Consider the following 57,671-nt stretch of genomic DNA (forward strand, 5'->3'; position numbering starts at 1 on the left):
CCAGATCGTGTTAAAGGCGACGGGCGAACAAACGGCGGCTGATATTTTCAAATCTGTTGCTTCCGGTGAATACGATGCGGCGATTTATCCAATCGGCGCATTTCTGGCCGTTACTAAACAAATAGATTTGAATTTGAAAGTATCCAACTCTGTGGGCATCTTCCCGAATGTATTTTTATACAGTAAAACGCCGGATTCAGCCGAGTTATTAAAAGCGGTTGATAAGGTATTGGTCGATCTTAAAAATGATGGAACATTGGCTAAGTTGTCAATTAAATGGCTTGGTGAAGATGTTTATGCACTGGACGGCGCTAAAGACATTAAAGTACCGGCTAGTTTTTAAACCATATTCTCATCCCGAATGATGCGTGATTTTGAAATATTAAATCACGCACTTTAAAATAGTTGATTTTAATCATTGGTTTTATTGGCAATAAAGCTATTGTATAAATAGATCGTAAGTTGAAAATAATAAGTGATGAGGTTGCAATAATGAGCGATGACTTGTTAGATAAAATTAAGGAGAATAATACTCCGTCAGTAACCGATGAGGTAACTCTTGCCCTACGAGGCGTGACGGAAAAAAGAGCGTCTACTATCGCTAATATGATTGATGAAGCCCGAAGTAAAGGGCTTGATGACGGCTTCGCTCGCGCCGCGATTTATCATTATGGCGCGGCTAATGGCAGCGATATGGCTCAATCTATGCAAGATTCTAATAATATGCTTGAGTTTTCACAATCATTTACTTCCGGTTTAGAAGCTAAAGTTTATGAGATGGAGTTAATTAAAGCGACGGAAGATGAGTTTCAGGTCCATTTCCATTATTGTCCGTATGTTAATAAGTGGTTGCAACAGAATAGAACTGTCGATGAAATGGCAAATTTATGTGATATTTGCATGGAAGGCGACAAAGCGCTGGCTACGGCTTTTTCAGATTTAGAGTTCGAGTTGGGCAATACGCTAGCTAAAGGCGGTCGTGTATGTGAAATTACTTATCGTAAATCATCGTATTAAAGTCTAAAGTAGCGGCTATATATTCGGCAGCCGCAATTCGAAGAGCGTATTATTTCCGCAGAAACCTTATCGCCGGTGTTTCCCTTACATTAGATGCCGCCGGTGGCGGATCGTTAGGGGAATCTCGGCGATAAGGTGGGAAGGTGTTTGTAATGATGTTTTAAGCTGAAAAACATCAGCTTAATGAGTCAATGTTAATTAGTTATATTATCTGTGGCGTTGTAAGTTATATAATTTATTTCCCAGTAGGATAATGGTTTTTAATGTCTTAAAAAACATTTTCAGGAATGATGATCTTTTTCATTGAAATAACAAAGTAATCGTCTTTTTTGAATATTTTCCCGCCTCTGTCGGCACACATTATAGCAAGTTTGAAAAAATCATCGCTTCCGATATCAAAAGCTAATTTTATTTTCTTAGCAATTCCGGATTTAATGAGCTCTTCAGCTTCGTAGTATGTTGCTGCCTGAACTAACGCCATATAATGACTCCATCAAAGAAGTGTTAGTGATAATCCTTATATTTCAATATTACTCCATTTTTATTTCAAAAAAATGAAGGATTATTTACATTTTAGTGAAATGGCGATATTCGTTTATATTCGGTAAATTTTGAGCCGCTTCAAAGCGGCGATCGAGCAGGGAAGCCGGCTTGGGCGATGGTATGTCCTGCGGGATTTTTAATTTTCTGACATGCATCTGACACAAAAACGCGTTATGGTTGCTATGTTATCCGTTTATCACGTTCGTCGAGCTGTGTCTGAAACAGTCAGGAGGATGTATGAGCTATGTTAATAATATCATCATAGTACATGGATTCTTATCAACACCGCGCCACCATTGGTTCCAATGGTTACGACAGCAGTGTGAAGACGCCAACATCCGTGTTTTTATTCCCAAAATGCCCATGCCTCGCGCGCCTAAACCTGATAAATGGCTGGCGCAATTGAGTAATACCCTTGATATGCCTAATGAAAAAACCTGGTTTATTGGTCACAGCCTGGGGTGTATCACCGTTTTGCGCTACTTGTCTTCTTTGCGCGGGCGGCTGAGGGTGGGGGGCGTAATCCTGGTTTCCGGTTTTTCAGAACAGATCGAAACCCACCCGGAACTGAGCGATTTCACCGCTACGCAGATTGATTTCGATTTATTGCGTAAAACGATAAATCACCGGATTACCATCTTATCCTCCGACGACACCGTCGTTGCACCGCGTTATACGGTAAAACTGCGCGAGCAGTTGGATGCGGAGCTATACAGCTTTACCGGCTGCGGACACTTCCTTGACTGCGATGGGTTTCATCAATTTCCGGCATTAAACAACATACTGCGTGATTATTTAAAATAATCACGCTTAGCTATGTTTTTCATCAAGACGCAAAATTCTCCATGACCAGATGTCCGGGGCCGACTTCCGTATAGCTACGTTGCGGGGGAACAAAACCGAGAGGACGGACAGGGCTTCTCAGTTCGTCGATGGCGGCGTTGCGGCGCAAACCCCGGCGTGAAGGCTCCGGAACCGGTACGGCGGCAATCAGTTTTTGAGTATAAGGATGCTGCGGATTGGCAAAGATCGCCGCGCGAGGGCCGATCTCGACGATTTCCCCCAGGCACATTACCGCCACCCGGTGGCTGACGCGTTCCACGACGGCCATATCATGAGAAATAAAGAGAAACGCAATCTTGAGCTGCTCTTGCAGATCGAGCAGCAGGTTACAAATCTGCGCTTTGATTGACACATCAAGGGCGGAAACGCTCTCATCCGCAATGATAACCTTCGGATTGAGCGCCAGTGCGCGCGCAATCGCCACGCGCTGGCGTTGACCGCCGGAAAATTCATGGGGATAGCGGTCCATCATTGCCGGTGATAATCCTACCCGCTCCAGCAGGTCGGCAGTCCGCCGCCGCGCTTCGCTATGGGTCGCCAGCCGGTGTTTGATCATCGGTTCGGCGACGGCGGCGCCCACCGTCATGCGAGGATTAAGGCTGGAGAACGGGTCTTGAAAGATCATCTGCACGCTGCGGCGCATGGTGCGCAATCCGATAAGATCGAGATTCAGCACATCGAAACCGTCGAGCATGACTTCACCGCTACGCGGTTCAATCAGCCGGGTAATTGAACGGCCGGTGGTCGATTTGCCACAGCCGGACTCCCCCACCAGCGACAGCGTTTCCCCCTGAAAAAGATCAAATGAAATGTTTTCCACCGCGTGTACCGCGCCGCTTGTGCGGCCAAGCAGGCCGGAACGAATATCGAATCGCGTCACCAGGTTTTTTACCGACAGTACCGGCGTTTGGCCGCCTTCGACCGTATCAGGCACATCCTTGGCTTCCGTGATGGCGCCGCTTGCCATATCAATGTGCGGGAAACGCAACGGCCAGGCATGTCCCTCCATGGAGCCGAGTTTCGGCACCGCGGCCAGCAACGCCCGCGTGTAAGGGTGTTGCCCATGATGAAAAATATTGACGGTTTCGCCGGTTTCCACCTGATCGCCGCGGAACATCACAATGGTACGGTCGGCAATTTCCGCCACCACGCCCATGTCGTGCGTGATAAACAGAACGGCCATACCTTCTTCTTCCTGTAACTGCTTGATGAGGTCCAGTATCTGGCCCTGAATGGTGACGTCCAGCGCGGTAGTGGGTTCATCGGCGATCAGCAATTTGGGGCGCGAGGCCAGCGCCATGGCGATCATCACGCGCTGGCGCATGCCGCCGGAAAACTGATGGGGATACTCGTCGAAACGCCCCTGGGCGTTGGGTATACGCACCTTTTCCAGCAGCCGGATGGTTTCGGCCCGCGCTTCTGTTTTACCCATGCCCTTATGACGCCGCAGCACCTCCGAAATCTGTCTGCCGATGGTGAAAACCGGATTAAGCGACGTCATCGGTTCCTGAAAGATCATTGCCGCGTCATTGCCGCGCACGCCGCGCATCGCCTTTTCCGACAGAGACAGAATATCCCTGCCGTTGAGTATGATCTTTCCTTCAATACGGCTTGAGCGGGGATCGAGCAGACGCATAATGGAAAGCGAGGTAACGCTTTTGCCGGATCCGCTCTCGCCGACCACGGCCACCGTTTCTCCGGCCTTGACCTCGAAGGAAATATCACGAACGACAGATTTCCATTGTCCGTCAACCAGAAAGGCGGTGGTGAGATTTTGAACCGAAAGTACGGTTTCCGGCGCTGATTTTATCTCATTTATTGTCATGGTTTTCCTCAACATCATGCTTCTGTCTGTAACGCATCGAATCACTGGAAAGCCAGCCGATGCGATAGCCATCCGGTTTTGGCTAATCCATCATCGGCCAATCGCGTATGCCTGCATCAGGCGTGGCGTGGCGGCCGCGTGCAACAGGCCGTCGGCATCGCGGCGGGCGGCGGTTAAACGCCCGATCGTCCAGGGAGCGGCGGTGGAAATCTCATGGCCGCGCGCCCTCAGCGCCGCCAATGTGGCTTCTCCTATACTGCTTTCGATCATCACATTGCCGGGTTGGCGAGTGCGCGGATAGAACGAGCCCGGGAAATGCGCGGTATGGAACAGCGGCAGGTCGATGGCCTGTTGCAGGTTCATGCCGAAATGCGCGTAACGCAGAAAGAACGACAGTTGCCACTGGTCCTGCTGATCGCCGCCAGGCGTACCGAATGCCAGCGTCGGCTTGCCCTGATAGAGCGCCAGTGAGGGCGTCAGCGTGGTGCGCGGACGTTTACCGGGCGCCAGCGATGTCGGCAGACCGGGTTTCAGCCAGAACATCTGGGCGCGGGAATTGAGGCAGAAGCCAAGCTGCGGAATGATGGGAGACGATTGCAGCCAGCCGCCCGACGGCGTGACGGAGACGATATTGCCTTCGCGATCTATCACATCGATATGAACCGTGTCGCCGCGTTTTTCGGTGAGGTGCGACATGGTCGGTTCATAGACGGCGCCGGTGCCGCTCATGGCGTTCAGCATTTGCAGGGTGAGATCGTATTGCGCTTCAAAACCGGGTAAGCGGCCGGGGCGTAAATCCAGCGACGCCTGCGCGCCAATCAGCCTGCGGCGCTCCTGGTTATAGCTATCGGAAAGCAATGTCTCAAGCGGCACCTGGGAGAATGCCGGATCGCCGTAATAAACTTCCCGGTCGGCGTAGGCCAGCTTCATGGCTTCCACCACGGTGTGTACAAATTCAACCCCGGCCGGTTCCATGGCGCCAATATCGATGCCCTTCAGCAAGGCCAGCGATTGCAGCAGCACCGGTCCCTGTCCCCATGGCCCTGTTTTGGCGAGAGTCCAGCCATGATAGTCATAGGTGGTGGGTTCTTCGATGGTCGCGCGCCAGTTTGCCAGATCGTCGGTGGTCAGCACGGCCTTGTGGCGTTTGCCGCTGGCATCCATGACGTCGGCCGTCTTCAGGTAGTCGCCGATCGCATCGGCGACAAAGCCGCGGTAAAAGGCGTCACGCGCGGCTTCAATCCCCGCTTCGCGACCCGGCCTGGCTTCGGCTTCGCTGATAATCCGCCGCCAGGTGTTGGCCAACACCGGGTTTTTGAAATTGGACAGTGCTTCCGGCGCCGCGCCGCCCGGCAGCCAGGTGGCATAGGAGGTCGGCCACTCTTTCCTGAAGAATTCGCCCAGATCGTTGATCGTCGCCGCGACGCGCGGCAGCAGCGGATGGCCGTTTTCCAGATAATGGATTGCCGGTTCCAGGACGTCGCGCACGCTCATGGTGCCGTAATCGCGCAGCATCAGCATCCAGCCATCAAAGGCGCCGGGAATGACGGTGGCAAGCAGGCCGTCGCCGGGAATCAAATCGAGTCCTTCGGCGGTATAGCGCTCGATGGTGGCGCCGGCCGGCGCCGTTCCCTGCGCGCAGATCACTTCTACTTTGTCTTTCTTGCGGGAATAGAGGATGGCGGGCATGTCGCCGCCGGGACCGTTCAAATGAGGTTCAAACACCTGCAGAGCAAAACCGGTCGCCACCGCGGCGTCAAACGCATTGCCGCCTTTTTCCAATATGCTCATACCGACGGCGGAAGCCATCCAATGGGTCGAGGTGACCACACCGAATGTGCCGAGAATTTCGGGGCGAGTGGTGAAAGCATTCATGACGATATCCTTCTGTATTTTAGTTTTCGCGCGGATCGAGCGCATCGCGCAGACCATCGCCAAGGAGATTGAAACCGATAACCACCAGAAAAATCGCCGCGCCGGGCCATAAAGCCATCCATGGCGCCTGCGTCAGAAAGTTTTTGGCGACGTTAAGCATGGAGCCCCAACTGGCGGCGGGCGCCTGCTGACCTAGACCGAGGAAGGAAAGGCTGGCTTCCGCGATGATGGCGGTCGCCACCGTCAGCGTAGATTGCACGATGATTGGCGGCAGAATGTTCGGCAGGATATAGCGCAACAGAATATCGCCATGGCCGAGGCCGATGGAGCGGGCGCCTTCGATATAGTCCTCGTTTTTTACCGCCAGCACCTGCGAACGCGTGAGCCGCACGAAGATCGGCATGGCGGAAAGACCGATGGCGATCATCGCATTGGTCAGACTCGGCCCGAGAAATGCCGCCAGCGCAATCGCCATGATGAGAAAAGGCATGGCGAGGAATGCTTCGGTAATACGCGAGATCGTCTGATCGATCCAGCCGCCGAAGTAACCGGAGAACAGGCCGAAAGGGACGCCGGTCAGCACGGCGATGGCGACGGAGATCACGCCCGCCATCAGCGACGCCCGCGCGCCCCAGATCATGCGGGAGAGCACATCGCGGCCGATATCGTCCGTGCCGAGCCAATGGGCGGCGGAAGGCGCTTTGCGGATGGCGCTCCAACTGGTGGCATAGGGATCGGCCAGCGGCAGGAAGGGGGCCAGAATCGCCAGCAGGGTGAAAAAGACAATGATGATCAGGCCGGCAATCGAGCTACGATTGCGTTTCATCTTTTTCCAGGCCCGGTTGCCCGGTGCGGCCTGCGGCGCGGCCAACTGTGGTTCGGACATACTCATAGCGCACTCCTCATCCGCGGGTTAAGCAGAACGGCGATAACATCGGCCAGGAGATTCATGAAGATAAAGCCCACTGCGGTACAGAGCACCACGCCTTGAACCACCGCATAGTCGCGGTTGAATACCGCATCAACAATCAGCTTGCCGAAACCGGGAATGGTAAAGATCTGTTCGGTCAGTACCGCTCCGGCAAGCAGTTCGCCAAACAGCAGCGCCGTCAGCGTGATTATCGGCGAAAGCGCATTGCGGAAAGAGTGGCTGAGCACCACTTCGCGATTGGAAAGCCCTTTGGCCCGCGCGGTACGGATATAATCCGATTTCATCACCGAGAGCATTGCCGAGCGGGTATGGCGCATCAGCGTCGCCGCCAGCGCGGTGCCAAGTACGAAAGCGGGCATAATGGTGGTTTTTAACGAACGCACCGGATCGACGAAAATCGATTCATAGCCCGATGCGGGCAACCAGCCAAGGTTTACGGAAACCAGCAGGATCAGCATGATGCCGAGCCAGAAGTTGGGAATGGAAAGGCCGGAAAGTGCAATGATATTGGCGAAATAATCAATGAACGTGTTTTGTTTTACCGCCGCCAGAATACCGATCGGCACGCCGATAATCAGAGCGAAAAACATCGACATTACCGCCAGTTGGATGGTAACCGGCAGTTTTTCGCCGATAAGATCCAACACCGGTTGATTGGTGCGCAGGGATACGCCGAAATCTCCCCGGACGACGTCGCCAAGCCAGTAGAAATACTGATAGACAACGGGATCGTTCATCCGGTATTTCTCACGCAATAGCTCAATAACAGCCGGATCGCGTTCTTCGCCCGCCATCGCCAGTATGGGATCTCCCGGCAGCAATTTTTGCAATGAAAACACAAAAATAGAGATGATCAACAGCGTCGGTATCGCTACCAGCAGGCGTTTACCGATGTAGATATGCATGAAAGCGACTCCTCGTTCAGACAAGGCTTAACCGGATACCCCGGAAGGCGCCGCAGGGCGCTACCGGGAGGTTGATGGAACAGGCTTACCCCTTCATCTTTCAAGCCGCAGGCGTGTTGGCTTTGTTACTCGGCCCATTCATGGGCCTCGCCCCGTTGTCGGTCACCCGAATCACTTACTGGTGTAAGCTCATCGGGACTCCCTCTCTTGCCGCCTTCCTGCATCTTGAAATCTATCGGGCTTAATTGCCTTTCTTCACTCCCGTCAGGCGGATCATGCCGTCAGTCGACGGTTCGAAACCGGCGATTTTTTTGGAGTAGGCATAAAGGTAGGCTTGATGGCCGAGATAGATGAGCGGCAGATCGTCATCCAGGATCTTGGTCGCGGCATCGTATTTTGCTTTACGCACGGCGTTGTCCGTCGATTCGCGAGCCTCGTTCAGCAGCTTGTCGACTTCCGGATTGCAATACTTGGTGTCGTTGATGCCGCCCTTGCAGGTGACGAACTGATGAATATTGCCGTCCGGGTCGGGGCGGCCGGACCAGTCGGAGCGCGACAGCACATAATTTCCCGCCGTCTGTTCAGACAGCAGGGTGGCGAACTCGGTGGCCTTCAGCCTGACGTTAAAACCCGCTTCGGCGGCCATCGATTGAATGACCTGCATCATCTGCGTCTGCGTGGTGTTGTTGGCATGCTGGAGTTCGATGTCATATTTTTCGTAACCGGCTTCCTTCATCAGGGCTTTGGCTTTCGTGATGTCGCGCGCCGGAACCGGAATATCTTTGTTGTACCACGGGCTGCTTGAAGGCCATGGTTGGTTACCGGCCAGCGCGGTTCCCTCAAATACCACCTGATTGATCGCTTCACGATCGATGGAAAGCGAGAAGGCCTGACGCAGCCGCTTATCCTTACCGAAAGGGTTGTTAGCCTGCGGACCATTGCCGATGTTGACGTACAACGCCATATAGCCCGGTCCGACAACTTTGCCATAGACGAGGTTCGGGTCTTTCTGCACGGCTTCGGTATCGGACGCCGAGAGGCGTTCGATCATATCGAGCTCGCCGGATTGCAGGTTGGCAAGGCGCACCGTGGTATCCGGAATAGGGAGGAAGGTGACCTTATCGATAAAGATATTATCGGCATTCCAGTAGTCGGCAAATTTCTCCAGCACGATACGATCCTGCTGAATGCGCTGAACGAATTTAAAGGCGCCAGAGCATACCGGGTTGGAAGCGAAATTAGCGCCCAGTTGCTTGCCGGCCGTTGGTGAAATCATCATGCCGGCGCGGTCGGACAGCTGGGCCAGAAGGCTGGCGTCCGGACTTTTTAACGTGAATTTGATCTGATATGCGCCGGTCGCCTCGACTTTGTCGATAGAGGCCAACTCGCTCTTGCGGCGCGACTCCGGCATCGTCATGTAACGGTCGATATTATAGACGGCAGCCTCGGCGTTGAAGGGCGTTCCGTCATGGAACACCACGCCTTGACGCAGATCCATGGTCAAGGTGTTGCCGTTGTCGCCCCATTCCCATTTGGTTGCCAACTGAGGAATAATCGACAGGGTATTGTCTACATCAACCAGCTTGTCGCACAGGCTGGTATAGACGATACGACCCACGAAAGTCCGGGACTGTGCAGGGTCCAATACGTCCGCATCATCCTGCAGACCGATGCGCAGTTCCGCTGAAAACGCCGTAGAAGCCATTAAAGTCCCGGCCAGCAATAGCCCGGTCTGTTTGGTAAGTCGGTTCATGTCGTTATTCCTCTGGTCGGTTGTCGCTGGCCGAATTGTCGACCCGCCTAAAATATCAGTCTGACTCTTCTCCCAATGCCGCCGGTGTGAAGTAGCCCAGCGATGTTTGACGTATCAGCCGCTCCTCAAGGCTGAGCAAATGCTGGCGCATCGCCTCACCGGCTCTTTCCGGGTCGCGTGCGGCAATGGCCTCTATAATCTGGTTGTGATGGATGCGGGATTCAGCCAGCGAGGCGTTTTGCCTGCGCGCCCGCTCGCGTATGGCCTGCCAGGCCGGGTCTTGCCGCACGCGATTGACCACGTCGAACAGCGAAAGGAAAAGCTGGTTGCCGGCGCTCTGGGCGATCAAACGGTGCAGCGAACCGTCCCAGAGCTCGCGCCAGTCTGCATCGGTCCGCTCATAAATTTTGTCGCGCAATGCCCGCATGCGTTCGATGTCTTTCGGCTTGGCCCGTAACGCCGCCAGTTGCGCCAACTGCGGTTCGATACGCAGCCTCACTTCCATGATCTCCATGAAATCGGTTCCTTCGATGAGGTTGGCGGCGTGGGTGCCCCAGTTGTCTGGTTTTTGTCCGAGGAAGGTGCCGGCTCCCTGCTTACGCCAGATCAGCCCCTCCGCTTCAACCACTTCCAGCGCGCGGCGAACTTCCCGCCGGCCCACGCCCCAACGCTCGGAGAGCGCCCGTTCCGTAGGTAGCTTTCCGTTTGGTTCAATAGTGCTTTCGCTCAACAGCTCCCGTAATCGTTCCAGCGCATAATTGGAATTCTCTGCCGTTTTTTTATCTATTCTTTTGTTCATTGGTTCATCCCAATTCTAAATTGGTTCAAACAGACCATGATACGAATACGATGTCAATATGCGGGGTAAAGAGGGGAAATTCGGCTATCTCAACGAAATCACTACTGTGCTGATGCTTTTTACGTCAATGCTCCATCAATTGGCTTGTAAATGGTTCAAAGGGTGTTCCAGCAGCGATTTTTACAGCGGTTTATATCGTGACAACTGGGCCATATTTTTATTTTATGCGTGAAAAAGGCCGAACTCGTTCAGCTATGCGTTACGCAATCTGGTATTGGATAAGGGGATATCGAACTTATAGGCTAGGCGGGCTGTCGCCAACGGTCTCTGTCATGGCCGCCGCTTTTGGGGAGATTCGGGCGATATAGATGGTTATACAAGGCGGCGATGGCGGTGATATCCGCACTGGGGGAATATTACCACCATCAGGTTTGGGGCCGGCAGGCGGCGGAAGCGTTGACGCAGCACTAACGCCGCCGCTTTGCGGTTGTTTGGTCACCGCATGCTTGGGTCTTGGGCCGCAGGTTTAGGCCGCCAGATCGTCCCAATGGGTGACCAGATGGCTGGCTATGCCATAGTCAATGGCTTGTTCGGGAGTCATCCAGTAGTTGCGATCGGTATCTTCCACCACTTTTGTCAGCGGTTGCCCGGTAGCCTCACTGATCAGCTTGTTGATACGCGTGCGGATACGCAGCAGCTCATTCGCTTCAATCTGGATATCGGTGGCCGGACCCTGAACGCCGCCTAATGGCTGATGTATCATGAAGCGGGTATTCGGCAGGCTGTAACGATCCTGTTTGTCCGCCGCCAGATAAATGGTGATGCCCGCGCTGGCGACCCAGCCGGTGCCGATAACCAGCACTTTGGGCTTAACGAATTTAATCATGTCATGGATGGTATCGCCCGCTTCGACATGTCCCCCCTGGCTATTAATAAATAACTTGATGGGTTCATCGCCCATTTCCTGCAAAATAAGCAATTGAGCGATGACTTTCTCTGCCAGCGTTTGCGTAATTTCACCTGAAATAATAACAGAACGTGATTTAAGTAATTCATTGGTGGCAAAGGAAGCACTTTTATCCTGCTTATCATTCTCTTGTTCTTTTTGCGGTTCTTTAGGCATTATGAATACTCCATTGTTTGGCGTCTTTAATATTCGTAAGAGTCTAACATAATAGGGAGAATGATCGGGTATCACGCGAATAAATAGACGACTTTATAAATAATAATGGGTTAATTCGCTATATCCACAGAGAGAAAAAAGAATAATAATTATTATTCGCTCTTTGCCGTTTGTGGCGCAATATTCTATTGCCACTATGCATCTGTGTGATGTGAATTTTGGTTATTTCATCAACGCTAATCCCGCTATTGGAGCGCTCTACACGGACAGTCACCCGATCGTTATATGCACCATTCTGTCTTTAACTCGGCAGTAATAGGGTGACCGGGCAAATCCCGTATTCACGCAATGTTACAGAATAAGTTCACATCACCAGAGGCTGTTAATAGACAGACCGTTAAGCAATAACAATATGCTAACACGCTATCGCTAGCCGACGGCTGTTCATCCCGCATCACTCTTGGGGGGCGTGCTATCGGGGGAAAAAGAGGAGGAATGCCGGGCATCTTGCGATCTAGAGAGCGAACAGCCGTAAAACAAAATGATGCTTGACAATGACGCTCAAACAAGTGAAAACTAAACCGTTCGGTTTTATTTTGTGGTTTTATAAAAGTTCTGCGTCTACGGAGGTTATATGAAAGTCATGCTTTTCCTGGGTAGTTTGGTCTCCGTGCTGTTGCTGACGGGATGCGTTTCTCTGTTCTGATAAATAGTGAGGGATCGTGCGCTGCCGGTAATAGCCGCGGTTCCCAGAGAGGATTTTATGAAAAAGCTATTGTTGTTGAGCGGTATGAGCCTGGTGTTCCTGCTATCCGGTTGTCTGTCTATTGGAAGCCATATCTAGACTTATCGTAATAAGCTGGCCGTATTATTTCCAATCTCGTTTCCGGCCGGCGGCGCGAAAACTACGAAAAAACTGCCTTCTTCACTATGGTCACCCGCGAGTTAACCGCCATGCGGTACCAAAGAGGAATGGCAGTTTTTTTTTGCATCCTGATTGTTCATATTAGAACGCGGCACAGTAATGGTGTCATTTATTCAATTTTTCGAATTGGTTGATATAAAGTATTTTCGTGAGTATTTAATTCGCTAGCGGTTAATATAACTGTTTAATGTTGTTAGTAATATTTTACTCTCCTCGCTGTATCAACAATGGAAGACAGAACATCGGTAATGGATCGAGTGCCCCCCCTTTTAGGCCGGTTAATGAAAAGCCGTTCAACACCAATATCATGAAAGTGTAATCACCCATCTTGTTTGGTTCAGCCGATATCGGGGGATGACTCTATAAAGTACGATCGCCCAAAATGCACAGGTGTTTGAGATTACCGAGGATATTGCCCATGGCGCAGCGCTAATGAGTGATACCTCAGTGAACGTTAAGTTTGACGCCGCTTCTGCCGCTCTTATTGCGAAATAACTATCGTGAACATGTTGGATGAGGCGTTGATAAAAATCGTTCTGGTGACCTTCGCTCCTGAACAGAAAGCCGTTGCTCGCTCCATTCAGAATATGTTTTCTGCTGAAGAAAAAGCAAGGTTGCGAAGAAGGGTAAAATGCTGGCGGAAGATCTCTTGTGTAATTCAATTTCACCTTGATTAGGACGCTCATCCTGTTTGACCCGAGTCGTCTTCGCACCGATAACCAGCCTATCCTCAAGCAGGTATCGGTGCCGTACTGATGGATAAATTGGGGGTCGCCAGAGAATCAGGAGCTGAATTGTGCAACTCATCGGCTGATAGTTGCGGTGAACACGGAATTTCATGAAAACGGGCAAATAATATACTGTCAGTATGAAATAAGATCTATAATTTTAAATATCAATTAAACGTGATCAATTGATAAAGGCTATCTTAATTTTGGTTAGTTTATTTTTTTTGCCGAATGCTTCCCGTGGTATGACTGGCATATATCACTAAGACCTTACAATTAAACAGGGATTGTCTTTAAGGATAATCTTAAATTTTTTATTATATTTTTTAATAAAATTAGCAAAAAAATGATTATATGCGACTGTGTCTAAAATGCGCGAATCATAGGAAAAAACCTAAAAAACATTATTGTGCTAACTATTTAATGTAAAATAATCTCTCATTTTTATATATAGATTAGAAATGAATGATAATTATAATTATTAGTGCCTTGTGCCATTTTTTGTTGGGTGATATTTGTATCGTTATGATTTATATGTATTTTATATAATGTGTTGACTTCTTTTATAAGTTCAATAAAATCGCCAGACGAAATGTAATAAAGGACTTTACATTTGATTCTACTGTGTGTGCCAACATTCGTGACATGTTTTTTAACATTCATAATGTTTCTGCTTATATCCTGGCTCTTTCTTGTTTTTAATTAACACATGGTAATTCATAGTAATTTAAATTACTGTTGTCTCCGGTATTCACTAACCCGTCATGGCGTTATAGGTATTTATATGGCAAACAGCTTTCAGGATGAAATTCCATCTTCCCGCGTAAATATTAAACTTAACCTCCACACCGGTGGTTCTGAGAAAAAAGTCGAATTACCTCTCAAGTTGTTAGTAATGGGAGATTATAGTAATGGACAAGATGATCGTCCGTTAACTGAACGTGAAAAAATCTCCATCAATAAAAATAATTTTAATAACGTACTCGCGGAATATGCGCCAAAAGTAAAAATCGCGGTCAAGAACACCTTGGCTGGCGATAGCAGTGAAGATGATGTGGAACTCGTTTTCCGCGATATGAAAGATTTCGAACCAGAGCAGGTCGCTCGCCAGATCCCGCAACTGCGCGCCTTGTTGTCCATGCGCAATCTGTTGCGTGACCTCAAATCCAATCTTTTGGATAACAGCACGTTTCGGCGTGAACTGGAAAACATCCTCAAGGATGAAGCCTTGAGCGATGAACTACGCGCTGAATTGGCTGCATTGGCGCCTAAAGAGGACTGATACGCCGAGTTACGGCGATGTTCTGTTTCCAGCAGGATGTGAAGGAATTTAAAAAATGGCTCAACAAAAGAATCAGGCCGTACCGGCGGCAAGCACTGTTACTGAAGAAGCGTCTGCTGGCAGTGTTTATCAGAAACTGTTCGAAAAAATCAATCTCAATCCGATTGAACGACTTAATGGTATAGAATCTTTTCAGGATAGCGATGGGCTGGCTGATACCACGGCGGATGAGCGTGTCACCGCAGCGGTCAGCGTGTTCCTGAATCTGTTAAAAGAATCCGCCACCAAGGTGGATCGCCTGGATAAAACGCTGCTCGATAATCATATTAGCGCGTTGGATGAGCAAATCAGCCGACAGCTTGATGAAGTCATGCATCACGACGCATTCCAGCAAGTGGAATCCGCATGGCGTGGGCTGAAGTTTCTGGTCGAACGCACCGATTTTCGTCAAAACGTTAAAATCGAAGTGCTGGACGCCAGCAAAGAGGAACTGCGCGAAGACTTTGAGGACGCGCCGGAAATCGTGCAAAGCGGCTTCTATCATCACACCTATATTCAGGAATACGACACTCCGGGCGGCGAGCCAATTGGTTCAACTATCGCCAACTATGAATTCGACCGCAGTCCGCAGGATATCGCCCTGCTACGTAATATCTCACGCGTTGCCGCCTCTGCGCATATGCCATTTATTGCCTCTGTCGGGCCGGCGTTTTTCGGCAAAGAAACCATGGAAGAAGTCGCGGGGATTAAAGATATCGCCAGCTATTTCGATCGCGCCGAATACATTAAATGGAAAGCGTTCCGCGAAACCGACGACGCACGTTACATCGGCCTGACGCTGCCGCGCGTACTGGGCCGTCTGCCATATGGCCCGGACACCGTCCCGGTACGTAGTTTCAACTATGTAGAGGAGGTCAAGGGACCGGATCACGACAGTTATTTGTGGAGCAACGCCTCGTTCGCGTTCGCCGCCAATATGGTGCGCAGTTTTATTAAAAACGGTTGGTGCGTACAGATTCGTGGCCCTCAGGCGGGTGGCGCGGTGACCGATCTGCCGATCCATCTTTATGATTTGGGCGTTGGCAACCAGGTGAAAATCCCTTCTGAGGTAATGATCCCGGAAACGCGCGAATTTGAATTCGCCGGTTTAGGCTTCATTCCGCTCTCCTACTATAAAAACCGTGACTACGCCTGCTTTTTCTCTGCCAATTCGGCTCAGAAACCGGCGCTATACGACACGCAGGAAGCAACAGCCAATAGCCGGATAAACTCACGCCTGCCATACATCTTCCTGCTATCGCGAATTGCGCATTATCTGAAGTTATTGCAGCGTGAAAATATCGGCACGACCAAAGATCGTCGGATGTTGGAGCTTGAGCTTAACAACTGGATCAACACCTTGGTAACCGAGATGACCGATCCATCCGATGATTTGCAGGCATCGCATCCGCTGCGAGAAGCCCGCGTTACCGTTGAAGACATTGAAGACAATCCAGGTTTCTTCCGCGTCAAGCTTTACGCCGTACCTCACTTCCAGGTCGAAGGCATGGATGTCAATTTGTCGCTGGTATCGCAGATGCCGAAAGCAAAAGTATAAAGATAAAAATTAAGCGTTTTTATTAGAGGTCATCATGAAAGTCTTTCGGCCGCTTTGGGTTGAAGGGGCATTTTTGGCTCCGCAGCAATTTCAGCAACAGTCACGATGGGAAGCGCTCACCAATGAATGCATTGCCCGTTTGGGGCTGGTTAATCCCTGGGGGGTATTGGCGGCGCAATTTGACGAAGACGCTTTGCGTCTTAATCGGCTAAAGGCTCAACAGCTAACGGTTCGCATGCCGGATGGTACGCTGGTTGATTCTTCCCGAGCGGATAATTTGCCCGCCGCCTGCGATTTGCAACGCGCTATCCCCGTGGACGTCAATACGGTTGACGTATTGCTCGGCCTGCCTCTGGAACACGCGAATGGCGGCAATTGCCGCCTGAACGATGAGGCGATGGAACGTCCTCTGCGTTATCAACAGGAATGGGCGACCGTGCAGGATATATTCGGCAGTGAAACCGAATCCATCGCGGTTGAGCGTTATGCCCTGTCACTGCGCTTTAATACCGACAATAACGATGAGCTGATGGTTTGTCCCATCGCGCGGATTCAGCGGGACGGGCAAGGAGGATGGACGCTGGATAAACAGTTCATTCCTCCGCTGTTGGCATTCAGCGCCAGCGAAACCCTGTACGATCAGCTAAGCCTGCGGCTGACGCAATTGCGCGCCAAGCGTACCCGTTTAATGGGCATGCGCCGGGAGAGTAATCAGCGTATGGCTGATTTCGCCGTTGCCGATGTATCGTTGTTCTGGCTGCTCAACGCATTGAATACGTATGAACCGGTGCTGGCCGATTTTCTTGAATCCCCCTCGTTGCATCCTGAACTCATCTACCGCGAACTAGTGCGCCTGGCCGGCGCCTTAATGACCTTTTCGCTGGAACATGACGTGGAGGCGATACCCCGTTATCAGCACGACAAACTCACCGAGGTATTTCCGCCGTTATTCAGCCTGATTGGCAATTTGCTGGAAGCCAGCCTGCCGTCTCGGGTCATTGCCATCGAGTTTGAAACCGTGCGCGAAAATCAGTGGCTGGCTCGTCTTAACGATAGCCGCCTGAAGGAAGATGCCGATTTCTACCTGTCGGTGCGTTCGTCGCTGCCGGCGCATGAGCTGCAAACCCGCTTCCCCATGCTGTGTAAAGTCGGTGCGCCGGATGATGTTAATAACATCATCAACGTTGCCTTGAATGGTATTCCACTGATACCGCTCAGCCATGTGCCGGCAGCCATTCCGCTACGGCTGGAAAATCAGTATTTCGCGTTCGATCTGACTCACCCGGCGGCTAAAACCATGCTGGAAGCCGGCGTCTGCGCTTTTTATGTACCGGGGATTCTCACCGATATTCAGCTTGAACTCTTTGCGGTATTGCGATCATGAAAACAGACATTTCGATAGATGTATTACTGCGCGATACCTGGCTCATGGTGGTCGCGCTGCGTAACGGGGCGGTAGCCGAACGGGGCGAACCCCTATACCAGAAGGGCATTGAGCTGGTGGAAAAGGCGCGTAAGCGTATGGCCGATGTGGGCTATAGCGCCGAGGTGGTAGATGCGGTGAGCTATGCGCAATGCGCATTACTGGATGAAACCGTGCTCAACCGGCCGCAGTCGGATAACGGCTATGACATCTGGATGCAGACTCCGCTTCAGGCCCGTTTTTTTAATACGCTCCAGGCCGGTGAAGTGCTTTACGAGCGTATTCGTCAGAGTCTGCAACAGCCAGGAATTGACCCATTGATCCTCACCTGCCTGCACCGCGTATTAATGATGGGGTTTGAAGGTCGCTATCGCAATCAGCCTCAGCAGGAGCGACAGGCGTTACTCGATTTGCTGACGCAGAAAGTCGAGCCGTTTACGGTACAGGAAGGGCAGGAGCCATTACTGGTCAACACCCGGCGCGAAGGGCGTGGATTACGCTATTTCCGTTCCCTCTGGTTCTGGAGCGGGCTTGCCGTGCTTGTGGTTATCGGCGTGTGGTTCGGACTGCACTATCAATTACAACAATTACTTAGCGCATGGTTATCGGCTAATCAGGGCTAAGGAGTCGTCCGTTGAGTATGGCATTGAAGCGGGCTTTGTGGGGTATGGGCTGTATGTTGGCCCTTATCCTCTGTTTGTTCTGGTTCCCCGCCGGAGCGGCTTTTAAGGTTATCAGTGCCATCGTTATTGTGCTGATAGCAGGCGTGGCCTGGTTTCGTACCGGACGCGCGGTTCGCGCGCTGCGTGAACATCACAATATGGATGCGCTGCTGGCGGCGCTGCCGGGCGAAAACTACCGGTTACCGATTGTCCTTACCGCAGGTGAAGGTATTGAGTGGCTTTTTGAGGGGGCACCGCTGCGTGATACGACGCAGGGCTGTTATATCCGTGTGCCGGCGTTAGCTGAAATAGGGCCATTGGCGGAACTGCTGATTTCAGTCCGTCCGGAGTGGGCGAGCCAACTGAATGCCATGTTGGTGCTGTTTCCTGAACAGCAAGACGATCTGCCGGTCATGGGGGTGCAAATTCGCGAGTTCCGCTTTCAGGTTTCGCGTCTTAAACAAATTTGCGGGCAGCGGCCCAAAGTTATGTTGATTGGTTATCTGAACGGGCATCACGCGCCGTGGTTTAACTGTAATGCTGGAAGTTGTGAAGCGCGGATCTGGGCCGGGATTCAGTCTTCGCATGAATTGAGCGATTGGTTACGCAGCGGTACACCCGCCGAGCAGGATCGTAAGCTGCGCCAAGCGGTACGGTTCGAGGCGTGGATCCGCTGGATGAAGAAATACGTTATTCCGGAGTGCGAAACCGCCGATCAGCCCTGTGCGTCGTTGCGGCCTCTGGCTACCGGTCTGGCATTTGTCGCCCGCCCGCCAGCTGCAAATAATTTATGGCAGCGCTGGGTCATAGACAAAACCACGTTGATTCCGGCCACTATCAGCGAAAGTAGCGACGACGAAGCGAACCGCTTTCCCGATCCGCTACTGGGCTTACTGCCGGAGAGGCGCGGCTATCCGCCAAAGGTTCGTGCCCTTGGTTATGCCATGTTGATGGCGCTGGTCTTTCTGGTGGCGGCAATGTTTTGTTCATCCTGGAACAACCAGCAATTGCTGCACGAGGTAACCAGCGATCTGGATCGCTATCTCGCTATTGATATGAACAATTACGAACCCAAAGCCGAAGCGCTGAAACAGTTAAAACAAGACGCGTTGTTGCTGGAAGATTATCAACGTAACGGTGTGCCCAGCCGTTTAGGGTTTTGGCTATATCCGGGAGAACGGTTGTATCCGCCGCTGATGGCCGCGATCCGCGGCTATCAGCCGCCGCCGCAACCGAAAGAGGTGCCGCCCGCCGAGCCAATCCGGCTTGACAGCATGTCGTTGTTTGAAGTGGGAAAATCGGAACTGAAAGAAGGGTCAACCAAAGTGTTGGTAGACGCGCTGTTCGCCATCAAAGGAAAGCCCGGTTGGATTGTGCTCATTACGGGCCATACGGACGCCACCGGCGATGCGAACGCCAATATGAAGCTGTCACTGGCCAGAGCAGAAGCGGTCCGTGACTGGATGATAAAAACCAGCGACATCTCTGCCACGTGTTTTGCGGTGCGGGGATATGGTGCAACGCAACCGGTCGCTACGAACTCAACCGATGCGGGTCGGGCTAAGAACCGCAGGGTTGAAATCAGTCTGGTACCTGATGCAGAGGCCTGCCAGCCGATTGCCAGGGATCCGGACTAATCAATCGCGTCGCCGCCTATGGCGACATTTCATAGCAAAATAAGGAGTAATACTATGGCTATTCCAGCCTATCTTTGGTTAAAGGATGACGGCGGTGCGGACATCAAAGGTTCCGTTAATGTACAGAACCGTGAAGGCAGCATCGAAGTCGTCGCGTTGGACCATTCCCTGCACATCCCTACGGATAACAACACGGGTAAACTAACCGGTACCCGCGTGCACGCACCGTTAGTCTTTACTAAAGAAGTGGATTCTTCAACCCCTTATCTCTACAAAGCCGTGACTTCAGGCCAAACCCTGAAATCCGCTGAGTTCAAATGGTACAAAATCGACGATGCCGGTCAGGAAAAAGAGTACTTCAACACCACTCTTGAGAATGTGAAGGTAGTGAAAGTCGCTCCGCTGATGTACGACATTAAAGATCCCGCCAAAGAGAAGCACAACCACCTGGAAGTGGTGGAACTGCGCTACGAAAAAATCATCTGGACCTACAAAGATGGCAACATCATTCATTCCGATTCCTGGAATGAACGCGCTCAGGCCTGATGAGTAAGTCTGTTCATTACGTTTGGCCTCAACCGGCGTAATGAATGGCAGGGCGTGGGAACTTATCGTTCCTGCGCCTCTGTCGATCTGTTCGGCGGTTTTTCCGCCGGACATTTTTATGCTTTACCCCACGAAGGGTTAACACAACACAGGGCATGGCTAAACGGACTGTCACAGGCCGTGCGGTAGCTATGGTTTAAGGCTAACTACCTCCCTTGGGCCTGATGGCTTTGCAACGAGACGGGACTTTTATGGATATGGCTTCTACTTCTTTACTGCGTCGACTCAACCCTTATTGTGCCGTGGCTCTGGATGCAGCGGCGGCACTGTGCCAGACCCGGGCGCATCGCGAAATTACGGTGGAGCATTGGCTGCTGAAGCTGTTGGAAAACGGCGAGGGCGATATTACCGTTATCGCACGGCGTTACGAATGGGATCTGGATCAACTATGGCAGGCGCTTCTGGGCCATCTAGACAGTTTGCCGCATAGCGTTACCCGCCGCCCAAGCCTCTCCGCTCCTTTACTTGGCTTGCTACAGGCGGCGTGGCTCATCGCGTCTCTGGAAGAGAATGACAGCACTATCCGTTCAGTACATCTTTTACAAGCCCTACTCAACCAGCCAAGCTGGCTGCGCGCCAGTAATGCCTGGCCTTTACTGAGCCTGACTTCAGTACAACTTGAACGCTTGCGTCCATTGCTGGATGAACAGTCTGATGAGCGCCCTGAATTGCAACAACAGACTGCCGAGGCTGCGCGGGTTTCCAGCCACCAATCCGGTGAAATGAGTCAATCCACCGATGCTCCTGCATCTGTAAATAAACCCCGGACGGCAGGCCAGGCCGCGCTCGATAAATTTACTACCGATGTTACCGCTAATGCGCGCGCGGGAAATATCGATCCGGTATTTGGCCGCGACAATGAAATTCGCCAGATGATTGACATCCTGTCACGCCGCCGCAAAAACAATCCTATTCTGGTGGGTGAACCGGGTGTCGGTAAAACCGCTTTAGTGGAAGGGCTGGCGCTGCGTATTGCCGAGGGCAATGTCCCCGCCAGTCTGAAAACCGTGCACTTGCGCACGCTCGATCTCGGCATGTTGCAAGCGGGCGCCGGCGTAAAGGGTGAATTTGAACAACGCCTGAAAAATGTCATTGAAGGTGTACAACAGGCCGTAGAACCGGTGCTGCTGTTTATTGATGAAGCGCATACGATTATCGGCGCGGGCAATCAGGCCGGCGGCGCAGATGCTGCCAACCTGTTGAAACCGGCGCTGGCGCGAGGCGAACTCCGTACTATCGCCGCGACTACCTGGTCTGAATATAAGCAATATTTTGAACGTGATGCTGCGCTTGAACGCCGTTTCCAGATGGTTAAGGTCGATGAGCCGGATGACCAGCGCGCCTGCCTGATGCTGCGCGGCCTGAAATCACGCTACGCGCAGCACCATGGCGTACATATTCAGGATGATGCGGTGCAGGCGGCGGTCGTGCTGTCGCGCCGTTATCTAACGGGGCGACAGTTGCCGGACAAAGCGGTGGATCTGCTGGATACCGCCAGCGCCCGGGTACGCATGGGATTGGATACGCGCCCCGAAGCATTAACCCAACTCCAGGCTGAACTAATCGCGCTTGATATGGAACAGCAAGCCATTGAGCAGGATGTTACCGCTTTGCCGCAAACGGACGGCACGCGTCTTACGGCTATCGCTGAACGCCGCGCCACGCTTAATGCCGAGTTACAAGCGCTGGAGCAGCGTTTTCTAGCGGAAAAAGCGATCGCCGATCGTATTCTGAGCGCCCGTCAACATCCGCAGGAAAGCGAATCGTTGGCTGATGTATTGGCTGAACTGGACGAACTTCAGGACGGCGCGCCGCTGCTGTCGCTGGATGTGGATGTGCGCAGCGTGGCGACAGTGATTGCCGACTGGACTGGGGTGCCGCTTGGCAGCTTGTTGAAGGATGAACAGACCAATTTGTTGGCGCTGGAGCAGCAGTTGGGCGAGCGCGTCATCGGTCAGGATCTGGCTCTGACCGCTATCGCTCAGCGGCTACGAGCCGCGAAGACCGGCTTGACGCCGGAGAACGGTCCGTTGGGGGTATTCCTGCTGGTCGGGCCGAGCGGCGTTGGTAAAACAGAAACCGCATTGGCGCTGGCGGACAGTCTGTTCGGCGGCGAACAGGCGTTGATAACCATTAATCTTTCCGAATATCAGGAAGCGCATACGGTTTCGCAACTCAAAGGATCCCCTCCGGGGTATGTCGGCTATGGACAAGGCGGCATTTTGACGGAAGCGGTACGTAAGCGTCCTTACAGTGTGGTATTGCTGGATGAAGTCGAAAAAGCACATCGCGACGTGCTTAATCTTTTCTATCAGGTATTTGACCGCGGCATGATGCGCGATGGCGAAGGGCGGGAAATCGACTTCCGCAATACCGTCATTATCATGACCTCCAATCTTGGCAGCGATGAACTGATGGCGCTGCACGCCCAACTGCCCGAGGCTACGGATGCCCAGCAGCAGGAACTGCTGCGCCCGGTGCTGCGCGACCATTTCCAGCCCGCATTGTTAGCCCGCTTCCAAACAGTGATTTTTCGTCCGCTTGACGCGGCGGCGATGCGGCGCATTGTCGCCATCAAACTGGAACAGGTGGCGCGACGCCTGCGCCGTCACTATGACCTTGATTGCCAGATTGATGAAAGCCTGTACGACGCGTTGGTTGACGCCTGCCTGCTGCCCGATAGCGGCGCACGCAATATCGACAGCCTGCTAAATCAGCAGATCTTGCCGGTGTTGTCGCAGGCGTTGCTGTCGCATTTGGCCCATCAGCGAAAACCGTCTCGTGTGGCGCTGGGTTTTGACGAAGACGAAGGGATAACCCTCGCGTTTAATACTACTGAAGAGGTATGACCATGCTGTCCGTATCCGAACTCGCCGGCCGCCTCACCGGTACGCTGAATCGCTATTCGCTGGCGGTGAGCGGCAGAACCGACCTGGACGTGGAGTCCTTCAGCGCCACCGAGGGGCTGAGCCAGACCTATTGCTACCAGATAACCTTTACCAGCGGCAGCGATATCGCCCCCGGCGAGATGCTGTTGCAGGACGTCACCTTTACCTTTAATACGCCGGGCTCGCTGCTCGGGGATATCGCGCTGTCTGAGGCGGCGCGTGCGGTGCACGGGGTGGTGACGCAGTTTCAGCGGCTGTCGGCGTCGGTGGACGAGGTGCGCTATCAGCTGACGCTGGAGCCGCGGCTGGCGTTGCTGACCAATGCCGGGCGGCCGGCGATATACCAGAACCAGTCGGTACCGGAGATAGTCGAGCAGATATTGCGCCGGCAGCATCAGTTCGAAGGCTGGCAGTTCGAGTTCCGCCTGCGCAACAGCTACCCGCCGCGCGAGCAGGTGATGCAGTGGCAGGAGAGCGACCGGGCGTTTATCGACCGGCTGCTGGCGGAAGTGGGCATCTGGTATCGCTTCGAGATGGACGCGCGGCTGAAAAGGGAAGTGGTGGTGTTCGCCGACGACCAGCAGTTCTACCAGTTTGACGTGAGCCTGCCGCTGCGCAGTCCGTCGGGGATGAACGACAACGGAGTGGAGTCGGTATGGGGGCTGAGCTCGGCGCATCAGGTGGTCAGCCAGTCGGTGCGGGTGAAGGATTACAACTACCGCCAGGCGGGAGACGGCCTGCAGACCGAAGCGGAAGTGAGCGGCGGCGGGGAGAGCACTTACGGGCAGGTGTACCGTTACGGCGACAACTACCTGACGCTGGGTGGCGAAAGCGGTGAGTCGGGCGGCGAGACGGCGGAAGGGGGCGATTTCTACGCGCGGCTGCGCCACGAACGGCTGCTGAATAATCAGCATCAACTGAGCGGGAAGAGCAATGCCTCAACGCTGGCGCCGGGGCAGATGCTGGAAATCGCCGGCGGGGTGCCGGCGATATTCGCCAAAGGGATAGTCATCACTACTATCAGTGCCGGCGCGCGGCGTGACAGCAGCTATATGCTGACGTTTACCGGCATTCCCTACAGTGAAACGGTGGGATTCCGCCCGGAGCCTGAAGCGCGACCGAGGATAGCGGGGACGCTGCCGGCGCGGGTAACGAGTATTACCGCGGGCGACACTTACGCGCATCTGGACAAGATGGGGCGTTACCGGGTGAAGTTCGACTTCGACCTGGATAACTGGAAGACGGGTTACGAAAGCCTGTGGGTGCGTCTCGCCAAACCCTACAGCGGCGACACCTACGGCATGCACCTGCCGCTGCTGGCGGGAACGGAGGTGGCGATAGCGTTTGAAGAGGGCAACCCGGACCGGCCGTATATCGCCTATGCGCTGCATGACTCACGGCACCCGGACCATGTGACGCAGGCGAACAACAAGCGCAACGTCATCCGCACGCCGGCCAACAACAAGCTGCGGATGGAGGACGAGCGGGGCAAGGAGCATATCAAGCTCAGTACGGAGTACGGCGGCAAAAGCCAGTTAAACCTGGGGCATCTGGTGGACAGTACCCGTGAGCAGCGGGGAGAAGGGTTTGAGCTGCGTACCGACCAGTGGGGGGCGATACGGGCGGGGAAAGGGATTTTCATCAGCGCGGACGGCCAGCCCGGCGCACAGGGCGAGGCGCTGGATATGTCGGCGGCGATAATGCAGCTGGAGCAGGCGCTGTCGCTGGCGAAGTCGTTGCAGTCGGGTGCGGGGATAGCGAAGGCGGACGAGGGCGAGAGCGGGAGTCAGACAACGCTGGTGCAGAGCCTGAGCGGATTAACGCAGCCGGGATTACTGTTGCACGGCCCGGAAGGGGTTGGGGTGGTGAGCCCGAAGCAGGTGCATATCTCGTCGGGCGAGGAGAGCGTGTCGCTGGTGTCGAGGAAGGATGTGGACATCAGCACGGGCAAGGCGCTGACGGCGGCGTCGGGCGGGAAGGTGAGTCTGTATGCGTCGAAGTCGGGGATGAAGCTGTTTGCCGGTGCGGGGAAGGTGGCGGTACAGGCGCAGAGCGATGAGCTGGAGCTGACGGGGCAGAAGGATGTGAGCGTGAGCAGCGTGGCGGGCAGGGTGGTTGTCACGGCGGGGGAAGAGCTGACGCTGAGCTGCGGCGGGGGCTATATCCGGCTGAAGGGGGGGAATATCGAGCTGGGTTGTCCGGGAAATATCCTGCTGAAGTCGGCCAATGTGCAGAAGATGGGCGCGGCGAGCTTCGATGTACCACCGCCTGCGCTACCGAGCGGGTGTGGAGAGTTTTTTATTCTGCATAGTGAAAAAAACGGCGAAATTATGCCATTTTCCCGTTACCGCATTACCACCAGTGAAGGGAAAGTTTTCGAAGGGAGTTCAGATAAAGACGGAAAAACCGATGAGATTTTTACTGCCGCTCCCGACAACATAATAATTGAGTTTCCCGACTCATTGGAAGACACAACGCAGAAGGGGAAAACGGAATGACACAAGGAAAAAAACAATCAGGTATGACGACGGCTACCCCTTCCAAAGGTATTCACGTCAATATGCCGGATCGGCAGAAAAAATATTGGGTGGAGTTTTTGCTGCTGGATGAACAGGGAAAGCCGGTTGCCGATATGCCCTATCTGTTGAAAGCGGGGGATGGCGACCGTAAAGGGAAAACAGATGCGCAGGGACTATTACGAGAAGACAATATGCCCTGGTTTCCGGTTTATCTTCTGGTGGCGGCGCAGCCGTTGGCGGATGAGATGGAAAAACGCGAACTACGTCCGTTACGGGGTGAAGAACACTCGGACGTAAAGGTTACGGCGCTAGAGGGCGGACATCAGTATCGCTATGTGCGCATTGGTGAAATCAGCGATGGCGTGCCGGCGATTGAAAACTGGTCGCAGGATCGTCCCCCAACGTTTCATTTCCCCAAGGCGCAACCGGTAGGCGTTCGTGTGGACCGCACAGAATTGGATCGTCGCCATGTGCTGGAAATTTGCCCATTCCGCGCCTGGTCGCTGGTGCTGCATCACCAGCTTGATTATTCGCTGGTCAATGCCTATAACCTGTCGCTGATGGTGGTGCTGTCTTATGCCGAAGATAACGAAGACCAGTCCGGCTCAATTACCCATCTGTTTAACCGACAGATGCTGGATCTTTCCCGTTCTCCCTATCACGTTAATGATATATCCCGTAAACCGGTGGTCAAAGATGTGCCTTTTAGCCAGCGTTATACCGACGTCGGCTATATTGATTCCTTACGGGCCGCTAACCCGGAAGGAAGTACGCAACTATTTTATGCCGCCAATGCCACGGAGATCATCGTGGCCTGGCGCGGCACCGAGATGACGTCGTGGGAGGATGTTAAAACGGATGGCACGTTCCGCCCGCAGTCGTTTAGCTGCGAGATTAAAGTCCCCTGTATAGAGTTGGTCAAGCAAGGTAAAGTCCATAAAGGATTTTGGGATGGATTTTGTCTGATGGATAGTAGTAAAGATAAGGATATTAGGGATAAATATCAGCTAATAGCAGATCTTCTTCTTAAAAAGAGGAAACTATTTGTCTGTGGGCATAGTCTGGGTGGGGCGTTAGCGCTGCTGTACGCCGCTAAAAACCTTGATAACAACCCCATATTATATACCTACGGCATGCCGCGCACCTTTACCATCGGCGCGATACGGGAATTACAGTCGTTACCCCACTTTCGCCATATCAACGCTAACGATGCGGTAACCTCAGTACCGCCGGAGCGCGCGCTGGATAACTACCTGTATGACCTCTGGGGACCGTTGGGCACCACCTTGGGGTTTGCCTGGTCGCTGCTGCAACTGGCCTACCGGGGGGAAGAATATTTTGGTCATCAGGGCGAGGTGGTGCATTTTTGCGAGGCAGCCTCAACCCAACAGTGGAGTGAAGAGCGTAATCCACGAGTTACCGTTACCGTCCGTCGGCGCTTACCGAAAAAAGCCAAACTGCTGCTCGCCCCCAGCCTGAATGAAGCCGAAAATCAGCAGGCGAAAGACAATCAGCAAGAATTGATGCAACGGCTGGACTCGGACAGCCGGAAAAACTATTTCCCGCGTTGGAGCAACCCGACGCTAAAAGATGCGCTGAACTTCAGCGACCACTCGTCGCTAAACTATGCCCAGTACCTGGGGGAGCGACTGGCGGAGGCGGCCAGCGGTGAGGAAAGCGGGAAATATTATCAGGATAAGCAGGCCTTCCGGCGGCAGTTGGCGACCTATCAAACGGATATGCCGCAGCAGGAATATCAACGCAATCTGGCCTTTCTGGCGCTGGATAAGCAATTTGCGCAAACACTGTTGAAGACCAGGGAGTCTTCCGCAGGGCAGAACGCTTTATTACGCTATATCACCGAGGATCAAAAAGCATGAAATTCATCAACGGGCTGATACTGTTCGCTATCGCGCCGCTGTCGGCCTGCGCGCCGAAGCGGGATTTTACGCTTTCGCCGCCGGCAAATACCCAGTGGGTAGATATTGAAGTGGTGGCGCCGCTGAATACCACGGCGTTTCCACTCAATGCCTTATACCGCTCCAGCGTTTGTCTGCATGAAAGACGTCAGGCGGATATGAGCAAAGTGAAAAGCCGAGGATACAACCCGGTACATATGGCGTTGCAGCTGGATGCGGGTGGACGGGTATACCGCCAGCGGGTGGCGGTGGACGGCGGCGGACCTTGCGAGTGGAAGCTGAGCATGATCACACTGGGGATCGAATATAGCCGCACCGATCATTTGGTTAAGGATGCTGAAATTGGAACGGCGGTTGGCTTAAAAGTAGCCTTTGATAATGAAGCGTCTAATAATGGTTATTATGCACCAGTGCACAATGAGTTAATATATTCCTTAGTGTATTATCCTTACATAAGAGAATCATACTTGGGTAAACCTGAGAGATCTTTATCATTATATGGAGAGAAAAGCTTTATGCCGTATCGAATAACTATAGATACGGATAAAAATGGGAAAATTGTCTTTTTACCAACAGTAGATGAAAAAAAAATAGTAAAATTGGAGGGGGGGCGAAGTATGAAAGATAATGACAATGGTAAAATCATTTACCCTGATGGCTCGATTGATAAAGATAAGGTTAGACCTGATTACAATAAGCTAAAAAATATGAAGTAACGCTTTGATGATAGCTTGGTATGCTGGAGAGCTAATATTCATTAAATTTAAAATGTTAGCAACTTGACAGAATAGATGGCAACTACTTATAACAGCCCCAGAGGGCTGGAGCGTAGCGGCACGTAATCACCGAGAATCAAAAAGCATGAAATTCATCAACTGGCTGATACTGTTCGCTATTGCGCCGCTGGCGGCTTGCGCGCCGAAAAGGGATTTAACGCTCGCGCCGCCGGAGAATGCCCAGTGGGTAGATATTGAAGTGGTGGTGCCGACGAATACCACGGCGTTTCCACTCAATGCCTTATACCGCTCCAGCGTTTGTCTGCATGAAAGACGTCAGGCGGATATGAGCAAAGTGAAAAGCCGGGGATACAACCCGGTACATATGGCGTTGCAGCCGGATGCGGGTGGACGGGTATACCGCCAACGGGTGGCGCTGGACGGCGGCGGACCTTGCGAGTGGAAGCTGAGCATGATCACGCTGGGAATTGAATATAGTCGTACCGATCATTTGGTCAAGGATGCTGAAGTGGGAACGGCAGTTGGCTTAAAAGTAGCGTTTGATAATGAGGCATCTAATAACGGTTATTATGAGCCAGTAAAAAATGAGTTAACACATTCATCAGTTTATTACCCTGTTGAATTGAATTGGAATGAAGCTAACAAGCCACTTGAGTTGTATTTATTCGGTGAACATAGCTTCTATCCTTATAGAATGTTCATTGATAAAGGTGTAAGTGGAAAAATAAAATTTTCTCCTGTTGTGGATGAATCGAAGTTGGTTCGACAAATATCACCTAAAGGAAATAAGGTTGGTGTTTATTTTAAAATTATTTATCCTGATGGTACGGAAACAGCCAATCCAAATAATAGACCTGATTACAATAAGTTAAAAAACATGAAGTAGTGTTTTAGATAAATCCCAGGCATGAAATATTCTCAATCGTTCTGTGAGGGCGCAGGACGATCCGTAAACATCAGCGAGTATGAGTGAAGCGGTACGTAATCACCGAGGATCAAAAAGCATGAAATTAATCAACTGGCTGATACTGTTCGCTATCGCGCCGCTGTCGGCCTGCGCGCCGAAGCGGGATTTTACGCTTTCGCCGCTGGCAAATACCCAGTGGGTAGATATTGAGGTGGTGGCGCCGCCGAATACCACGGCCTTTCCACTCAATGCCTTATACCGCTCCAGCGTTTGTCTGCATGAAAGACGTCAGGCGGATATGAGCAAAGTGAAAAGCCGGGGATACAACCCGGTACATATGGCGTTGCAGCCGGATGCGGCTGGGCGGGTGTACCGCCAGCGGGTAGCGGTGGACGGCGGCGGCCCTTGTGAGTGGAAGCTGAGCATGATCACGCTGGGGATTAAATATAGCCGTACCGATCATTTGGTCAAGAATGCCGAAGTAGGTCCAGGCTCAGGGCTAAAGGTGGCTTTTGATAGTGAGGCATCTAATAACGGTTACTATGAACCGGTACGCAATGAGCTAGCCTACTCCGCAGTTTATTATCCTTTTTTGATTGAACACTATTTGGGCGAATCTAAAAGAGAATTATGGATATATGGTGAACAGGATTTTAGACAATATTTAATGAAGATAAATGAGGGAAGAGTCGGAAAAATAATATTTTTACCTAAGTTGGATGAAAAAAAAATAGTGACATGGCAAGGTGTGAAAAAAATGAATGCAGGAGAAAAAAGTAAAATTACTTATCCTGACGGTTCGGTTGCTTTTGGAAAGACAGATCCTGATTACAATAAGCTGAAAAATATGAAGTAGTGTTCCCAAAAAAACATATCGATAAATCCCAGATGTGTAATATTTTACAAGCGATTAACAATAGCATGCAGATGGTTTCCCTGAGGTTCAAAAAGCATGAAATTCATCAACTGGCTGATACTGTTCGCTATCGCGCCGCTGTCGGCCTGCTCGCCGAAGCGGGATTTTACGCTTTCGCCACCGGCAAATACCCAGTGGGTAGATATTGAGGTGGTGGCGCCGCTGAATACCACGGCGTTTCCACTCAATGCCTTATACCGCTCCAGCGTTTGTCTGCATGAAAGACGTCAGGCGGATATGAGCAAAGTAAAAAGCCGGGGATACAACCCGGTACATATGGCGTTGCAGCTGGATGCGGGTGGACGGGTATACCGCCAGCGGGTGGCGCTGGACGGCGGCGGACCTTGCGAGTGGAAGCTGAGCATGATCACACTGGGGATCGAATATAGCCGCACCGATCATTTGGTTAAGGATGCTGAAATCGGAACGGCAGTTGGCTTAAAAGTAGCCTTTGATAATGAAGCTGCCAATAATGGTTATTATGAGCCGGTAAAAAATAAACTGACTTATACTTCAGTTTACTATCCTTATATCAGAGAGTTTTATTTGGGTAAGTTTGAAAGATCACTGTCGTTATATGGAAAGAAAAGTTTTATGCCTTATAGAATGACAATAGATATGGGGAGCAATGGGGAAATAATATTTTTACCTAAATTGGATGAAAAAAGAATAGTAAAATGGCAAGGCGTAAAAAAAATGGATGAGGGGGAGGGAAGTAAAACTATTTACCCAGATGGTTCGATAGATATGAAAAAAGGAGATCCTGATTATAATAAGCTAAAAAACATGAAGTAATGCTCTGGAGGGTATATTAGAAAATATCGCTTGAGGACTATTTTCTCAATCAGTCTATTCTGGCGCAGAACGATCTGTAAACTCTGCCAGTCATACAAAAAATGCCCAGAAAGTAATAGTGTAGCGGAACGTAATCACCGAGGATCGAAAAGCATGAAATTAATCAACTGGCTGATGCTGTTTGGTATTGCGCCGCTGGCGGCTATACGCCCATTTGAAATAGTTCGTAAGCGGAAAGCTTTTGCGCAAAAAATTAGATAGCACTTCAACGTTAGGTGATAAGGCGGGTATAAAAAATAGAACCTTTGACAACGACTAAGATCAGAATGTCACCGTATTCTATATTTCCTGACTCATCGTGACTAAAACACCACAAAGAGACGATGTATTTACCTATCAAACAGCTTTCCTTTACTCGAACATTGTAATCAGGGGAGTGTGGTTTCCCTATTAATATAACTCTCAAACATTCTTAATTTTTAGATATGGAGCTTATTATGTCCAAAGGATTTGTGCTGCTTGGCGATAAAACTACGCACGGCGGCCAGGTTATTTCGGCGTCATCCACAATGGTCGTCAACGGTAAAAAAGTGGCGCTGGTAGGTGACAAAGTCAGTTGCCCGATGAAAGGACACGGTATCACCGTTATTCTTGAGGGCGCATCAGATTTTATATCCGACGGTAAACCTGTGGCGGTAAACGGCAGTCGCTGTGGTTGTGGATGCCAGCTTATTTCAAGTATTACGGATTTTTTTGTAGGGTAATGAGTATGTCCTGGAATAGGCCCGTTATAACGCCGTTAGTTGAACCGAGTCCGCCGGTTGTACGGCGTTGGATTAGTGCGCTGTTAGTTTTAATATTCAGCTGTTTCAGTGGCCGAATATTTTTTCCGACTGGTATCCCCCTGCCTGGCTTGCAGTTAACGCTAAATACAAACTGGCCGCTGATTGCTACCTCGCTCGGTTTGCTATGGATTTTAGTCCTTGGCATCCGGTTTTACTTTTATGGGCATCGGCTGGAGTGTTACCGGCTGTGGCAAGACGAATGTAGCAAGGCCGACGAAGCATGGAGGCTATGGGCTAGCCGTTATATGGCTATCATCAAGTCGGGAGTATTGCTCCCAGGTCAGATTACCGCTTCTATGATCTATAGCGCCGAAAGCGATATTGAAGTCAGCACTGGTCTGATCAAACACATCGACTCTTTTCCAAAAGAGTTGGCTCCAAGAGTGTCGTTATTACTGTCTTCAGTTGCTAACGAGATTATGGCGTTGCCGGGAGAGATCTCGCTCAACGTTACGCTCATGGTGAATGAGTCACTCAACAATGAGGCGGTTGTTAACGATGCTTTCATGCAAGGCTGGCAGCAGCATATTGGAAACCTGTACACCTGGCAGCGGTTAACGATAGTCAATAGTTTGTCGCCGATGGTGATGGAAGACTGGATCAAATCACCCGCCCCTGAAGCTACGCTGTTACTGGTTGCACAACGTTCAGACATGGATGAATTTTCTGATGGGTTGGCGGTGATGCTGCTGATAAACGATGACCATGCACAGCGTTGGGGATTCGGCGGCCAGACAAAAATTTACCGTCCCATGGTAATCGATAAAGATCAAATGGCATTGCAATATCAATTATTTATTAATACGCAACCGCCTGCGCGTGCCGCTAAAGGACTTTTACTATCGGACGGCGAAGGTAGCCTTCATGCGGCCGATATTTTGCAGCAATCCCTTGATGGCAAGGGCAACCTTGATGTCTCCCTTGTTCGTAATCTGGAAAGTTTTATTGGCCCGAGCGGTCCGGCTGGCTCCTGGCTGGCGCTGGCGCTGGCGGCTGATCTTGCTTTAACTCATCAGGATAATTATACGGTGCTAGCGCAAGATGACAGTCAGTGGACGGTTAGCACGATTCAACCCTCGTTGGAGCATCATTAATATGTTCGGTAACAAGTGGAATAGGACAGGGATTTTCGCACTCTTTGTTGCTATGGCATCGGCCCTCGGTTATTTGACCTGGCGCTATGGCAACAGTTTTGGTTTGGATGCACAGGAAAGGAAAGTAATGATTGTAGGCCTGACGGTCGGGTTGTTTATTATTTTCCGGCTTATACAACTTATTATGGCGCTAACTAACCGTGCGCGAACTCGGCTGGCGGCGGAAAAAAACGATATTTATCCTGCAAAGGAAAGCCGCGTCGCGGGAAATAATAATGAAAACGGATTTCTGGATGGACTGAAACAGCATCTGCATTACCGCTATGGTCGCGGCTGGCGCCGTAAAGTGAATCTTTTGCTGGTAATGGGAAAAGCGGATGAAGTCGAGCTGGTCACGCCGGGACTGACACAGCAGCAATGGCTTGAAGGTGATGGCGTGGCGCTGATTTGGGGCGGAGAACATACTGGCGCGCTTGATCATGAAAAATTGAAAGCGCTACGCCAGCTTCGTCGGCGTCCTCTTGATGCTATGGTCTGGATCGCAGGTGAAAAGAGTGCGGAAGATGCGGTTTTCGCCGACGCAATGGCCCGCCGCCTGCATGAGGGTTATCGCGCGCTTGGGTGGAATGTGCCGCTGTACCTTTGGCAGGTGCGCCAAAGCCAGTGGGATCAGCAGGATCGCGATACTCAGCCGGTGGGTTGCGTATTGCCGGCCGGATGCAAACCGCATGAACTGGCGGCCGGTCTTGACCTGCTGACCCCGCGCCTGACGCAAAAGGGAATGCAGCAGGTGATGTCGGATCCGCGTCATGATTTTCTGCTGCGGCTGGCGCAGGATCTTGCCGGCGGCGGCATTGACCGTATTAAACAGGCGCTGACGCCGCTTATCGTCGGGCCGCAGTCGGTGCAACTGGCCGGGATGATGTTCAGCCTGCCGGTCGCGGCGCGGGAAAGCGTCGCCAGCCACGGCTGGTTACCGGATGCCAGTTGGAGCGGACTTATTCACGATGCCGGCTATCTGCCCGCCCGTCGGTTGGGTGTGGATTGGAATCGGACGGCCCAGTGGGGGATTATCGGGTTGGCCCTGGTTTGGGGAGCGGGCAGCCTGATGTCTTTCCTGAATAATCGCGCGCAGATAATCGGCAACGGCCAGTTAGCCGATAGCGTATTGAAAGAGGATGCCGGGATAAGTGAGCGCCTGCTGGCGCAGTTGTCGCTGCAACAGGCGATGGGGCGGCTTGAACATAACGTACAGGCGGGGAGTCCGTGGTATACGCGCTTCGGGCTGGACCGGAGTCAGGCGCAGCTTGACGCCCTGTGGCCGGTTTATCAGCGCAGCAATGACCGCCTGATGCGCGATGCCGTCTCCGAACGTCTGCATGACGAAATAGCATTGCTCAGTCTTCAAAAACGTCAAGATGCCGGTCCGCTTTATAACAGCCTCAAGGCGTATCTGATGATGGCGCGGCCGGACAAAACGGAACCGGCATTTCTGGCCCAAAATCTGGCCCGGATCTGGCCGCAGCGCGAGGGCGTGGCGGAGGGCGTCTGGCAGGCGACCGCGCCGTCTCTGCTGGCGTTTTATGCGCAACATCTGCCCGCGCATCCTGAGTGGCGCATTGAGCCGGATACGCGTTTGGTCGCCCTGGCGCGCAAGTCGCTGTTGCGGCAGTCCGTCCGGCAGGATATGGAAAATGCGCTGTATCAGAAAATGCTGCAGCAGATCGCCCATCAGACGCCTGATCTGACGCTGACACAGTTGACGGGCGATACCGATGCGTCTTTGCTGTTCACCAACGACGGCGTCATACCCGGCATGTTTACCCGTCAGGGCTGGGAAAATCAGGCGCGGGAAGCGATTGACAGAGTAGTGAGCCAGCGCAGCGCCGAGGCCGACTGGGTGCTGAGCGATAACCGAGCCCATGAGCAGGCGCTGTCGTCGGACGACCTGAAGGCACGGCTGCGTGAACGTTACTTCAACGATTTCGCCACTGCCTGGCTGGATTTTCTCAATAACATGCAGTGGCAGCCTGCCGCTTCGCTCTCAGACTCCATCGATCAACTGACGCTGATGGCCGATGCGCGCCAGTCACCGCTGAGCGCGCTGATGAAAGCCATTGCCTGGCAGGCGGCCACCGGCAAGGACGCGCTTGCCGTCGGCGGTGCGGTCGAGCAATCAACCCGCAATCTGTTCCGCCGAAGCGATAGCGAGCAGGACAAACTGCTGGCGAGCCAGCCCGCTCCGCTGGATGAGACTTTCGGCCCGCTGCTGGCGGTGCTGAATCCTCAGGCCGCCGGACAGGACAATAACGGACTGACGCTTCAGACCTTTTTGATCCGCCTGACGCGGGTGCGTCTGAAATTGCAACAGATCACCAACGCGCCGGATCCGCAGGCGATGGCGCAGGCGATGGCGCAAACGGTGTTCCAGGGCAAAACGGTCGATCTGACGGATACCCGCGACTATGGCAGTCTGCTGGCGGCCAGTCTGGGGCAGGCATGGAGCAATTTCGGCGACGCGCTGTTCGTACAACCGGTCGAGCAGGCGTGGAAAGAGGTGCTGTCTCCTACCGCGTCCAGCCTGAACACGCAGTGGCAGCATGCCATCGTGGATGAGTGGAATGACGCGTTCGACGGACGTTATCCGTTCCGGGCCACCTCAAGCGACGCGTCGCTGCCGCTGTTGGGGCAATATCTGCGCGCCGATACCGGGCGCATTGCCCGCTTCCTCGAAACCCGGCTGAACGGTGTATTGCATAAAGAGGGCAGCCAGTGGGTGCCGGATGCTATCAACAGCCAGGGCATGAACATCGATCCTGAGTTTCTGAGTCGCATCAACCAGCTTAGTCAACTGGCGGATATTGTGTTTGCCGATGGCGACGCGGGGATGCGTTTTGAACTGATGGCGCGCCCGGCGCGGGATATTGTGCAGACTGATTTGACCATTGACGGACAAAACATTAAATATTTCAACCAGATGGAGAGATGGGGCGCGATAGGGTGGCCGGGCAATCATTTCCGGCCGGGCGTGATGCTGACCTGGACAAGCACGACATCGGGCAATCGTGAATACGCCAATCTGCAAGGGCCGTGGGGGCTAATTCGCCTGTTGGAAAAAGCGCAGGTGACGCCTATCGACAGCAGCCGTTACCAGCTGGTGTGGCGTGCTCAGGACGGTCTGCCGCTCAACTATGTGTTGCGAACCGAGCTGGGTAAGGGGCCGCTGGCGCTGCTGGAGTTGCGCAATTTCCGGCTGCCGGAGAAGATTTTTGTTGAATAAACAAGGAGGATAACCATGCTGTCCGTATCCGAACTCGCCGGCCGCCTCACCGGCACGCTGAACCGTTATCAACTGTCTGTTTCTGGCCGAAGCGACCTGGACGTGGAGTCCTTTAGCGCCACCGAGGGGCTGAGCCAGACCTATTGCTACCAGATAACCTTTACCAGCGGCAGCGATATCGCCCCCGGCGAGATGCTGTTGCAGGACGCCACCTTTACCTTCAACGCGCCGGGCGTCACGCTCGGCGATGTGGCGCTGCCTGCGGCCTCGGCGCGGGCGGTACACGGGGTGGTGACGCAGTTTCAGCGGCTGTCGGCGTCGGTGGACGAGGTGCGTTATCAGCTGACGCTGGAGCCGCGGCTGGCGTTGCTGACCAATGCCGGGCGGCCGGCGATATACCAGAACCAGTCGGTGCCGGAGATAGTCGAGCAGATATTGCGCCGGCAGCATCAGTTCGAAGGCTGGCAGTTCGAGTTCCGCCTGCGCAACAGCTACCCGCCGCGCGAGCAGGTGATGCAGTGGCAGGAGAGCGACCGGGCGTTTATCGACCGGCTGCTGGCGGAAGTGGGCATCTGGTATCGCTTCGAGATGGACGCGCGGCTGAAAAGGGAAGTGGTGGTGTTCGCCGACGACCAGCAGTTCTACCAGTTTGACGTGAGCCTGCCGCTGCGCAGTCCGTCGGGAATGAACGACAACGGGGTGGAGTCGGTATGGGGGCTGAGCTCGGCGCATCAGGTGGTCAGCCAGTCGGTGCGGGTGAAGGATTACAACTACCGCCAGGCGGGAGACGGCCTGCAGACCGAAGCAGAGGTGAGCGGCGGCGGGGAGAGCGCTTACGGACAGGTGTACCGCTACGGCGACAACTACCTGACGCTGGGTGGCGAAAGCGGTGAGTCGGGCGGAGAGACGGCGGAAGGGGGCGATTTCTACGCGCGGCTGCGCCACGAACGGCTGCTGAATAATCAGCATCAACTGAGCGGGAAGAGCAATGCCTCAACGCTGGCGCCGGGACAGATGCTGGAAATCGCCGGCGGGGTGCCGGCGATATTCGCCAAAGGGATAGTCATCACTACTATCAGTGCCGGCGCGCGGCGTGACAGCAGCTATATGCTGACGTTTACCGGCATTCCCTACAGTGAAACGGTGGGATTCCGCCCGGAGCCTGAAGCGCGACCGAGGATAGCGGGGACGCTGCCGGCGCGGGTAACGAGTATTACCGCGGGCGACACTTACGCGCATCTGGACAAGATGGGGCGTTACCGGGTGAAGTTCGACTTCGACCTGGATAACTGGAAGACGGGTTACGAAAGCCTGTGGGTGCGTCTCGCCAAACCCTACAGCGGCGACACCTACGGCATGCACCTGCCGCTGCTGGCGGGAACGGAGGTGGCGATAGCGTTTGAAGAGGGCAACCCGGACCGGCCGTATATCGCCTATGCGCTGCATGACTCACGGCACCCGGACCATGTGACGCAGGCGAACAACAAGCGCAACGTCATCCGCACGCCGGCCAACAACAAGCTGCGGATGGAGGACGAGCGGGGCAAGGAGCATATCAAGCTCAGTACGGAGTACGGCGGCAAAAGCCAGTTAAACCTGGGGCATCTGGTGGACAGTACCCGTGAGCAGCGGGGAGAAGGGTTTGAGCTGCGTACCGACCAGTGGGGGGCGATACGGGCGGGGAAAGGGATTTTCATCAGCGCGGAGAGGCGGGAGCGCGCCGGTTCCGAACAGCTGGACATGCAGGAAGCGATAGCGCAGTTGGTGAATGCCCGGTCGGAAGCGCAAGGGCTGCGGCATGCGGCGCAGGCGGCGAGGGCGGAGCTGGCGGATATCGAGAAGCAGACGGCGCTGCTGAATGAGACGCTGAAGGCGCTGAAACAGCAGGCGGTGCTGATATCGGCGCCGTCGGGGATAGCGCAGGTGACGCCGGGGAGCGTGCAGTTGTCGGCGGGCGAGAATCTGATAGCCACGAGCGGAGCGGACGGGGATATCAGCATCGGCAAATCGTTTCGTGTGGCGGTGAGGGAGACGCTGAGTCTGTTTGCGCATCGGCTGGGAATAAAGCTGCTGGCGGCGGCGGGCAAGGTGGAGGTGCAGGCGCAGAGCGATGCCATGGACCTGCTGGCGCAAAAGCAGCTGACGGTGGCGAGTCAGGACGACAGGGTAGTGGTGACGGCGAAGACGGAACTGCTGCTGACCAGCGGCGGAGCGTTTATCCGCATCAAGGATGGTCAGATTGAGCTGGGGGCGCCGAATAACGTGATATTAAAAACCCCGGCTCTACAGCGCATGAGTGCGGCCAGTATTAATGCAGCAGTGCAGTTGCCGCAAGGCTGCGAGCAGGGTGTGGAAACCGCAGCGCGGAATCAGGAATCTTTCGTTACGCTCAGTTCATGATGTGTCTTTCAGGGGAAAATAATGACTAAAAAACTTGCTTGTCTGGGTGATCCCACCACTAACGGCAATATCGTTACCGCCTCGTCCAGTTATTTTGAGCAGGGAAAAAAAGTGGCGCAGAGTGGGGATATGGCGACGTGCCGCAGTTGCAAAGGTACATTCCCCATCATGGGAAGCTGTGACGGCATCATGGATGGCGCAACCCGGCTGGTACAGGATCAGGATCGGGTGATGTGCCGGTGTCCTAATCACCGGGTGGTGGCGCAAGCGCAAATTTTTAATCAGTAAGCGGTAATTGAAAAGGACTCTACCATGGCTTGTAACAACGAATGTACTTCCACCGGTCTGGCAATCCTGCCGGTGCGTTATGCCGTCGTGCCTAAAACCATTTCCACCCGTTTGCCAGCCTGGGCGCAAAGCGCGCCGCTGACCGGGGTACCGCTGGAAAATGGCGACCATTACGCCTTAAGAGCGTTGCGCTACGGTTATTTGTATATTTTTTATGCCAAAGGATCTCAAGGCGCCAATGACTGGCAGTGCTACAGTATTGCGCCTGATGGATCGCTGTGGTTACAAACCCATGCCGGCCAACCTAAAGAGAAAAAGGCGCCGTCATGTAATGTGGAACAGCATGATCCTGCAATGGTTGAATTTTTTTGTATCGCGGAGCCTGAAACGTGCGGGGATGTATGGGTCGCGTTCAGTCAATATCAATGGAGCGGCGCGACGCTGACGCGTTATCAGCAGGATGAGCGCGCGCGCAATAAGCGGATGCAGAAAATCCAGCCGTCCAGATGGATTAATCAGCCGCAACAGGCCGGCGCCACCCAGGCGACGGCGGACGCGTTGCAAAGCGTGATTGACTATCAGGATATCAGCTCCGCCGGGTTATTGCCCTGCGTCACTTCAGCCGCATCGGCTCAGCAACGGACGATAAGCGCTGTCGCCAAAGCCAATGGGCCTGCTTATAGCTACGATCAAAGAGTGCTGGAAAGTGTTTCCACGCTCTATCCCTGGGCGTTGGGGCGACAGGGTAAAAGCCGGGACACCGCACAGAAAATGCTGCGCCGCAGCAAGAAAAAAGACGGTTCGTCCTGCGCGCCGCTATTACTGCCTCTGTGGGATGCCATCGGCATCGTACACGAGCTGAACGGCTGGTGTATGGATATCGCCGGGCGTCAGGCGCAGTTTTCCAATGAGCGGGAATTTGAATTGAAAACCCATAGCGATCTGTTGATGGTGCAGGGGCTGCTCAGCGATGCCGCACAGAACCAGCTGGCGTCGAGGCGCGACCGAATGGCGAGCCCGGTGGATATTCTGGCGGAAACGCAGAAACAGCGTGACAACATCAACAAATACTTCACCGGCCAGCCGGCGATGCGGCAGCAACTGCTGTACGAATGCGATAGGGTGGACCAGTGGTATCAGCAAAAGGTGCCGTACTCCTATATTCAGCAGCGCAATGCCTTCAGCCAGACAGACGTGGATAAACGGAAAACGCAATTTGCCGGATTAAAAAAAACGGTGGACGGCTGGCTGGCAAGTTATCCGACTAAATCGACCGAGTGGCGTAATCAAAGCTGGCAGAAATATAAGGCTAAATTGGATAACGACCGGCGGGAATGTTTCGTGCAGTCTTGTGACGCCTTCAACTCGTCAGTAGCGAAAGCATTTACTGAGCGAACGGAAAATGTTCTGGCATGGTTGGAAGCGGAATTATTTATTATTACTTTGCAGGATTATAAAACGACGGAATTTCTCGATAACTTTAACTACGGCCATATTGTCAGCGTGGCGCTGTGCGGTATCGGCAATACCCCGGAAGGGCAGGCGCTGATTGAACGCTGGGTTGATGAACAAAGTACCGGCAGCGACGCTAATCTGATCTGGAACCAGATTGCCGGTAATAACCCGGAGATAAAAGGCGAACTCGAAGCCCTGCTGGCCTCGGCGAAGAGCGCTAAAAACGATCCCACGCCGACCACGCTGGCGGCATTGAATGCCGCGCTGGCGAAATCCGGCGATCTGAAAAAATATTCCAGTTTTGTCTCTAAAGCGCTGAAAGCATCCGTTGAAGATCTACCGAATAATCCCGACTGGATAAACCGGCATTTTAGAAAGACGGATATGTTTATGGCCTCGGTGGGCGATCGTATCTTTAACGTTACCCGCCTGGGGGGCCATATTGATAATCTTACCATGATGATTTATAAGACCATCTTTTCCGTCAGGGCCGGCGTGCCAGTGGAGCATACGCTGAGACTCTTCGAGGTTCAGTTACAGGAGATGCCGCACCTGCGCCGGCAGATTTTGCAGGATCTGAGAAATAGCCAGGAGTTTTTGCCGGAGGGCGGTGAAAGGTTAGAAAAGTATAAAAAACTGAATAGTAGTTGGGCGGAGTTTTCCGGCACAGACGAGGGAAGAAATACCCTGAAAGTATCGCGCGTCGGACTACTGATGCTGCTTTTCAATGCGCTGGACGTCGGCTATCTATACAGCCAGCTTAAGCAGGATGACCGGAAAAGCCAGGCCGCGCTGGCCGCCAGCGGGTTAAGTATGATGTCGGTGATCAGCGACCTGCTATTGCCGGCGCTGGAAAAAGGCGAAGCGGCGGCCAAAATCTCTATCGAGCGCGTAAAGTTATTCGGTGCCTTTGTCGGTGGCACCGCATCGGTATTAACCGTAGTGCTTGATGGTATGAATTTCAACAAGTCGCAGAGCCAAAACCGTTTTGGTCTGGCTTGTTTTTATGTCGTCAAAGGAGTAGTAGATGGAGTTGGAGCGCTAAAATATCTGGGAACGTTCCTTGCCTCCGCCGGTAAATTGGCATCTGTTTACGGCTATAAAGGAATAGTTGCTTCGTCTGCGTTAAATACCGGTGAGGTCCTGACTAAGGCTTTTGCCGCGCGTCTCGGTCTGCTGCGCTTTTTAGGGATACTGGCTTCCTGGCAGGTTCAGGTAGCGCTGATACTATTGCAGGTTATCGTAACGTTATTTTCCGATGATGATTTGCAGGTCTGGTGCACCCAGTGCCGCTTTGGTCAAAAAACGGCATTTGTCGGCTATGACGAGCAGTTGGTCAATCTGGAAAAGGCGTTAAAGGAAATCCTATGAGAAGTGAAAAAGTGATTGACCCGAAAGAGCTGCATCAACAATTGTTCGAGGCGAAATTCAACGTAAAATATACTCGCCGCCAGCTTGATATTCACGATGATAGTTATAACAGTCGCGTCACGGAAGCCGATCTGGTGCGAGCGGAACAGCACTATCAGCAGGTATTAAGCGCCTGGCAGGAGCTACCGCCGCCGCCGGTATTGCCGCCGAGAGGCAAACTGGAAAAAATCACGGGGCGTTTGGAGGCGTTTAGTCGCATCCGCTGCAAGGCCAACTTCGATCCTGATGTGTATGCCACCTCTTCCGACAGAACATTGACGCCAGGAGAAAAAGGCATGGCGGGTGCGGCGGCCATTGCCATCGGCAGCCCGGCGCTGGCGGGGCTAGCGCTGAAAGGGGAAGAGACGGTTTTAGACGATGCGGACTATGTGGCAGGGATGATAAACGGCAAACCTTTTGCCGGCTGGGTGGGATTTACCCATCTGGCGGTGGGCGATGAGGTGGAGTTGGCGGCGGAGTGGCAGGACGACCATTACGAGGTATACGCCGTTGCCGTATCGGCGGCGCGGATTGTCTCGATATGTCCGGAGTGCAACCATGGCCGTTATATTGATGCGCTTTTTAGAGCTAAATTAGGCACGTTTATGACTCTGCTTATGTTTATTGTCTTTAGTTCTATCGGCTTTTTTATGGGGGAAGGGACTTTTTGGGAAAATCTTCTTAATTCGGTGATGAATGGTCATGGCCGATTCTATCAGGGAACTACCCTGATGCTGGTACTTGGTGGTGCCCTTTGGGGCCTATTTTTTTATAGCGCCTATAAAGCGTATGCGAAAACCACCTGTAAGCTGGCGGAAGAGATATTTCAGGTATTTGGCTGGCGCAATCCCAAATGGATAAGCTTAAAGAAAATAACGGCCAGGCGAGAAAAAGAATTAAAGCGTCAGGGAGAGTGGTATTCACCGGAGGATACCAGCAAGCCGCCGCGGCCCTGTGCGCAATTTATATGGAGTCGTGAAAGTTGGTATTATTACTGACTTGTTGGAATAGCATAAAGATATTATTCGTCACCTGAGAAGCTGGATCGTTTTTTAAAAGGGAATGCGATGAGAAATGAAAAGGTGATTGACCCGAAAGATCTCCGCCAGCAATTGTTTGAGGCGCAATTCAACGTAAAATATACTCGCCGCCAGCTTGATATTCACGATGATAGTTATAACAGTCGCGTCACGGAAGCCGATCTGGTGCGAGCGGAACAGCACTATCAGCAGGTATTAAGCGCCTGGCAGGAGCTACCGCCGCCGCCGGTGCTGCCACCAAGAGGCAAACTGGAAAAAATCAGTGGGCGGTTGGAGGTGTTTCGTCGTATTCGCTGTAAGGCCAGCTTTTATCCTCATTCTTACTCCAATGCTCCAGGCGAAAAGTTAACGGCGGGAGAAAAAGGGGTAGCTGGGGCGGCGGCCATCGCCATCGGCAGCCCGGCGTTGGCGGCGCTGGCAATCAAAGATGAAGATGCGCCTTTGCCTGATGCGGATTATGTGCAAGGGATGATAAACGGCCGGCCGTTTGCCGGCTGGGTGGGATTTACCCATCTGGCGGTGGGGGACGAGGTAGAGCTGGCGGCGGAGTGGCAGGACGACCACTATCAGGTCTATGCCATTGCCGTACCGTCTGCGCGGATTGTTTCGGTATGCCCTCGGTGCGACCATGGCCGCTATGCTGAGGCAGTGATCAGCGCTAAATTAACTATATATTGGATATTGTCAATAGTTTGTATTTTTAGCACTATTGGTTTTTTCATGGATGCGGGAACTTTTTGGGAAAATCTGATTAACTCAATAGTACATGATTATGATGATTTTTATCTATTTACTACTTTGATGGTAGGAACAATTAGTCCGCTTATAGGGGTTTTTTTTTATCTTTCCTACAGAGATTTTGTAAAAACAACCTGTCAACTTTCTGAAAATATTTTCCAGGCATTTGGCTGGCGCAATCCCAAATGGATAAGCTTGAAGAAAATAACGGCCAGGCGAGAAAAAGAATTAAAGCGTCAGGGAGAGTGGTATGCACCGGAGGATACCAGCAAGCCGCCACGGCCCTGTGCGCAATTTATATGGAGTCGTGAGAGCTGGTATTATTACTGATTTTCATTGCATGAAAATATTATTCATCGCCTGAACATCAGGAGCGTTATTAAAAGGGAAGACGATGAGAAAAGAAAAGGCGATTGACCCGAAAGATCTGCATCAACAATTGTTCGAAGCGGAATGTAGAGTGGAGGCCGCACGCCGCCGTCTTTATAACAACGAGAATGGTGTCACCGAGGCTGATGTGGCGCAGGCAGAAAAGCACTATCAGCAGGTACTAAGCGACTACCAGGCGCTGCCGCCGTCACCGGTGCTGCCGCCGAGAGGTAAACTGGAAAAAATCACGGGGCGGTTGGAGGCGTTTAGTCGTATTCGTTGCAAGGCAAACTTTGATCCTGATGTTTATACCAATGTTTCAGACAGAAAATTGACGGCGGGAGAAAAAGGTATGGCGGGAGCGGCGGCCATCGCCATTGGCAGCCCGGCGCTGGCGGGGCTGGCACTTAAAGGAGAAGAAGCCGTTTTAGACGATGCGGACTATGTGGCAGGGGTGATAAACGGTCAGCCCTTTGCTGGCTGGGTGGGGATGACGCATCTAAAGGCGGGCGATGAGGTGGAACTGGCGGCGGAGTGGCAGGACGACCACTATCAGGTCTATGCCATTGCCGTACCGGCGTTACGGATTGTCTCGGTATGCCCAGAGTGCAACCATGGCCGTTATATTGATGCGCTTTTTAGAACAAAAATAAATATTTATTTTATGTTGGCAATAATTATTTTTTATACGATTGTTAGTTGTTTTATGGATAATGGAAGTTTTGGGGGGAATTTATTCAATACTATAATAAATAATCAGGGGCGCTATTATTTGGCGTTAACATTTTTAATTGGTATAGGCGGCTCATTTATGAGCCTATTTTTCTACAGCGCCTATAAAACATATGCGTCTACCACCTGTAAACTGGCTGAAGATATATTTCAGGTATTTGGCTGGCGCAATGCCAAATGGATAAGCTTGAAGAAAATAACGGCCAGGCGAGAAAAAGAATTAAAGCGTCAGGGAGAATGGTACTCACCAGAGGATACCAGCAAGCCGCCGAGGCCCTGTGCGCAATTTATATGGAGTCATGAAAGTTGGTATTATTACTGACTTGTTGGAATAGCATAAAGATATTATTCGTCACCTGAGAAGCTGGATCGTTTTTTAAAAGGGAATGCGATGAGAAATGAAAAAGTGATTGACCCGAAAGAGCTGCATCAACAATTGTTTGAGGCGGAATGCAAAGTGGAATCCGCTCGCCGTTACCTTTATAACAACAGCAAGTATGGCGTTACCGAGGCGGATGTGGCGCAGGCGGAACAACATTATCAGCAGATATTAAGCGAATGGCAGGCGCTGCCACCGCCGCCGGTATTGCCGCCGAGAGGCAAACTAGAAAAAATCAGCGGTCGGCTGGAGGCGTTTAGTCGCATTCGCTGTAAGGCCAGCTTTTATCCTCATTCTTACTCCAATGCTCCAGGCGAAAAGTTAACGGCGGGAGAAAAAGGGGTAGCTGGGGCGGCGGCCATCGCCATCGGCAGCCCGGCGTTGGCGGCGCTGGCAATCAAAGATGAAGATGCGCCTTTGCCTGATGCGGATTATGTGCAAGGGATGATAAACGGCCGGCCGTTTGCCGGCTGGGTGGGATTTACCCATCTGGCGGTGGGGGACGAGGTAGAGCTGGCGGCGGAGTGGCAGGAAGACCACTATCAGGTCTATGCCATTGCCGTACCGGCGCAGCGGATTGTCTCGGTATGCCCTCGCTGTGACCATGGCCGCTATGCAGAGGCAATTATCAGCGTTAAGTTAACTGTTTACTGGATACTGTCACTAGCTATTATTTTTAGCCTTATCAGATTCTTAATAAGTGATGGAGTTTTTTGGAACGTTTTAATTAACTCAATAATAGATGATTATAATGATTTTTATCTATTTACTACTTTGATGGTAGGAACAATTAGTCCGCTTATAGGTTTTTTTTTTATCTTTCCTACAGAGATTTTGTAAAAACAACCTGTCAACTTTCTGAAAATATTTTCCAGGCATTTGGCTGGCGCAATCCCAAATGGATAAGCTTGAAGAAAATAACGGCCAGGCGAGAAAAAGAATTAAAGCGTCAGGGAGAGTGGTATGCACCGGAGGATACCAGCAAGCCGCCGCGGCCCTGTGCGCAATTTATATGGAGTCGTGAGAGTTGGTATTATTACTGATTTTCATTGCATGAAAATATTATTCATCGCCTGAACATCAGGAGCGTTATTAAAAGGGAAGACGATGAGAAATGAAAAAGTGATTGACCCGAAAGAGCTCTGCCAGCAATTGTTCGAAGCGGAATGTAGAGTGGAGGCCGCACGCCGCCGTCTTTATAACAACAGCGAGTATGGCGTTACCGAGGCGGATGTGGCGCAGGCAGAAAAGCACTATCAGCAGGTACTAAGCGACTACCAGGCGCTGCCGCCGCCGCCGGTGCTGCCGCCGAGAGGCAAACTAGAAAAAATCACGGGGCGGTTGGAGGCGTTTAGTCGTATTCGTTGCAAGGCAAACTTTGATCCTGATGTTTATACCAATGCTTCAGACAGAAAATTGACGGCGGGAGAAAAAGGCATGGCGGGTGCGGCGGCCATTGCCATCGGCAGTCCGGCGCTGGCGGGGCTGGCGCTGAAAGGGGAAGAGACGGTTTTAGACGATGCGGACTATGTGGCAGGGATGATAAACGGCAAACCCTTTGCCGGCTGGGTGGGGATGACGCATCTAAAGGTGGGTGACGCGGTGGAGCTGGCGGCGGAGTGGCAGGACGACCATTACGAGGTATACGCCATTGCCTTACCGGCGTTACGGATTGTTTCGGTATGCCCGGAGTGCAACCATGGTCGCTATATTGATGCGCTTTTTAGGATCAAGTTGGGCACGTTTATGGCTCTGCTTTTGCCCACTATTTTTAAAACCGCAGATTTTTTTCTGGATAAGGGGACTTTTTGGGAAAATTTTCTTGATGCGGTGATGAATAATTATGGCCGATTTTATCTGGTTACCTTCTTGATGCTGGTAATTAGTGGTGCTTTTTGGGGGCTTTTTTTTTATAGCGCCTATAAAGCATATGCGTCTACCACCTGCAAACTGGCGGAGAAAATATTTAAGGTGTTTGGCTGGCGCAATCCCAAATGGATAAGCTTAAAGAAAATAACGGCCAGGCGAGAAAAAGAATTAAAGCGTCAGGGAGAGTGGTATGCACCGGAGGATACCAGCAAGCCGCCACGGCCCTGTGCGCAATTTATATGGAGTCGTGAGAGCTGGTATTATTACTGACTTATTGGCAATAGCATAAATATATTATTCGTCACCTGAGAAGCTGGATCGTTTTTTAAAAGGAAATGCGATGAGAAATGAAAAGGCGATTGACCCCAGGGAACTTCACCAGGAACTGTTTAAGGCGGAATGTAGAGTGGAGGCCGCACGCCGCCGTCTTTATAACAACGAGAATGGTGTCACCGAGGCTGATGTGGCGCAGGCAGAAAAGCACTATCAGCAGGTACTAAGCGACTACCAGGCGCTGCCGCCGTCACCGGTGCTGCCGCCGAGAGGTAAACTGGAAAAAATCACGGGGCGGTTGGAGGCGTTTAGTCGCATCCGCTGTAAGGCCAACTTTGATCCTGATGTTTATACCAATGTTTCAGACAGAAAATTGACGGCGGGAGAAAAAGGTATGGCGGGAGCGGCGGCCATCGCCATTGGCAGCCCGGCGCTGGCGGGGCTGGCACTTAAAGGAGAAGAAGCCGTTTTAGACGATGCGGACTATGTGGCAGGGATGATAAACGGCAAACCCTTTGCCGGCTGGGTGGGGATGACGCATCTAAAGGCGGGCGATGAGGTGAAACTGGCGGCGGAGTGGCAGGACGACCACTACGAGGTATACGCCATTGCCGTACCGGCGTTACGGATTGTCTCGGTATGCCCGGAGTGCAACCATGGTCGCTATATTGATGCGCTTTTTAGAATCAAATTAGGCACGTTTATGACATTCTTTTTTACCATAACGATGTGTATTACTATTTTGCTTATGAGGGAAGGTACGTTTTGGGATAACTTTCTTTATGAGTTCTTTAATAACAATGGGAAGTTTTATTTGCTGATTACTCTTTCGGTAGGGATAAATATTGTTTTTTGGGGGCTTTTTTTTTATAGCGCCTATAAAGCATATGCGTCTACCACCTGCAAACTGGCGGAGAAAATATTTAAGGTGTTTGGCTGGCGCAATGCCAAATGGATAAGCTTAAAGAAAATAACGGCCAGGCGAGAAAAAGAATTAAAGCGTCAGGGAGAGTGGTATGTACCGGAGGATACCAGCAAGCCGCCACGGCCCTGTGCGCAATTTATATGGAGTCATGAAAGTTGGTATTATTACTGACTTATTGGCAATAGCATAAATATATTATTCGTCACCTGAGAAGCTGGATCGTTTTTTAAAAGGGAATGCGATGAGAAATGAAAAGGCGATTGACCCCAGGGAACTTCACCAGGAACTGTTTAAGGCGGAATGTAGAGTGGAGTCCGCTCGCCGTTACCTTTATAACAACAGCGAGTATGGTGTCACTGAGGCTGATGTGGCGCAGGCGGAACAGCACTATCAGCAGGTATTAAGCGAATGGCAAACCTTGCCGCCGGCGCCGGTGTTGCCGCCCAGAGGTAAACTGGAAAAAATCAGCGGCAAGTTGGAGTCTTTTAGCCGTATCCGCTGCAAGGCTAACTTTGATCCTGATGTTTATGCCACCTCTTCCGACAGAACATTGACTCCAGGGGAAAAGGGCGCGGCGGGGGCGTCGGCCATCGCCATCGGCAGCCCGGCGCTGGCGGGGCTCGCGCTGAAAGAGGAAGAGCCGATTTTAAACGACGCGGACTATGTGCAAGGGATAATAAACGGTAAACCCTTTGCCGGTTGGGTGGGGATGACGGCTTTAAAGGCAGGTGATGAGGTGGAGCTGGTGGCGGAGTGGCAGGATGACCACTATCAGGTCTACGCTATTGCCGTACCGGCGGCGCGGATTGTCTCGGTATGTCCGCAGTGCGACCATGGTCGTTATATTCAAGCTCTTTCTAAGGTTAAGATAAATGTTTGCTTTATGTCATCAATAACTGTCTTTTATACAATTGTTAGTTGCTTTATGGGTGATGGTAGTTTTGGAGAGAATTTATTTAATACTATAATAAATAATCAAGGACGCTATTATCTAGCTTTAACATTTTTAATTGGTATAGGCGGATCATTTATGAGTCTATTTTTCTATAGCGCTTATAAAGCGTATGCGGGAACTGCCTGCAAACTGGCGGAGGAAATATTTCAGGTATTTGGCTGGCGCAATCCCAAATGGATAAACTTAAAAAAAATAACGGCCACGCGAGAAAAGGAATTAATGCGCCAGGGAAAATGGTATTCGCCGAATGATACCAGCAAGCCGCCGTTGCCCAGCGCGAAATTTTTATGGGATGAAGAGTATTGGCATTATTACTGATCTTTGGTCGTTACATAAAAAATATTATTAATTGCCGGATGGCTTCACGCAGCTAAAAGGGAATGCGATGAGAAAAGAAAAGGCGATTGACCCCAGGGAGCTTGATCAGCAACTGTTTGAAGCTAAGCTAAAAATACAATCCGTACGTCGTCGCCTGGACAGTAATCACAGTAGCGTCACGGAAGCTGATTTGGTGCAGGCTGAGCAACACTACCAGCAGGTATTAAGCGCCTGGCAGGTGTTGCCGCCGGCACCGGTACTGCCACCAAGAGGCAAACTGGAAAAAATCACAGGGCGGCTGGAGGTGTTTAGTCGCATCCGCTGTAAGGCCAACTTTGATCCTGATGTTTATACCAATGTTTCAGACAGAAAATTGACGGCGGGAGAAAAAGGTATGGCGGGAGCGGCGGCCATCGCCATCGGCAGTCCGGCGCTGGCGGGGCTGGCGCTGAAAAGAGAAGAAGCCGTTTTAGACGATGCGGACTATGTGGAAGGGGTGATAAACGGTCAGCCCTTTGCTGGCTGGGTGGGGATGACGCATCTAAAGGCGGGCGATGAGGTGGAACTGGCGGCGGAGTGGCAGGACGACCACTATCAGGTCTATGCCATTGCCGTACCGGCGTTACGGATTGTCTCGGTATGCCCAGAGTGCAACCATGGTCGCTATATTGATGCGCTTTTTAGAATCAAATTAGGCACGTTTATGACATTCTTTTTTACCATAACGATGTGTATTACTATTTTGCTTATGAGGGAAGGTACGTTTTGGGATAACTTTCTTTATGAGTTCTTTAATAACAATGGGAAGTTTTATTTGCTGATTACTCTTTCGGTAGGGATAAATATTGCTTTTTGGGGGCTTTTTTTTTATAGCGCCTATAAAGCATATGCGTCTACCACCTGCAAACTGGCGGAGAAAATATTTAAGGTGTTTGGCTGGCGCAATCCCAAATGGATAAGCTTGAAGAAAATAACGGCCAGACGAGAAAAAGAATTAAAGCGTCAGGGAGAGTGGTATTCACCGGAGGATACCAGCAAGCCGCCGCGGCCCTGTGCGCAATTTATATGGAGTCGTGAGAGCTGGTATTATTACTGACTTATTGGCAATAGCATAAATATATTATTCGTCACCTGAGAAGCTGGAGTGGCTTTAAAATAATGTTGGCTCTAAATGAACCTGTTTTTTGATTTGTATCAGGTGGAATTTAAAATAATGAGAATTAACTTTTGATTAATACGTGTGAGCGTTGATGAATATCATTTTCAAATGAGATAACTAATGAAGTATTTTAATTGTTTTTTTGCCATGGTGGTTTTCTTTCTTTCGATCTCGTTGGGAGTAAATTATGCGCAAGCTAATCAAAATCCTTCGAGAATATATCCTAATACCTTACGATCCTATACTCCGGAAGATGCGGTTAACAGTTTCATTGAGGCATATAAATGTGATGATTTTTATGAGGTCTGGCATCGTTTTACTCGTGACGCAAAAAAAAAGGATATATGGAACGGTTAGTAAGGACATTTTGTTTTAACGGTTTTTTCAATCTAAAAAACGATACTTTTATCATGAATCTTCCGGGCGCCAGATTTTATGATGATAGTATTTTAGATACTCTTTCTGATGATGAAAAATATGATTTTTCAGATTATGGTTTATTATTTTATGACGCCATGCTAGCGCAAAAAAATTACAGATTCGCTCATTCACTTTCGGATCCGGTTCGGAAATTTTAACCAGCAAAAAGAAAGATGATTTTGTCTATTTAGAGATTAATACTGACAGTAAACCTCCAATTATTACAATTGTTGCAAAAAAGATATCATCAAATGGTCTCTGGCGCATTGATCAGGTTGTGTGGCCGAATTCAGCGGATAACGTACATCCTTGGGGATATAAAGATAAATATAGCGAGTCTCAACCAAAGAAAATGGATAAAAATAACAATAGGTATTATGGGTATGTTTCGTTATATATCGCAAAATAGTAATCTGAAATAATTTTTCTATATTTTAGTATATTTATTTTGACATGAAGGTAAAACGTTTTTTAAATTTTAACGTTATTTTTTCGATAAAATAGAGTTTTTATAAAAATTAAACCGTTCGGGATGGTTTGGGTATGAATATCAATGCATTTGATTTTGGTGAAGAGGCGATAACCAGGTATACAGAGTATAATGTTTCCATATTAGAACCCCAGATTCTTTCTGGGAAAAATAAAATTTGGTTATTGGTGGAGCCAACACTTAATGGGTTATCAAAGGTTGATGAGATATTGTCTTTTTTTGAGGAAAGAGAATGTCACTATATTACTTTTCCCCATAAAGATTTAAAAGACGTTTTCAAACTCTGGCTGGTATCTATTGGGCCGGAAGAGAAAGACTTGCTTAATTGGAGTATGACGGCAGCGTTAAATGAGCTGGATCCTGTAAGACAAAAGGAAGGTAATGGTAGAACAGTTTGTGGATGGTTAATTACATCGGCGCCTGTTGACTACCTTATAAAACATATTGGTGAAACTGCCATACAACGGGTAATAGATGATGGTTTATTCATGTTGCGTTTTTTTGATCCGACGGTAATAAGTCAAGTGTCAAATCATATGGATGACTGGCAACGTTCAAGGTTATTCGGCGCAGTTAATATGTGGTATTTTCTTGATGGTGATGGAACGTTGGTTTATGAAACTGGTTTTTATCAGGGAGAAGAGCAAATGGATTTCTCTTTATCCATCAATGCAAACTGTTGGGAAAAAATTAAACGAGCCGGCATTCTGACCAGGATCCTGCACGACTATCGTATTCACAGTCGGCTTGAAAAGCGAGTAAGTGAATCGACAGCCAGGAAATGGCTTAATGCCGCCATGGATTATCTGCACAGTACGGCGATCTGGTCGCAGTCAGATGTCTATTTGGCGCTAGGTATGGCTATTTTAACCAAACACCCGAATATTTATTATCACAATGCCTTTTCCTCGTGTATTACTGCCGCTGAAAAGACGGTTAATAAAAATTATCAGCCTTTGCTGAAATTGCTGGAAAATACTGACTGGAATACGATTATCGATGAATGTCAGAAGATTAACTATAATCCGTTGTTACCTTCTGAACCCTGTCTCTGAATAATTATTAATTGGAGGATGGCGAATGTCCTGGCCCATACAAAAGGTCATAGCGCCAATAGCACCTAAAGCGATCGTTCGTCAGCGATGGATTCGCGCAGCTGCAATATTAGTCTTTCTCACATTTTTGGGATTCTATATTATTAATGCGCTTCATCTGGATGCTCAATTTTATCAGTTGTTGAGTATAGTTACGATTGGCATGGCGTTATTCGGTCTTATTATTTACTCACTGAGGTGTTATAAATATGGTCTCGATCTGGACTACTATGAGCGCTATTGTAATCAGGCTGAGCTTATTGAACTGAAATGGAAGAATTGGTGTGGTAACTCACTAATTATTGTTGACGATAAACTAATGCTGCCGGCATCGCTTGATAAAAATTCATTTATAAATAATGATGAGTTTACGGTGAGAAAGGATAATCCTGCTTTATTTAATGACGACCAAACTGATGAAGTTCAATCAAATGAATTATTGCGGGAATTACTATTTTCCATGCGTGGGCGTTTTCAACAATTATTGCCATTCAATGAGTTTGAGGTTTTTTTCGTCAAAGAACCAGATTCGTTTTCTCCATCATATTTTGAAGACTATTGGTTGGCGATGGGATTACCAAAAGAAAAAATTTCTGGCTTTAATTTTATACCATCATCGTATATGGAGAATATTGATAATTGGATTATTCAAGGAAAAAATAAAATCTTTATTGTTATCAATATTCAATTAAATGAATCCGACGTTCAGCAAGTAAAAAAAGCCGAGTATGGGATGGTTCTCTTGTTATCAAACAATCGGAATCTGGAAGAGATTTGCTGTAAGGCTCATTTACTGAGACCGCTTTTAAGTGATTTCTCCATATTATCTGATGATATATCGGATATGTTGCATTATCAGAAAACGGTTTCGGACGCACAAAATATATGGTGCATGGGATTGAATAATGATCAATTGGCCTCTCTGACGATTACCATTAATCAGCAATTTATTGCGCATCAGCATAATAATATTCCACAAAGTCAAGATATTACTCTTTTCCTTGGCCCATCAGGAAGAGATAGTATCTGGCTAGCCATCGCGCTAGCTCTGGCCTCTATCGAAAAATATCAGGAGCCACAAATAGTTGCTTGCGGGAATCAAGGGCGACTGATTCTCAATACGTTGGCCCCCTCCTCAAAAGTTATGGAGCAGGTTAGAAATGAAAACGTTTAATTTCTGGCGAGCATTGGGATTATTCTTTTGCTTATTGTTGATTGGTATAGTGGCTGCCGCCTTTTGCTATTTCTGTGGCGAAAGGATTGGTTGGGGGGGACCCCGACGTCAAATATATTTATGGCTGATGATTATGTCAGGCTCTGGTCTTTTACTCATGTTTTTTAATGTAGGAGTGAACGCAGGCCGAGGAGGTATCAGATTCGAAAAAAATCAGGTTGATATTTCTGAAAATACGACATCTTCAGCCGATAAGCTGAATTGGATAACGGAAATACGAGACCATCTACATTATCGATATGGGAGGCGCTGGAAGCGTAAAGTTAAAATTCTCTTTGTATTCGGTGATGCGTTAGAGGTTGAACATGCCGCGCCTGGAGTAACAAGCAGTCAATGGCTTGAAGGTGATGGCGTGGCGCTGATTTGGGGCGGAGAACTTACTGGCGCGCTTGATCATGAAAAATTGAAAGCGCTGCGCCAGCTTCGTCGGCGTCCTCTTGATGCTATGGTCTGGATCGCAGGTGAAAAGCGTGCGGAAGATGCGGTTTTCGCCGACGCAATGGCCCGCCGCCTGCATGAGGGTTATCGCGCGCTTGGGTGGAATGTGCCGCTGTACCTTTGGCAGGTGCGCCAAAGCCAGTGGGATCAGCAGGATCGCGATACTCAGCCGGTGGGTTGCGTATTGCCGGCCGGATGCAAACCGCATGAACTGGCGGCCGGTCTTGACCTGCTGACCCCGCGCCTGACACAAAAGGGAATGCAGCAGGTGATGTCGGATCCGCGTCATGATTTTCTGCTCCGGCTGGCGCAGGATCTTGCCGGTGGCGGTATTGACCGTATTAAACAGGCGCTGACGCCGCTTATCGTCGGGCCGCAGTCGGTGCAACTGGCCGGGATGATGTTCAGCCTGCCGGTCGCGGCGCGGGAAGGCGTCGCCCGCCATGGCTGGTTACCGGATGCCAGTTGGAGCGGTCTTATCGGCGATGCCGGCTATCTGCCCGCCCGTCGGCTGGGCGTAGACTGGAATCGCACGGCCCAGTGGGGCGTTATCGGCCTGGCTCTGGTATGGGGAGCGGGCAGCCTGATGTCTTTCCTGAATAATCGCGCGCAGATAATCGGCAACGGCCAGTTAGCCGATAGCGTATTGAAAGAGGATGCCGGGATAAGTGAGCGCCTGCTGGCGCAGTTGTCGCTGCAGCAGGAGATGGGGCGGCTTGAGCATAACGTACAGGCGGGGAGTCCGAGGTATACGCGCTTCGGGCTGGACCAGAGTCAGGCGCAGCTTGACGCCCTGTGGCCGGTTTATCAGCACAGCAATGATCGCCTGATGCGCGATGCCGTCGCCGAACGTCTGCATGACGAAATAGCATTGCTCAGTCTCCAAAAGCGTCAAGATGCCGGTCCGCTTTATAACAGCCTCAAAGCGTATCTGATGATGGCGCGGCCGGAAAACGTGGAGCCGGCTTTTTTGGCCCGAAGTCTGGCCCGCGTCTGGCCACAACGCGAAGGTGTGGCGGAAGGCGTCTGGCAGGCGACCGCGCCGTCTCTGCTGGCGTTTTATGCGCAACATCTGCCTGCGCATCCTGAGTGGCGCATTGAGCCGGATACGCGTTTGGTCGCCCTGGCGCGCAAGTCGCTGCTGCGCCAGTCCGCCCGTCAGGATATGGAAAATGCGTTGTACCAGAAAATGCTGCAGCAGGTTGCCCATCAGACGCCAGACCTGACGCTGATGCAATTGACCGGCGATACCGATGCCTCCCTGTTGTTCAGCAACGATAGCGCCGTACCCGGCATGTTTACCCGTCAGGGCTGGGAAAATCAGGCGCGAGAAGCGATTGACAGAGTAGTGAGCCAGCGCAGCGCCGAGGCCGACTGGGTGCTGAGCGATAACCGAGCCCATGAGCAGGCGCTGTCGTCGGACGACCTGAAGGCACGGCTGCGTGAGCGCTACTTCAACGATTTCGCCACTGCCTGGCTGGATTTTCTCAATAACATGCAGTGGCAGCCTGCCGCTTCGCTCTCAGACTCCATCGATCAACTGACGCTGATGGCCGATGCGCGCCAGTCACCGCTGAGCGCGCTGATGAAAGCCATTGCCTGGCAGGCGGCCACCGGCAAGGACGCGCTTGCCGTCGGTGGTACGGTCGAGCAATCAACCCGCAATCTGTTCCGCCGAAGCGATAGCGAGCAGGACAAACTGCTGGCGAGCCAGCCCGGTCCGCTGGACTACACGTTCGGTCCGCTGCTGGCGGTGCTGAATCCTCAGGCCGCCGGACAGGACAATAACGGACTGACGCTCCAGACCTTTTTGATCCGCCTGACGCGGGTGCGTCTGAAATTGCAACAGATCACCAACGCGCCGGATCCGCAGGCGATGGCGCAGGCGATGGCGAAAACGGTGTTTCAGGGCAAAACGGTCGATCTGACGGATACCCGCGACTATGGCAGTCTGCTGGCGGCCAGTCTGGGGCAGGCATGGAGCAATTTCGGCGACGCGCTGTTCGTACAACCGGTCGAGCAGGCGTGGAAAGAGGTGCTGTCTCCTACCGCGTCCAGCCTTAACACGCAGTGGCAGCATGCCATCGTGGATGAGTGGAATGACGCGTTCGACGGACGTTATCCGTTCCGGGCCACCTCAAGCGACGCGTCGCTGCCGCTGTTGGGACAATATCTGCGCGCCGATACCGGGCGCATTGCGCGTTTTCTCAATACCCGATTAGGCGGCATATTGCATAAGGAAGGCAATCAGTGGGTGCCGGATCCCATTAACAGTCAGGGAATGACTATCGACCCTGAGTTTCTACGGCGTATAAACCAGCTCAGCCAACTGGCGGATATTGTGTTTGCCGATGGCGACGCGGGAATGCGTTTTGAACTGATGGCGCGGCCGGCGCGGGATATCGTGCAGACCGATTTGACGATAGATGGTCAGAACATCAAATACTTCAATCAGATGGAGAGCTGGAACGCGATAGCCTGGCCGGGCAATCATTTCCGGCCGGGCGTGATGCTGACCTGGACGAGTACGACATCGGGCAATCGTGAATACGCCAATCTGCAAGGGCCGTGGGGGCTAATTCGCCTGTTGGAAAAAGCGCAGGTGACGCCTATCGACAGCAGCCGTTACCAGCTGGTGTGGCGCGCGCAGGACGGTCTGCCGCTCAACTATGTGTTGCGAACCGAGTTGGGCAAGGGGCCGCTGGCGCTGCTGGAGTTGCGCAATTTCCGGCTGCCGGAGAAGATTTTTGTTGAATAAACAAGGAGGATAACCATGCTGTCCGTATCCGAACTCGCCGGCCGCCTCACCGGCACGCTGAATCGCTATTCGCTGGCGGTGAGCGGCAGAACCGACCTGGACGTGGAGTCCTTTAGCGCCACCGAGGGGCTGAGCCAGACCTATTGCTACCAGATAACCTTTACCAGCGGCAGCGATATCGCCCCCGGCGAGATGCTGCTGCAGGACGCCACCTTTACCTTCAACGCGCCGGGCGTCACGCTCGGCGATGTGGCGCTGCCTGCGGCCTCGGCGCGGGCGGTACACGGGGTGGTGACGCAGTTTCAGCGGCTGTCGGCGTCGGCGGACGAGGTGCGCTATCAACTGACGCTGGAGCCGCGGCTGGCGTTGCTGGCCAATGCCGGGCGGCCGGCGATATACCAGAACCAGTCGGTGCCGGAGATAGTCGAGCAGATATTGCGCCGGCAGCATCAGTTTGAAGGCTGGCAGTTCGAGTTCCGCCTGCGCAACCGCTACCCGCCGCGCGAGCAGGTGATGCAGTGGCAGGAGAGCGACCGGGCGTTTATCGACCGGC

The 57,671-nt window shown here is 51.7% G+C and carries 43 protein-coding genes (2 of these 43 running past the window's edge); 35 read left to right on the plus strand and 8 right to left on the minus strand.

Annotated elements, in window-relative coordinates; translation table 11 throughout:
- Both ACN28R_RS03845 and ACN28R_RS03850 read left to right on the plus strand, forming a co-directional pair.
- Positions 1-343 carry the final stretch of a transporter substrate-binding domain-containing protein gene (locus ACN28R_RS03845; RefSeq protein ID WP_095835719.1) on the plus strand. Its footprint begins 539 nt before the window's first position, so the window shows 343 of its 882 coding nt (coding positions 540-882); its start codon lies beyond the left edge, outside the window; it ends in the stop codon at positions 341-343.
- 149 nt (positions 344-492) lie between these two features.
- On the plus strand, positions 493-1,017 hold the full coding sequence (locus ACN28R_RS03850; protein WP_048638227.1) for an L-2-amino-thiazoline-4-carboxylic acid hydrolase: 525 nt from the start codon (positions 493-495) through the stop codon (positions 1,015-1,017).
- Between the two features lie 268 nt (positions 1,018-1,285).
- Here the strand turns inward: ACN28R_RS03850 and ACN28R_RS03855 are convergent, their stop codons facing one another.
- Positions 1,286-1,498: a hypothetical protein gene (locus tag ACN28R_RS03855; RefSeq protein ID WP_095833636.1), complete on the minus strand. Its 213-nt coding sequence runs from the start codon at positions 1,496-1,498 to the stop codon at positions 1,286-1,288.
- Between the two features lie 299 nt (positions 1,499-1,797).
- Between ACN28R_RS03855 and ACN28R_RS03860 the strand changes: the two genes are divergently transcribed.
- Complete coding sequence (locus tag ACN28R_RS03860; protein WP_048638229.1) at positions 1,798-2,364, plus strand: RBBP9/YdeN family alpha/beta hydrolase; 567 nt, start codon at positions 1,798-1,800, stop codon at positions 2,362-2,364.
- A 22-nt stretch (positions 2,365-2,386) separates the two neighbouring features.
- Here the strand turns inward: ACN28R_RS03860 and ACN28R_RS03865 are convergent, their stop codons facing one another.
- The 4 genes from ACN28R_RS03865 to ACN28R_RS03880 all read right to left on the minus strand — a co-directional run bounded on the left by ACN28R_RS03865 (position 2,387) and on the right by ACN28R_RS03880 (position 7,939).
- On the minus strand, positions 2,387-4,228 hold the full coding sequence (locus tag ACN28R_RS03865) for an ABC transporter ATP-binding protein (protein WP_048638230.1): 1,842 nt from the start codon (positions 4,226-4,228) through the stop codon (positions 2,387-2,389).
- A gap of 90 nt (positions 4,229-4,318) precedes the next feature.
- Entirely contained in the window at positions 4,319-6,103 is a 1,785-nt protein-coding gene (locus ACN28R_RS03870) for a gamma-glutamyltransferase family protein (RefSeq protein WP_095833637.1), read from the minus strand.
- Positions 6,104-6,122: 19 nt separating this feature from the next.
- Positions 6,123-6,995, minus strand: a complete 873-nt coding sequence (locus ACN28R_RS03875) for an ABC transporter permease (protein WP_183096831.1) — start codon at positions 6,993-6,995, stop codon at positions 6,123-6,125.
- Positions 6,992-7,939: an ABC transporter permease gene (locus ACN28R_RS03880; protein WP_048638233.1), complete on the minus strand. Its 948-nt coding sequence runs from the start codon at positions 7,937-7,939 to the stop codon at positions 6,992-6,994. The genes ACN28R_RS03875 and ACN28R_RS03880 overlap by 4 nt, the downstream gene beginning before the upstream one ends.
- A 74-nt stretch (positions 7,940-8,013) precedes the next feature.
- Between ACN28R_RS03880 and ACN28R_RS03885 the strand changes: the two genes are divergently transcribed.
- A complete protein-coding gene (locus ACN28R_RS03885; RefSeq protein ID WP_183096830.1) occupies positions 8,014-8,184 on the plus strand; it encodes a hypothetical protein in 171 nt (56 codons plus the stop codon).
- Here the strand turns inward: ACN28R_RS03885 and ACN28R_RS03890 are convergent.
- The 3 genes from ACN28R_RS03890 to ACN28R_RS03900 form a co-directional block, all read right to left on the minus strand.
- On the minus strand, positions 8,181-9,692 hold the full coding sequence (locus ACN28R_RS03890; RefSeq protein WP_095833638.1) for an ABC transporter substrate-binding protein: 1,512 nt from the start codon (positions 9,690-9,692) through the stop codon (positions 8,181-8,183). The genes ACN28R_RS03885 and ACN28R_RS03890 overlap by 4 nt on opposite strands.
- A 55-nt stretch (positions 9,693-9,747) precedes the next feature.
- Positions 9,748-10,491, minus strand: coding sequence for a FadR/GntR family transcriptional regulator (locus ACN28R_RS03895; RefSeq protein ID WP_048638235.1), 744 nt, complete (start codon positions 10,489-10,491; stop codon positions 9,748-9,750).
- Between the two features lie 526 nt (positions 10,492-11,017).
- A complete protein-coding gene (locus ACN28R_RS03900; protein ID WP_048638237.1) occupies positions 11,018-11,614 on the minus strand; it encodes an ATP-dependent Clp protease proteolytic subunit in 597 nt (198 codons plus the stop codon).
- Between the two features lie 2,437 nt (positions 11,615-14,051).
- On the opposite strand from ACN28R_RS03900, the gene tssB reads away from it, so the two are divergent.
- The 31 genes from tssB to ACN28R_RS04055 form a co-directional block, all read left to right on the plus strand.
- Complete coding sequence (gene tssB, locus ACN28R_RS03905; protein ID WP_048638238.1) at positions 14,052-14,549, plus strand: type VI secretion system contractile sheath small subunit; 498 nt, start codon at positions 14,052-14,054, stop codon at positions 14,547-14,549.
- Positions 14,550-14,604: 55 nt separating this feature from the next.
- Positions 14,605-16,146 carry a type VI secretion system contractile sheath large subunit gene (gene tssC / locus ACN28R_RS03910; protein WP_048638239.1) on the plus strand — a complete coding sequence of 514 codons (1,542 nt, stop codon included), beginning with the start codon at positions 14,605-14,607 and terminating at the stop codon, positions 16,144-16,146.
- A 34-nt stretch (positions 16,147-16,180) separates the two neighbouring features.
- Entirely contained in the window at positions 16,181-17,530 is a 1,350-nt protein-coding gene (tssK, locus tag ACN28R_RS03915) for a type VI secretion system baseplate subunit TssK (protein ID WP_095833639.1), read from the plus strand.
- Entirely contained in the window at positions 17,527-18,192 is a 666-nt protein-coding gene (gene tssL / locus ACN28R_RS03920) for a type VI secretion system protein TssL, short form (protein WP_072065860.1), read from the plus strand. Before tssK ends, tssL begins: the two co-directional genes overlap by 4 nt.
- 17 nt (positions 18,193-18,209) lie before the next feature.
- Positions 18,210-19,868, plus strand: coding sequence for an OmpA family protein (locus tag ACN28R_RS03925; protein WP_095833640.1), 1,659 nt, complete (start codon positions 18,210-18,212; stop codon positions 19,866-19,868).
- 54 nt (positions 19,869-19,922) lie between these two features.
- Positions 19,923-20,414, plus strand: a complete 492-nt coding sequence (locus ACN28R_RS03930; protein WP_048638242.1) for an Hcp family type VI secretion system effector — start codon at positions 19,923-19,925, stop codon at positions 20,412-20,414.
- A 251-nt stretch (positions 20,415-20,665) separates the two neighbouring features.
- Entirely contained in the window at positions 20,666-23,323 is a 2,658-nt protein-coding gene (tssH, locus tag ACN28R_RS03935) for a type VI secretion system ATPase TssH (RefSeq protein ID WP_095833641.1), read from the plus strand.
- Between the two features lie 2 nt (positions 23,324-23,325).
- A complete protein-coding gene (locus ACN28R_RS03940) occupies positions 23,326-25,860 on the plus strand; it encodes a type VI secretion system Vgr family protein (protein ID WP_095835721.1) in 2,535 nt (844 codons plus the stop codon).
- Positions 25,857-27,761 (plus strand): lipase family protein, encoded by a 1,905-nt coding sequence (locus ACN28R_RS03945; protein ID WP_095833642.1) that lies wholly within the window; start codon positions 25,857-25,859, stop codon positions 27,759-27,761. The genes ACN28R_RS03940 and ACN28R_RS03945 overlap by 4 nt, the downstream gene beginning before the upstream one ends.
- Positions 27,758-28,516 carry a hypothetical protein gene (locus tag ACN28R_RS03950; RefSeq protein ID WP_095833643.1) on the plus strand — a complete coding sequence of 253 codons (759 nt, stop codon included), beginning with the start codon at positions 27,758-27,760 and terminating at the stop codon, positions 28,514-28,516. The genes ACN28R_RS03945 and ACN28R_RS03950 overlap by 4 nt, the downstream gene beginning before the upstream one ends.
- Positions 28,517-28,661: 145 nt before the next feature.
- Positions 28,662-29,423, plus strand: coding sequence for a hypothetical protein (locus tag ACN28R_RS03955; RefSeq protein ID WP_095833644.1), 762 nt, complete (start codon positions 28,662-28,664; stop codon positions 29,421-29,423).
- A gap of 118 nt (positions 29,424-29,541) precedes the next feature.
- Positions 29,542-30,300, plus strand: a complete 759-nt coding sequence (locus tag ACN28R_RS03960) for a hypothetical protein (protein WP_095833645.1) — start codon at positions 29,542-29,544, stop codon at positions 30,298-30,300.
- Positions 30,301-30,396: 96 nt separating this feature from the next.
- Positions 30,397-31,155 (plus strand): hypothetical protein, encoded by a 759-nt coding sequence (locus tag ACN28R_RS03965; RefSeq protein ID WP_095833646.1) that lies wholly within the window; start codon positions 30,397-30,399, stop codon positions 31,153-31,155.
- Between the two features lie 497 nt (positions 31,156-31,652).
- Entirely contained in the window at positions 31,653-31,919 is a 267-nt protein-coding gene (locus ACN28R_RS03970; RefSeq protein WP_095833647.1) for a PAAR domain-containing protein, read from the plus strand.
- 326 nt (positions 31,920-32,245) lie between these two features.
- Complete coding sequence (locus tag ACN28R_RS03975; protein ID WP_095833648.1) at positions 32,246-33,094, plus strand: hypothetical protein; 849 nt, start codon at positions 32,246-32,248, stop codon at positions 33,092-33,094.
- A 127-nt stretch (positions 33,095-33,221) separates the two neighbouring features.
- The gene (locus ACN28R_RS03980; RefSeq protein WP_183096845.1) at positions 33,222-36,374 is read left to right on the plus strand and encodes an ImcF-related family protein; all 3,153 of its coding nucleotides are present in this window, start codon (positions 33,222-33,224) and stop codon (positions 36,372-36,374) included.
- 15 nt (positions 36,375-36,389) lie between these two features.
- Complete coding sequence (locus ACN28R_RS03985) at positions 36,390-38,774, plus strand: type VI secretion system Vgr family protein (protein ID WP_095833650.1); 2,385 nt, start codon at positions 36,390-36,392, stop codon at positions 38,772-38,774.
- 21 nt (positions 38,775-38,795) lie between these two features.
- Entirely contained in the window at positions 38,796-39,062 is a 267-nt protein-coding gene (locus ACN28R_RS03990) for a PAAR domain-containing protein (RefSeq protein ID WP_095833651.1), read from the plus strand.
- A gap of 24 nt (positions 39,063-39,086) precedes the next feature.
- Complete coding sequence (locus ACN28R_RS03995) at positions 39,087-41,888, plus strand: T6SS effector BTH_I2691 family protein (protein WP_095833652.1); 2,802 nt, start codon at positions 39,087-39,089, stop codon at positions 41,886-41,888.
- Positions 41,885-42,925, plus strand: coding sequence for a putative type VI secretion system effector (locus tag ACN28R_RS04000; RefSeq protein WP_095833653.1), 1,041 nt, complete (start codon positions 41,885-41,887; stop codon positions 42,923-42,925). Before ACN28R_RS03995 ends, ACN28R_RS04000 begins: the two co-directional genes overlap by 4 nt.
- A 69-nt stretch (positions 42,926-42,994) precedes the next feature.
- On the plus strand, positions 42,995-44,035 hold the full coding sequence (locus tag ACN28R_RS04005; RefSeq protein WP_095833654.1) for a putative type VI secretion system effector: 1,041 nt from the start codon (positions 42,995-42,997) through the stop codon (positions 44,033-44,035).
- A 64-nt stretch (positions 44,036-44,099) separates the two neighbouring features.
- The gene (locus tag ACN28R_RS04010; protein WP_095833655.1) at positions 44,100-45,128 is read left to right on the plus strand and encodes a putative type VI secretion system effector; all 1,029 of its coding nucleotides are present in this window, start codon (positions 44,100-44,102) and stop codon (positions 45,126-45,128) included.
- Positions 45,129-45,323: 195 nt separating this feature from the next.
- The gene (locus ACN28R_RS04015; protein WP_222103765.1) at positions 45,324-46,025 is read left to right on the plus strand and encodes a putative type VI secretion system effector; all 702 of its coding nucleotides are present in this window, start codon (positions 45,324-45,326) and stop codon (positions 46,023-46,025) included.
- Between the two features lie 267 nt (positions 46,026-46,292).
- Complete coding sequence (locus ACN28R_RS04020; RefSeq protein ID WP_095833657.1) at positions 46,293-47,324, plus strand: putative type VI secretion system effector; 1,032 nt, start codon at positions 46,293-46,295, stop codon at positions 47,322-47,324.
- A 70-nt stretch (positions 47,325-47,394) separates the two neighbouring features.
- On the plus strand, positions 47,395-48,423 hold the full coding sequence (locus tag ACN28R_RS04025) for a putative type VI secretion system effector (protein ID WP_095833658.1): 1,029 nt from the start codon (positions 47,395-47,397) through the stop codon (positions 48,421-48,423).
- A gap of 196 nt (positions 48,424-48,619) precedes the next feature.
- Positions 48,620-49,525 (plus strand): putative type VI secretion system effector, encoded by a 906-nt coding sequence (locus ACN28R_RS04030; RefSeq protein WP_186364039.1) that lies wholly within the window; start codon positions 48,620-48,622, stop codon positions 49,523-49,525.
- 67 nt (positions 49,526-49,592) lie between these two features.
- The gene (locus tag ACN28R_RS04035) at positions 49,593-50,621 is read left to right on the plus strand and encodes a putative type VI secretion system effector (RefSeq protein ID WP_095833660.1); all 1,029 of its coding nucleotides are present in this window, start codon (positions 49,593-49,595) and stop codon (positions 50,619-50,621) included.
- A 1,026-nt stretch (positions 50,622-51,647) separates the two neighbouring features.
- Positions 51,648-52,649, plus strand: coding sequence for a DUF4123 domain-containing protein (locus ACN28R_RS04040; protein WP_095833663.1), 1,002 nt, complete (start codon positions 51,648-51,650; stop codon positions 52,647-52,649).
- Between the two features lie 25 nt (positions 52,650-52,674).
- Complete coding sequence (locus tag ACN28R_RS04045) at positions 52,675-53,862, plus strand: hypothetical protein (protein ID WP_145957959.1); 1,188 nt, start codon at positions 52,675-52,677, stop codon at positions 53,860-53,862.
- 412 nt (positions 53,863-54,274) lie between these two features.
- Positions 54,275-57,118 carry an ImcF-related family protein gene (locus tag ACN28R_RS04050; protein ID WP_186364040.1) on the plus strand — a complete coding sequence of 948 codons (2,844 nt, stop codon included), beginning with the start codon at positions 54,275-54,277 and terminating at the stop codon, positions 57,116-57,118.
- 15 nt (positions 57,119-57,133) lie between these two features.
- Positions 57,134-57,671, plus strand: partial view of a type VI secretion system Vgr family protein gene (locus ACN28R_RS04055; RefSeq protein ID WP_095833666.1) — the 5' portion only. Its footprint extends 1,973 nt past the window's final position; 538 of the gene's 2,511 nt are visible here — the first part of the coding sequence; the start codon lies at positions 57,134-57,136; its stop codon lies off the right edge, out of view.

It is taken from the genome of Brenneria goodwinii (genome assembly GCF_002291445.1).
Lineage (GTDB): Bacteria > Pseudomonadota > Gammaproteobacteria > Enterobacterales > Enterobacteriaceae > Brenneria > Brenneria goodwinii.

Excerpts from the sequence above, each read along its gene's own strand:
- ACN28R_RS03850 (WP_048638227.1), top strand. The coding sequence starts at position 493 with ATGAGCGATGACTTGTTAGATAAAATTAAGGAGAATAATACTCCGTCA.
- ACN28R_RS03855 (WP_095833636.1), bottom strand. The coding sequence starts at position 1,498 with ATGGCGTTAGTTCAGGCAGCAACATACTACGAAGCTGAAGAGCTCATT.
- ACN28R_RS03860 (WP_048638229.1), top strand. The coding sequence starts at position 1,798 with ATGAGCTATGTTAATAATATCATCATAGTACATGGATTCTTATCAACA.
- ACN28R_RS03865 (WP_048638230.1), bottom strand. The coding sequence starts at position 4,228 with ATGACAATAAATGAGATAAAATCAGCGCCGGAAACCGTACTTTCGGTT.
- ACN28R_RS03870 (WP_095833637.1), bottom strand. The coding sequence starts at position 6,103 with ATGAATGCTTTCACCACTCGCCCCGAAATTCTCGGCACATTCGGTGTG.
- ACN28R_RS03875 (WP_183096831.1), bottom strand. The coding sequence starts at position 6,995 with ATGAGTATGTCCGAACCACAGTTGGCCGCGCCGCAGGCCGCACCGGGC.
- ACN28R_RS03880 (WP_048638233.1), bottom strand. The coding sequence starts at position 7,939 with ATGCATATCTACATCGGTAAACGCCTGCTGGTAGCGATACCGACGCTG.
- ACN28R_RS03885 (WP_183096830.1), top strand. The coding sequence starts at position 8,014 with ATGGAACAGGCTTACCCCTTCATCTTTCAAGCCGCAGGCGTGTTGGCT.
- ACN28R_RS03890 (WP_095833638.1), bottom strand. The coding sequence starts at position 9,692 with ATGAACCGACTTACCAAACAGACCGGGCTATTGCTGGCCGGGACTTTA.
- ACN28R_RS03895 (WP_048638235.1), bottom strand. The coding sequence starts at position 10,491 with ATGAACAAAAGAATAGATAAAAAAACGGCAGAGAATTCCAATTATGCG.
- ACN28R_RS03900 (WP_048638237.1), bottom strand. The coding sequence starts at position 11,614 with ATGCCTAAAGAACCGCAAAAAGAACAAGAGAATGATAAGCAGGATAAA.
- tssB (WP_048638238.1), top strand. The coding sequence starts at position 14,052 with ATGGCAAACAGCTTTCAGGATGAAATTCCATCTTCCCGCGTAAATATT.
- tssC (WP_048638239.1), top strand. The coding sequence starts at position 14,605 with ATGGCTCAACAAAAGAATCAGGCCGTACCGGCGGCAAGCACTGTTACT.
- tssK (WP_095833639.1), top strand. The coding sequence starts at position 16,181 with ATGAAAGTCTTTCGGCCGCTTTGGGTTGAAGGGGCATTTTTGGCTCCG.
- tssL (WP_072065860.1), top strand. The coding sequence starts at position 17,527 with ATGAAAACAGACATTTCGATAGATGTATTACTGCGCGATACCTGGCTC.
- ACN28R_RS03925 (WP_095833640.1), top strand. The coding sequence starts at position 18,210 with ATGGCATTGAAGCGGGCTTTGTGGGGTATGGGCTGTATGTTGGCCCTT.
- ACN28R_RS03930 (WP_048638242.1), top strand. The coding sequence starts at position 19,923 with ATGGCTATTCCAGCCTATCTTTGGTTAAAGGATGACGGCGGTGCGGAC.
- tssH (WP_095833641.1), top strand. The coding sequence starts at position 20,666 with ATGGATATGGCTTCTACTTCTTTACTGCGTCGACTCAACCCTTATTGT.
- ACN28R_RS03940 (WP_095835721.1), top strand. The coding sequence starts at position 23,326 with ATGCTGTCCGTATCCGAACTCGCCGGCCGCCTCACCGGTACGCTGAAT.
- ACN28R_RS03945 (WP_095833642.1), top strand. The coding sequence starts at position 25,857 with ATGACACAAGGAAAAAAACAATCAGGTATGACGACGGCTACCCCTTCC.
- ACN28R_RS03950 (WP_095833643.1), top strand. The coding sequence starts at position 27,758 with ATGAAATTCATCAACGGGCTGATACTGTTCGCTATCGCGCCGCTGTCG.
- ACN28R_RS03955 (WP_095833644.1), top strand. The coding sequence starts at position 28,662 with ATGAAATTCATCAACTGGCTGATACTGTTCGCTATTGCGCCGCTGGCG.
- ACN28R_RS03960 (WP_095833645.1), top strand. The coding sequence starts at position 29,542 with ATGAAATTAATCAACTGGCTGATACTGTTCGCTATCGCGCCGCTGTCG.
- ACN28R_RS03965 (WP_095833646.1), top strand. The coding sequence starts at position 30,397 with ATGAAATTCATCAACTGGCTGATACTGTTCGCTATCGCGCCGCTGTCG.
- ACN28R_RS03970 (WP_095833647.1), top strand. The coding sequence starts at position 31,653 with ATGTCCAAAGGATTTGTGCTGCTTGGCGATAAAACTACGCACGGCGGC.
- ACN28R_RS03975 (WP_095833648.1), top strand. The coding sequence starts at position 32,246 with ATGGCTATCATCAAGTCGGGAGTATTGCTCCCAGGTCAGATTACCGCT.
- ACN28R_RS03980 (WP_183096845.1), top strand. The coding sequence starts at position 33,222 with ATGATTGTAGGCCTGACGGTCGGGTTGTTTATTATTTTCCGGCTTATA.
- ACN28R_RS03985 (WP_095833650.1), top strand. The coding sequence starts at position 36,390 with ATGCTGTCCGTATCCGAACTCGCCGGCCGCCTCACCGGCACGCTGAAC.
- ACN28R_RS03990 (WP_095833651.1), top strand. The coding sequence starts at position 38,796 with ATGACTAAAAAACTTGCTTGTCTGGGTGATCCCACCACTAACGGCAAT.
- ACN28R_RS03995 (WP_095833652.1), top strand. The coding sequence starts at position 39,087 with ATGGCTTGTAACAACGAATGTACTTCCACCGGTCTGGCAATCCTGCCG.
- ACN28R_RS04000 (WP_095833653.1), top strand. The coding sequence starts at position 41,885 with ATGAGAAGTGAAAAAGTGATTGACCCGAAAGAGCTGCATCAACAATTG.
- ACN28R_RS04005 (WP_095833654.1), top strand. The coding sequence starts at position 42,995 with ATGAGAAATGAAAAGGTGATTGACCCGAAAGATCTCCGCCAGCAATTG.
- ACN28R_RS04010 (WP_095833655.1), top strand. The coding sequence starts at position 44,100 with ATGAGAAAAGAAAAGGCGATTGACCCGAAAGATCTGCATCAACAATTG.
- ACN28R_RS04020 (WP_095833657.1), top strand. The coding sequence starts at position 46,293 with ATGAGAAATGAAAAAGTGATTGACCCGAAAGAGCTCTGCCAGCAATTG.
- ACN28R_RS04025 (WP_095833658.1), top strand. The coding sequence starts at position 47,395 with ATGAGAAATGAAAAGGCGATTGACCCCAGGGAACTTCACCAGGAACTG.
- ACN28R_RS04035 (WP_095833660.1), top strand. The coding sequence starts at position 49,593 with ATGAGAAAAGAAAAGGCGATTGACCCCAGGGAGCTTGATCAGCAACTG.
- ACN28R_RS04040 (WP_095833663.1), top strand. The coding sequence starts at position 51,648 with ATGAATATCAATGCATTTGATTTTGGTGAAGAGGCGATAACCAGGTAT.
- ACN28R_RS04045 (WP_145957959.1), top strand. The coding sequence starts at position 52,675 with ATGTCCTGGCCCATACAAAAGGTCATAGCGCCAATAGCACCTAAAGCG.